The following is a 42,067-nucleotide window of genomic DNA, read 5'->3' on the forward strand; positions in this document are numbered from 1 at the left end:
CGGCGCGGCGGCGTCGGGCCGCGGCCGAGCGTGCCGTGGAAAAAGCCCGGCAGCATCTCGAGGAAGCGGAGGCCGGGGAGCAGGAAGCGCAGGACGCCCTGGACGCGGCCCAGCGGGACGTCGAGGAAACCGCCGCCCGGCGGGATGACCTTACCGATGAGATTGATGAGCTCCGCGAACGTATCCGGACCCTGGAGCGGGAGGTCGCTTCCGTGGACCGGCAATCCGGCAGGCTCGAACGCGTTCGGGACAACGCCCGGCGTACGGCCCGGGCGGCACGCCGGGCTGCGGAAAAGGCCCGGCAGAAGCTCACTGAGGCCAGCCAAACAGCAGAGACCGAGGCCTAGTCCGCGTCGGTGGGCTTCCGCTGCAGCATCCCGAACCTGCTTCTGATCCTGGCCAGGTCAGTGGGGTGCGCCGTTCCGGGAAAGACGCCGGAATAATCCGGCAGCCCGATAACGTCCAACCGGCAGCCGCCGTCGTAAAGCACGTCCACTACGTTCCCGAACCGCTGCCAGCCGTACGGGTTCGAGCCCGCGGTGGATGGCACGGAGGAAATCACCCAGTGCGGGTAGGTCCGCGAGAGCTGCAGATAGTCAGAGGTGGCCGACTGTGCGTGGCAGAGATCCTCGAAGTCGAACCACAGCTGCCCGGACGCAGCGCGCAGGGCCCGCAGCGCCCGGCTGCCGGGGGTGAGCGTCACCGACTCTCCGTGGGCGGGCGGCACCAGTCCTGCCCAGGCGAGGGACTCCGGGTTAGCTTGGCGCAGGTGGTGCCCGGCGGCGAACCCGGCCTTGGCCCCGTCCCGCGGCCTGTCGCGGTAATCCACGTTCCCGTCCAATGCCAGGACCTGCAGCTGATCGGTGATCATGGCGATGCCCGGTTCAAACAGATGGTGGAACATCGGATCCGGCAATAACTCCTGGGGAGCGTAGTTTGAGGTAGCTGCCAGGACTATCCCGCGGTCCAGGACGGTACGCAGCATCCGGGTGATGAATGCGGCATCCGCTGGGTCGTTGACGTGGAATTCATCAAAACACAGCAGCCGCACCGACCCCAGCATCTGCTCCAGGGCTGCGGCAAAGGCCGAGTCCTTCCGGTAGCCGGGAGCACCGTAACCCTGGAAAACCCGCTCATGGAGTTCACGAAAGAAATCATGGAAATGCAGGCGCCGCTTCTCCGGAACATCAACACCGTCATACAGGGCGTTCAGCAGCCAGGTTTTACCCCGTCCGGGAGGACCCCACAGGTACAGCGATGCAGAACCCGGTGCCGGGTCCGGGGAGAGAGCTGCGGCAGCGGCTGCGGATAGCGCCGGCAATACCGCCAGCTGGGCATCATCCAGGACCAGACCCTCCGCTTCGGCTCTGCTGCGGATGCTGTGGGCCACCTGTGCGGCCTGCGTTGCGGTCATACTCCCGTTCTACCCAACCCCGGCGCCGCACAACAAAACGACGCCGGTATGCACTCCCCGGCCGGCCAGGGCTCCGACGGGAAATAGGTGCAGCAAATTCGCCCTAATTATTCAGCTGCCACGGTGGTACGTTCGAAAGCCAGGCACGGAAAGATACCCCGCCACACCGGATACCCGCTGGAGGAATCATGACCGATCATGTTGCCCATGTGCAGGACTGCGCCGTTTCGAACTGCGACTTCAACCACGACGGGTGCACCGCCTACGCGATCACCGTGGGCGGGACACGTGACCATGCCAGTTGCTCCACCTTCATCGATACCTCGGCAACCGGCGGGCTGCCAAAGGTCCTGGCCCAGGTGGGCGCCTGCCAGCGCAATGAGTGCGCGTTCAACAATCACCTGATGTGTGATGCACATGACGTACGGGTGGGGCCGGGCGCGGAAATGGCCGACTGCCTGACCTACCAGCCGCGCTAACGGTGCGTTCGGTCCTGCTGGTCTGGGATACCGGCAGGCCGGATGCCTGGGCGGGCGGCTACGGGCCGGCTGTCGCCGCCGTGGCTGCCACCGGAGAATTCTCCTGGCGTTGCCCTCCGGCGCAGAACCTGCCGGCACCGGCAGCTCCGGGTGACGAGGTCTGGCTGTTTGCCGCCGGAAGCACTGCCGGCGGCGGGCTGCTGGGGCATGGGTTCGTCCCGGGTGAGGCAGACGCGACGGTAGGCCCGGCAGCGGGCAGTGCCGGGGCAGGGCAGATCCGCTTTGACCTCCTGCTGCCGCTGGGGGAACACCTGCCGGTTACTGACCTCCGGACCGCCGTACCCGAAGTCGGCTGGGGCGCGCTGAGGACCGGTGGAACCGTTCCGCCCGCGGGCCTTCCGCCGCTGCGGCGGGCGTGGTCGGTACATCTGGCATCACTGGACCTCGCCCACACGGATCCGCTCGCTCCCCTGCCCGGCACCACGGACCCGCGGGCCCGCTCGGCCCGGCCGGTGAACCGCTATGAGCATGACGCCGCCGCGCGCCGGGTCTGCCTGGCCTTTCACGGCGGCTCCTGCGCCGCCTGCGGAATCGTGCCGCGGGAGCGTTACGGCCCGGGCGCGGAACACGTGCTGCAGATCCACCATCTTCTCCCCGGAGCAGATCTGTCCGACGGGTATGAGCTGGACCCGGTGTCCGATCTGGTGCCGCTCTGCCCCACCTGCCATGCCGTGGCGCATACCCGGGTTCCCGCCCCCTACACACCCGCCGAAGTGCGCCGCATGCTGGCCGGCGGGCAGGACACGGGCGGTTTCGCCCCGCCCGCAGCGGGTCCGGTGCCGGGAAGCGTGGTGAGCGCGCATCAGCAGCAGTCCCTGGAGGACGCCGCCAAGCTGCGCGGACTTCGTTAGACTCGGAGGCTCCATGAGCATTCCAGCAAGCACTTCCAAGACCGTACGGCTCGACGCCTGGCTGTGGGCGATACGCGCCTACAAAACCCGTTCCGCTGCCACCGCAGCCTGCCGCGCCGGCCACGTCCGGCTGAACGGCAGCCCGGCCAAGGCGGCGCATTCCGTGCAGCCCGGGGACACCATCAGGGTGCGCCAGCCCGGCTTTGAACGGATCCTGGAAGTCCGCCAGCTGATCAGCAAGCGTGTGGGGGCCGAGGCGGCGTCGCACTGTTTTGTGGACCATACCCCGCCGCGCCCCGCCGTTCCGGCGCTCGGAATTCCGGTCCGGGACCGCGGTGCCGGCCGTCCCACCAAACGGGACCGCCGCGAACTGGACCGGCTGCGCGGCGGGAGCTGACCCGCCGCGACACCTGGCCTAGAGGCCTGCCGTTGCCGGCAGGCTCGTGCCGGTTTCCACAAAACGGTGATGGAAGGACAGGGATTCATCGAGCAGGTGCGGGGTGTGCTTGCCGAAGCTCTCCCGGCTGGCGCGGTCGAAGTAGTCCTGCAGCAGGGGCTGGAAGTCCGGGTGGGCGCACTTTTCAATGATCGTGCGGGCACGCTGCTTGGGCGAAAGTCCGCGCAGATCCGCGAGCCCGCGCTCGGTGATGATGAGCATCGTGTCGTGCTCGGTGTGGTCCACGTGTGCCGCCATGGGCACAATGCCGGAAATCTTTCCGCCCTTGGCGGTGCTCGGGGACATAAAGGCGGAGAGGAAGCCGTTGCGGGCAAAGTCCCCGGACCCGCCGATGCCGTTCATCATGGCAGTACCGGCCACGTGGGTGGAGTTCACGTTGCCGTAGATGTCCGCTTCGATCATCCCGTTCATGGCAATGCAGCCCAGCCGGCGGATCAGCTCGGGATGGTTGGAAATCTCCTGGGTGCGCAGGATGATCCGTTCGCGGTAGAAGTCGATGTTGGAGTTGAACTCCTCGATTCCGGCCGGGCTCAGCGAGAAGGACGTTGCTGACGCCACGCGGATGACGCCGTCGCGGATCAGGTGCAGCATACCGTCCTGGATCACCTCGGTGTACGCCGTCAGTCCGGTGTAACCCGCAGTGGAAAGCCCGGCGAGCACGGCGTTGGCAATGTTGCCTACCCCGGACTGCAGGGGCAGCAGCTTATCCGTCAGCCGTCCGGCCTTGATCTCGCTGTCGAAGAAGTCCAGCAGGTGCCCGGCAATCTGCTGGGAGGTTTCATCCGGGGCGGCAAAGGGCGTCATCCGGTCCGGGGCGTCGGTTTCCACCACGGCAATGACCTTCTCCGGGTCCAGGCGCAGGTACGGCTCACCGATCCGGTCATCCGGGTTCACCAGCATGATGGGCTTGCGGTGCGGCGGCAGTGCCGTGCCGTAGTAGACGTCATGCATGCCGTCCATGGCCTCGGGCTGCTGGAGATTGACCTCGAGGATGATCTTGTCCGCCTGCTCAATCCAGGTTTTGTTGTTTCCCACCGAGGAGGAGGGGATGAGGCTGCCGTCCTCATTGATGCCCACCACCTCGATGACGGCCAGGTCCACGTGCCCGTAGAACCCGAACCAGGTGTACTGGGCCACGTGGCCGAGGTGGATATCGATGTACTCGAGTTCGCCGTCGTTAATCCGCTTCCGCAGCGTGGGATCGGACTGGTAGGGCAGGCGCAGCTCCATGCCGCCGGCCTTGGCCAGGACACCGTCCAGTTCCGGCGCAGTGGAGGCCCCGGTCAGCACCTTGATCTGAAAGTCTTCGCCCCTGGCATGCGCCGCTTCCATCTGGGCTGCGAGCGCCCCCGGCACGGCCTTGGGATACCCCGCCCCGGTGAAACCGCTCATGGCCACCGTCATTCCCGGCCTGATCATGGCCGCGGCCTGCTCTGCTGACATAACGAGGTTTTGGAGTCCGGGATGGGCAATGCGACGGTGCATGGAGAGGGCCTTTCAGAGAACTTGATCAATTCACCCTATCTCCCTGTGAGCCGTGCCTCATACTCGGGTGTCCGCGCACACTTTTCCAAGCGGTCCTAAGATGGTCCCAAACGTTCCACGGCCCCGCCACGGCCGGGCGCCCCACCGTTGCCGGAAGGAAAACCCGCCCATGTCCGAAGCAACCCGTCCAGCCTCTGCGTCCGCCCCCGCTCCAGCCCCGCTGGCGAATCTGCGTGATCTGGGCGGTATCCCGGTCCGGGGCGGACGCATCCGCCCCGGCCTGGTCCTGCGCTCGGACGACGTCGCCACCACCACGCCCGCCCAGGTCGCCGAGCTGGTGGAGGCGGGCCTGTCCACCATCATCGACCTGCGTTCCGCGCAGGAGGCGCAGCGCACCGGACGCGGCCCGTCGGCGGATCATCCGCTCCGGTATCTGGCGCTGCCCCTGACCGATGCGGAGGCCGCGCCCCCGGAGCTGGCCGGACAGTTCCTTGCGTCCGTCCGCACCCCCGAGCATGTGGGCCAGTGGTACGCCAAAATCTTTACCGGCCGGAAGGAAGCCCTGGTCCGGGGACTGGAGGCGGTGGCCGATGCCCCCGGCACGGTGCTGTTCCACTGCGCTGCCGGCAAGGACCGGACCGGGATGTTTGCAGCCGCCCTGCTCGCCGTGCTGGGCGCCGATCCCGAGGACATTGCCGATGACTACTCCCGGACCCAGGACCGCCTGCCGGAGGTTTACCGGAGGATGGGCCTTTCCGAGCTCAGCGCCGGCGCAGACATTCCCCTGGACCACCCCGTGCTGGCCGCCCATCCGGCGGCAATGCGGACCATGCTCGCCGTTCTGGACTCACATTCCGGCGGGATCACCGGGGTGCTGCGTGCGGGCGGGCTGACCACGGACCTGGCCGGCCGGCTGCACGGCAAACTGGTGCAGCCGGTCCCCTCAGGGCTCTAGGATCCCGGTGCCCCGCCGTTCAGGCCGGTCCACCAGCCTCGCGGCACCGTCGGGCGGCGGGTCCGCGGACAAACGGCCCGCAGCCCTGCTGCTGCTGGCCACCGTGCTGGCAGTGGCCTGGGCGAACGCACCGTTCGCCGCCTCCTATGAGGAGTTCTGGCACTCCACCGCCGAACTGCGTGCCGGCGGCATGGTCCTGGAGCTGACCTTCCGGGACCTGGTCAATGATGCTCTGATGGCCGTGTTCTTTTTTGTGGTGGGCCTGGAGGTGCGGCGGGAGTTCGCCCTCGGGGAGCTGACCAACCGTGCCCGGGCAGCGGTTCCGGTGGCGGCCGCTGCCGCCGGGCTGCTGGTGCCGGCACTGATTTTCCTGCTGTTCACCGCCGGCACCGGCAACGCCGCCGCGTGGGGCGTTGTCATCTCCACCGACACGGCCTTCCTGCTCGGGGCACTGGCCATTGCCGGGCCCCGGTTCCCCGGCCGGCTGCGGATTTTCCTGCTGACCCTGGCGGTAGTGGATGATGTCGCCGCACTGAGCATCATTGCCCTGGTCTATACGGCGCGGCTGGAGTGGGTGCCGCTGCTGCTGGCCCTGCTCGGGCTGGCCGCGGTGTACTGCGCCCGGTACCTGCCCGCCGGGCGGGGTCCCGCCTACGCAGGGTTGGCGGTGCTCACCTGGCTGGCGTTCTACGCGTCCGGGGTGCATCCAACCCTGGCCGGTGTAGGCATTGCCCTGCTGGTTCCCGTTTTCCAGCCGGGCCGGCGGGAGGTTGAAGATGCGGTGCAGCTGGCACAGGCCTTCCGCCAGTCCCCCAATTCGGGGTACGCCCGGGCGGCGGCGTCCGGGCTTCGCGAGTCCATTTCCATCAACGAGCGGTTGCACGGCGCGTACACGCCCTACGTCAATTACGCCATCCTGCCGCTGTTCGCCCTCGCCAACGCCGGTGTGCGGCTTGACCGCTCCACGGTGGCATCCGCCGTGACCTCGCCCCTGGTCTGGGGCATCATCTGCGGCCTGGTGCTGGGAAAATTCCTTGGCATTTTCGGTGCTTCCGCGGTGCTGCGCAGATTGGGCGCCGGGGAATTCGGTCCCGGCCTGACACTGGGACGGATTGCCGGCGGGGCTGCCCTTTCCGGTATCGGCTTCACCATTTCCCTGTTCATCATCGGTCTCGCCATCCCGGACCCCGCCGTGCAGAACGAAGCACGCGTGGGTGTCCTGGCCGCATCGGTGCTGGCATTCGCCGCGGGTACCCTCATCTTCAGGATTGTGGAACGGAGCCCCGCTGTTCCTCCCGGACAGGTCCTGGCCAGACCCGTTGATGCCTCCCGGGACCATGTTGCCGGCAACCCGGACGCACCGCTGACCCTGGTGGAATACGGTGACTACGAGTGCCCGTTCTGCAGCCGGGCCACAGGCGCCATCTCCGAGGTGCGCCGCCACTTTGGCTCCGAGCTGCGCTACGTCTGGCGGCATTTGCCACTGACGCGGGTGCACCCGCACGCGGTTGCCGCCGCTGAGGCGGCCGAAGCGGCACATCGGCAGGGACAGTTCTTTCCCTACAGCGCCTACCTTTTCGAACATCAGGAGCAGCTGGACCCTGAAGATCTGCTCACGGCGGCAGAGACCCTGGGGCTGGATCCGGACCGGTTCGAAGCGGACCTGCGCTCAGCAGACATCCGTAACCGGGTGTTGGATGATGCCCTGGACGCCGAGTCCATGGACCTGCACGGCACGCCCACCTTTTTCATCGGCAACCGGCGGCACCACGGTCCCTATGACTCCGCCACCCTCATCCGGCTGCTGGAAGCTGACCGGCCACAGGAAGCCTGAACCTGCCCGCCGGCAGTATCCGCCACCGGTTACCCGGGCCACCGGGCCGGCGCGGCGCTACTCTGGGCCCGGCAACCGGAATAGGCAACCGGAACAAGGGTAGGGAAGGGCGGCACCAGTGAGCCAGTATCAGGAGAACGGCGGCGGGCAGGATCCCGAGGGGCGGGGCACACCTGCGCAGCAGCCCCCACCCCTTCCGCCCGGGGAATATCCCGGGCAGACCGCCGGCCGGGAACCGGGTTACCCCGGCCAGCAGCCCGGCTACCCGGGCTATCCCGCCCAGCCCTACGGACAGCCCCCGCAGAATCCGGGAATGGTGCTGGGCGTTGTGGGCCTGGTGCTGGCATTTTTCCCCGTGGCCAGCATTGCGGGCCTGATCGTGAGCATCCTGGGCCTGCGTAAATCCCGCCGGGCCAACATGGGAAACATCCCCGCGGTCATCGGTATTGTGCTCTCGATCCTGTCCATCCTCGGAACGATCATTTTCGGGATCTTCTTCTTTACCGTGATCGCGCACCTGGTTGAGGTCTGCAATGACCTGGGCCCGGGTGAGCATTTCGTGGACGGCGTCACATATACCTGTGGTTAGACCCGGCCCGGTACGCTCGCGTGCATGAGTACACACAGTCTGGTCACCGGCGCCGGCCGGGGCATCGGTTCAGCCATTGCAGCCGCACTTGCGGGAGCCGGTCACCGCGTGGCGGTCCACGCCGGTCATGACGCCGAGGCGGCGGGCAAGGTGGCAGCTTCCCTGCCCGGCAGCGGCCACACCGTCGTCATCGGGGATCTCTCCACTGCGGCCGAATGCGCACGGGTCTTCCGGGAGGCTGCTGACCGGTTGGGCGGGCTGGATGTGCTCGTGAACAACGCCGGAACCTACCGGCCCCATCCCGTGCCGGGCACCTCCTACGCCAACTGGCAGGATGTGTGGCAGCAGACCATGAACCTCAACCTGTTTGCTCCCGCGAACCTGAGCTGGCTGATGGCGGACCACCTGATCAACCGCCCGCAGGACGGCGGGGGCGGCCGCGGCCGGATTGTGAATGTTGGCTCCCGCGGCGCGTTCCGCGGCGAAGCCGAGACACCGGCCTACGCAGCCAGCAAAGCCGGCCTGCATGCCCTCACCCAGTCACTGGCCGTGGCGCTGGCGCCGCACGGAATAGTCTCCACCGCCGTTGCCCCCGGCTTCGTGGACACCCGGATGGGCCGCCCGGCACTGGAAGGAGAGAGCGGCGTCGCCATCCGTGCACAGAGTCCGTTCAACCGCGTGGCCGAACCCGAAGAGGTCGCTGCCGCGGTCCTGTGGCTGGCCGGCGACGCCCCGGAGTGGGTGAGCGGCACCATCATTGACGTGAACGGGGCTTCGTACCTCCGCTAGCCAGTTCGTCGTCAACGTACCCGGGAGCGGCCGCGATGATTCCCGCGCCAACCATCACCGCCGCCGAGGCGATCAGCAGCGCCAGCGGCAGCGTCCAGCTGCCGGAAATGTAGTGGAGGGCACCGATGGCGAAGGGACCCATGGCCGCCAGCAGATAGCCCACCGGCTGGATGAAGCCGGAAAGCCGTGCGGTAACCTGCGGCTCCCGGGACCGGGCGGTGATCAGCGCCAGCGCCGTCGGGAAGGCGAAACCGCCAACTCCCAGGCACACGGCCCAGAGCCAGGGCAGGGTGTCCGGCGCCAGCAGCAGCCCGGAGTAGCCGGCAACCATACAGATGCCGAGTCCAACAATGTAGGACCGCAGCCGCGGTGAGCGTGCCACCAGGACAGGCATAAGCAGCCCGCCGGGAATGCCCAAGCCGGCAATGATGGCTGCCATCAGCGCGGCCTGGCCCTGCCCGAGTCCGGCGTCCCGGTAGATCTGGGCTGCCCAGCCGAACTGGACGTAGGCATGCATTGACTGCACGCCGAAGAAAATGCTGAGGGCGACGGCGATGCGTGAGGAGCGCATTTTGGCCCCCGTCCGCGTCCTGCGGGCAGTGGCCACCGGATCCCGTCCGGCCCGCCACATCAGGAAAACCCACGGAATAAAGGCCAGCAGGGCCACGGCGCCCCAGATCCCGAGGCTCAGCCGCCAGCCCTGAGGGCCCGTACCCGCCAGCACGCCGCCGAACAGCAGTGGAAGGGTGGCACCCAGCGCCAGGCTGGTGCCATAGACGGAGTTCAGGAGGGGAAGCCGCCTGCCGCCGTGGCGTTTGATGAAGGCGGGAACCAGGATGTTGCCGATGGCCATGCCGGCAAAGGCCAGCACCGTCAGCAGCATAAACAGCACCGCTGTTCCGACGACGGCGCGCACCAGCAGCCCCGCCGCCACCACGCCGAGGGCGAGGACCACGGCACCGTTGATTCCGGTCCTGCGCGAGAGGGCAACGGCGAAGGCGCCCACGGCCGCGAACGTCAGCCCGGGCAGTGCGGTCAAAACACCGGCAGCCGTGGCGTCCAATCCCAGCGCGGCCTGCAGTTCGGCCAGCACCGGACCCACTGAGGACGCCCCGGGCCGCAGGTTCACTGCCACCAGGATCACCGCGAGGAGCACCATCCAGAACGGGAGCGGACGCCCACGTCCGGTGTTTTTTGCCGGTGTCCGCTGGGTCTCGCTCATCGGCTCTTTCTATCACGGACCCCGGCGGCAGTCCGTCAGGCGGTCGAGGCTGCCGCCGAACCTGCGTCCGCCCGGGCGACAAAGGCCGTGGCGGTGTCCGGTGCTATTTCGGTCATCCCCGCATCAACAATCAACGGCCCTGCCCCAGGCCCTGCCGCCAGCTCCGTGAACCGGGCGCCGGGGATGAATTGGACCGCAGCCGGCCAGCCGGCGTGTTCCCACGCGAGCTGCTCGGGGAGGGGCAGCGCCAGGTACCAGGACAGCAGGGCATGGGCTGCCTGTGCCGCCGCCTTGCCGGTGGACATCTCCAGATCCAGGTTCAGGATGACGCAGGGCACAGTATCCGGCTGAGGTGCCGGCGGCTCATCGGGCAGCTGGGTGCCGGAGACCTGCAGTTTGGCCAGCTTTTTCGGCATCTCCCCGTAGGTCACCGGCTCGAAGGCAATGGCCTGTGCCCGTCCCACGGACACTGGGCCCGAGGGCGCCTCGGCTGCCAGGCGCTCGAAGGTACTGGGATTAGCCCGGCGGACGGTCTTGGTGAACCGTCCGTACAGCCAGTTCTCCCACGCCTGGCTGTCCTGGGTTGCCGCATAGGACCGCACACTGGCCACGGCGGCTGCCGCTACGGCATCGCGGTGGGCGGCAGGCTCGGACTTATCCACGAGCAGAACAATGGGCTGAACTTTGTCGAACGGCTGCATCCTTCCAGTTTTCCATGCACGGGGCAGCTCCTGATCCCCGCCGGCCGGAGCCACCGGGTTTTGCCCGCCGGGAACAGTCCGCAGGAAACAGCCCGCCGCTCCAAAGATGACCGGCGCCAGGGTGATCGGTCATGCTGGGACAGAACGGCACCGGCAGGGCGGAGGAGGATTCGTGGACCAGACAGAAGCAGCAACGGCACGGCGGGATTGGGAGGTGTTCCGGCAGCGGCGCGAAGCAGACCTGAAGCAGGACCACGGCTGGCTGAGCCTCACCGGCTTCCATTGGCTGCCGGACTCCCCTGACCACCTGGGCACGCTGCCGGGATTGTGGTCCGCAACCGGTGACCAAGCGGCCCTGGCCGCCCGTCCCGGGGACGGGCTGGCGTTTGTGGAGACCGGGCGTCCGGTGGACGGACTGTTCACCGCATCCCTGGACGATGAGGAGTCGCTGCTGTGGGTCCGGTACGGCGGGACGGACGGCCACCGCGTGGTTGTGGAACTGGCGAGGCGCGGCGGACGTTACGCTGTGCGCCCGCGGGATGCGGAATCACCGGTGGCAGTTTCCTTCAGCTCAGTGCCTGTCTATGACTATGCCCCCGAGTGGGTTCTCCCCGGTCGCTTCGAGCCCTACCCCCGGCCCGTGGACGTGGCCATTCACACCGCCCATCCGCAGGTCCCGGGAACCCAGCGATCAGTGGGTGAAGTGGTGTTTTCCCTGCCGGGAGCTGCGGCGGAGCTTCGCCTGCAGGTCAGCGCGGCCGGACCGGGCAGGCTCAACCTGACCTTCCATGACGAGACCAACGGCGCTGCCACGGCCGGGTGGCGCAGCCTGACCTTCCCGGCACCCAACGGCGGGGCGGCAGCCGGTCCGCTGGTCCTCGATTTCAACCGGGCCGTGAACTATCCCAGCGCGTTTACCGAGTTCGGCACCTGTCCCATGCCGGTCGAGGGCAACCGGATCCCCGCCGGCGTGGAGGCAGGGGAAAAGCGCCCGGACGCTGCCTGAAAGCGGCCGGGTGCCGTCTGGGATCTGCCCGGCCGCTGCTGCCCGGGGCCCGCCTGTAGCCGGCCCGGGACATGCCTCTGGGCGGTTACCGGACCAATGTTGTCCCTTCCCCTGCCGCTGGCCGGACAGCGGCGGTAGCGTTGCCGCCATGAACGATCGTCAACCCCAGCGGCACAGCTCCGAGAAGGCGGTGCCGGGCACTGCACCGGCGGCGAAACGCGGTGCCGGCAAAAACCCGGCCGCCGATCGTGAAGCTGAGAAGCAGTGGCAGGTTATGGAGCGCGAAGGCGGACTTTTCACCGTGGCCGAGATAGCGCAGCGGCTGGGGTTCGGAGGCGGGCCCAATGCCATGGCAAGGCAGCTGACCGGGAAGGGACGTGTTCTCGCCGTAAAGCGTGGCGAACACTTCCTGTATCCAGGGTTTCAGTTCGATTCGGCGAGCGCCCGGGTCATCCCCGCCGTCAAGGACGTGATCCGGATGGGTCGCTACGCGGGTTGGCCGGATGAACAGATTGCGCTGTGGTTCTTCACGCCCAACCGGCAACTCTCCGGCAAACGCCCGGTGGACGTGCGCACCAACGAGGAGCAGCTGCTGAGCGTGGCGGAAGAGAACATCGCAAAGTAGCCGGCACCGGGCCCGCTGTGGTCTCAGCTCCCCCGACGGGCCGGCGCGGCACTCCGTCAGTGCCGGCGGAATCGCAGGGTGACCAGTTCAAAGGGCCGCAGCCGCAGCACCGCGTCGGAGTCCCGCGACGCTGCACCGGAGAGCACCTCCGACTCCACCGGACGCTCCAGCAGATCGGCAGCCCAGGCGGCCACGTACTCGAATCCCGTCCGCAACCGCGCTTCCGCCCGGCTGCCGTGCGCCTCGTAGAGACGGACCACCACATCTCCGCTGCGGTCCTCCGCCAGCTTCACTGTCTCCACCACCACTGCAGGATTATCCGTAGTAAGCAGCGGCGGCAGATCCGCCGCAGCTATGCCGGTGACGGTGCGCAGCGGAAGATTGAGCCGGTAGCCCTCCGCCACGGCGTCGGGAATCTCCGCTGCCGGCCGCAGCGAATACCGGAACCGGTGTACTCCCTGATCGGCGTCCGGATCCGGGAACAGCGGCGCGCGCAGCAGCGAAAGCCGCAGGACGGTGCAGCTCCTCCCGTTCGCCACCTCCCGGAAGGTGTCATGCCCGTACGTCGAATCATTGGCCACCGCAACACCGAAGCCGGGCTCCCCCACGTGAATCCACCGGTGCGCCACGGTTTCAAACCGTGCCGCGTCCCAGGACGTGTTTGCATGCGTTGGCCGGAAGATGTGCCCAAACTGGATTTCCGACGCCACCCGGTCAGCATGGACGTCCAGCGGGAAGGCGAGCTTGAGCAGTTTCTGCCGCTCATGCCAGTCCACCTCAAGGTCCAGGTCCACCGCCGATCCGTCAGGGCTCAGCGCCACCCGCTCCGTGATCCGTGAATGACCGAAGCTCCGCTCGATCCTCAGCACCCGTCCGCCGTCCTCGGACCCCATGGCATCCGGTTGCATCAGGTCGGTGCCGCTGAACCGGTAATGGGCATCCAGATCCCAGGCGTCCCACTGGTTGGGGGTGTCCCGGAAAAGCTGGAGCAGGTTGCCCGGGCGTCCCGGCGGGAAAACCTCCCGCCCGGAGCCGGACTCCACAAGGGAGGTAAACAGGCCCTCTGCACTGACCTGCAGCCCCAGCCTGCCGCTGCTGATGCTCCAGCCGTCCCCGGACGGTTCCCACCGCCACGGTCCCGGGTCCGGGACAGGTCCGGCACCGGATGCCGGCACACCCTGCACGGGATAGGGTCCGGCGTTCAGAACCGCAGTACGGCTGCCGGACCCCAGCAGGGCCCGGGCCGCGATGCCGATCAGTTCCGTCAGCTGCCGGCCTACCCGGGCATAGTTCCGCTCCGCTTCCCGGTGCACCCAGGCAATCGAAGTACCCGGCAGGATGTCGTGGAACTGCTGCAGCAGCACTGTCCGCCAGGCCTCTTCAAGTTCCCGGTAGGGGTACTCGGCACCGGCACCGACAGCGGCGGCGGTGCACCACACTTCGGCCTCGCGCAGCAGTGACTCGCTTTGCCGGTTGCCCTTCTTCGTGTTGGCCTGGCTGGTGTAAGTGCCGCGGTGGAATTCCAGGTAGAGCTCCCCGGACCAGACCGGCGGATCACCCAGTTCCTCTTCGGCCGCGGCAAAGAACCTTTCCGGGCTGGACAGCCGGACCGACGGCGATCCCTCCAAGGACTGCGTGCGGTACGCGGCGGCAAGCATTTCCCGGGTGGGACCGCCCCCGCCGTCGCCCCAGCCGAAGGGAATCAGGGAGGTGTTGGCGAAACCTCTTTCGGCAAACTGACGCTGCGCCAGGGCGAGTTCGCGCCCGGACAATTCGGAGTTGTAGGTGTCCACAGGCGGGAAATGGGTGAACAGCCGCGTGCCGTCGATGCCTTCCCAGAGGAAGGTGGAATGCGGCATCGTGTTTGTTTCATTCCAGGAGATCTTCTGTGTCAGGAACCAGCGCGATCCCGCTGCCCGGGCAATCTGCGGCAGGGCCGCCGAGTAGCCGAAGGAGTCCGGCAGCCATACCACCTCCGGGTCCACCCCGAACTCCTCGATGAAGAACCGCTTGCCCGCCACGAACTGGCGGGCCAGGGACTCCCCGCCTGGCATATTGGTGTCCGACTCAACCCACATACCGCCGGTGGGCACAAACCGTCCCTCCCGCACCCGCGCCGCCACGCGGGCGAACAGGTCCGGGTAGTACTCCTGCAGCCAGGCATACTGCTGCGCCGAGGATGCCGTGAAAACGAACTCCGGGTCTGTGTCCATCAGCTGCAGGACGTTGGCGAACGTGCGCGCCACTTTCCGGACCGTTTCACGTACCGGCCACAGCCAGGCGGAGTCTATGTGCGCGTGCCCGACGGCGTGTACCCGATGTGCGCTGGCGTAGGCAGGAAGAGACAGGACCCGTGCCAGCTGCTGCCGCCCGGCAGCAGCTGTTCCGGAAACATCGGCGGGGTCCACAGCGGTCACGGCCCGTTCCATCGCCCGCAGGATTTCGTGCCGCCGGGGCAGGTCCATCGGCAGTTCATGCATCAGCCCGTTCAGCGTCCAAAAGTCCCGGGCCAGGTTCCACACACCGGCGTCCAGCACGGCCACGTCAGCGGAACGGAAGATGTAGAGCGGCGCGGTCCCCGCCGTCGTCCGGTCCCCCAGCGGTGTCGGCGCGAAGCTGAATCCCGCTGCCACGTTGGGATTTGATGCCGCTTCGACATAAAACCCGAAGGGCATCCCGGGTTCCCGCGGCAGAGGAATGTGCAGGTTCCGCGGTTCCACGGCTTTTACGATGCTGCCATCCGGCCGGTAGACCAGTGCCTCGGCCCCGAATCCCGGGCCGCCGTCGCTGAAGCCCAGATCCAGGAGCAGCTCCGGGCGGTCCCCGTCCTTCAGCTCCCAGTCCGCCGGCACCGTGCCGGAAACATGGAACCAGGTGGTGCCCCACGGGGCGCCCCAGGGGGTGCCGGTGCTGAACGGCGTGAACTGCCCGGCCGCGGCCACCTCGAAGGGCTCGGGTTCACCGGGCAGGTCCAGGGCGGTGAGGTCCGCCGGACGCCGGTCCCGCCAGGCGCTCCCGGTGAGGCGGTCACGGAGGAACCTGCTGATCCGGGCTTCCACCAGTTCGCGGTTGTTATGCATCGCGGTACGCCCTTTCATTCCCGCTCGGCGCGAGAGGACCCCGAGGCTGCGGCAGGACGCAGCCCGAGCCGTGTGCCTGCCGGTCTGCCCGAGGCTAGTACACGGCCGCGGATAGCTCTACGGGTGTGCGACGACGGCCCGTCACTGCAGGCGGATTGCCGCCTCCATTTCGCGGACAAACTGTTCGGTTTCTGCCGCATTGCGGAATCCGTAGGACACCTCGCGGACAGCTTCCTGGCGGGAACGGGGAATGGCATGGTACTTATCGGCCGGGAATCCTCCCGGCTCGAACACCGGCTCCACCAGCGGGCGGCCGTTCAGATGGGCGAACTGGCGCAGCGTCGGATCGATCCGCCATTGGTCCGTTTCCACCCAGAAGTGATCCCCCATACCTGAACTTCCGCTGGCAACGCGGATCTCCTCCACTCCGGCTTCCTGCAGCAGCCAGGCCAGAGTGAAGGAGGCTGGGGCTCCCAGCCCGGAGCCGTAGGGGATGTGGCCTTCGGCTACCCCGGCGGTCTGTTCGGCAAGGCGGGTGGCTTCCTGAAGGCTGAGTTTTCGCATACCTCCATGATCCCAGCCCCGGAGCCCGTCCGTTGCCGGGCGTGCATCACATCAGTGTCCGCAGGGCACCGGGGTCACGCGGCGGCTGTGCCCGTGTCCGGACGGCGCATCCGGGTGGTGGCGCGGCGCACATGCGGGTCCCGCTCCGCGTTCTGCAGCAGACGGTCGAAATCCGTCAGGCCTACGTCGCCACACTTGTAGGACAGCCGGGCCTCGGGACGGCTGCCTGATGCGGTGGCGTGCCGCCGCCCGGTGAGGCCGATGCGCAGCTGCCCGCCGCCGTCGTCGTTCACCTGCAGCTGCCGTTTCCGCACCAGATCACGGACACTCCTGGCGTCCACTTCCGGGGCGTTGTAAAAGTATTCCCGGACCACCCCGGTGAGGGCCTGGGCATCCGTCCGGTCCTGGCGCGGCCAGCGGACCAGCCGGTCCACCGCGGCCTGCACCGGGTGGACGGCGAATCCCATCCCGATGAGGACGGTCACGAGGTCGCCGCCGCCCAGGAAAAGGAAGAGCACCGCTGCCATGCTCAGCCCAACCAGCGTTCGAACCGAGTGGGTCCGCCGGGGACTCAGGGGAAGGGCAATAAGTACCGGGTTGATCTGTGCCGACATCAGGACCAGCCGCCTTTCAGCCCGGCGAGCGCTTCGGCTTCGCGGGCGAGCCGGGACGCCGCCCTGAGCTCATGGTCGTAGACATCCCTGCTATGGATTATCTGGTCCTGCCCAGCGGCGGTTTCCAGGGTGCGCAGACGGTTTCGATGGCTCTGGGCTGTCTGGGCCAGTTTTAGCTGGGATTTGGAACTTGTCAGTTTGTGCATCAAATCCTCCACACGGGATTCCTTGGCACGGACAACGTCAAAGTGCTGGCGTGCCGTGGCTTCGATGCGGGCCGCAAGATCGTGCATCCGGCGCGCGGTTTGGGCAAGGCTGACGGTTTCCCCGGCGTCGAGCCGTTCTTCGGCGATGACCTCTTCCAGGCACCGCAGCCGTGTTTCATAGGAGCGGGTAACGGCACTGTAATGCCGCAGCACTTCCCAGGCCGCCCGGGTCTGGTTCCTGAGCATGCTCTGGCTGGCGGCGGTGGCGGAAATGGCTGCATCAAGCCGGGCACACGTCTGGGTGAAATTGTCTCCCGTGCCGGGATGACCGAACTGCGCCTGCGCAATTCGGCGGATTCGCTTGAGGTTCCTGCCCACAGCTACCTCCATGATGGTCCCGGTTTATGCCCGGCAGGGAAGCCCGGACCGTCCGGAACGGCACAAAAACGCTTTCCCGCCATTCTTCCCCTCATTCCCCTGCCAGCCAAGGTCCCGGCCCCTGCGGAAGCAGCCGGGCCAGCCGGTCCAGGTTCGCAGCGGTGTCACGGACCATGCGTTCTGCCGTGGCGATCAGCCGCTGCAGGTTCTCTTCATCTGCATTATCCGAATCGTGGCTCGCGTCCGGCAACAGCTCCGTCTGGATCCGCACGTACCTGTCTCCCAGGATGAGCTCAAGGCAATCGCGTGCCACCTGCCCGGGGCCGCTGAGCACCATGGAGAGGTCCTTCTCCAATACCTGCAGTTCCGGCGTCTGCTGGGTTTGTTCAGCTCCCAGCCGCAGCCCCGCGTTCCGGTTTCCGGCACTGGTTCCGGTCCCCAGCGAGACCATCAGTACCCCGTCCACCGCCTCAGGCAGTACCGTGCCGAGGGAGTATCCCAGCAACGCCGGATCATCGGCGGCCAGCCCGCCGTCCACCAGCTGCCTGGCGGTGCCCTCGGTGTCCGTAAACGGTACGGCCGGGAAATACCGGGGCAGCGACGCCGTCGCCTGTGCTGCCAGCGCCATCGGTGCATCCCCCAGGACGGAGGGTTCCAGGCCGCCACCGGCGAAGTGCAGCGCCTCGGTATGCGCCAGGTCGCAGGTGGTCACCGCCACCGGGCGGACCGCAGCGGAAAGCGGAAGATCGCCCAGTGCCTCGTCCAGGTAATGCTTCAGCGGCTCCGCGGAATACCTTGGTGCCCCGACAGGGGCAGCGGCATGCGCGGGGTGTCCGGGGGACCGGGGAAAAACCTGCGAGGCACTGTCCAGGTTCAACCGGCGCACCTCCTCGGCACTGTAGCCGTGCCCGTTGTGCTGCGGGGAAACCAGCGCCAGGGCCGCCATGCCGCCGGCTGAGGTTCCCACCACCAGATCGAACAGTTCCGCTGTGCGCTGGCCGGTCTGCTCTTCCAGCGCCATCAGCCAGGTCAGGGGGATGATGCCGCGAATGCCGCCGCCATCAATGGAGAGGATGCGAAGCATAAACGGCTCCTGACGGCGTACGGCGCGGGTCCGGTGGTCCATTAACCCTGCCCGGCTCCGGCTGGCCGGGTCAATGGAACGGGCCCGTTTGGCGGATGCCGGTGTGCAAGACTGCGGGCATGGACATCAGGGAGACCTCATTGCTCAACGGGGCATTCACGGTGCGCCCGGCGGTACGGGCTGACGTGCCGCAGATAGTGGAACTGCTGGCGGCAGACGGCCTTGGACCGGCCGGGACCGGCGAGCACCGTTTGGAACCCTATCTGCAGGCCTACGACGCTATAGCCGCTGATCCCGCCCATTTTTTGGCCGCGGTTGAGGATGCAGACGGCCGGTTCGCCGGCACCCTGCAGCTGACGCTGATCCCCTGCCTGGCCGCCGGCGGAACCACCCGGCTGCAGATCGAAGCTGTCCACATCCGTGCGGATCTTCGCTCGCGCGGCCTGGGCACGGCACTGATGGACTGGGCCGTCGGCGAAGGCCGGCGCAACGGTGCCGGCCTGGCCCAACTCACCTCCAACAAGCGCCGGGACTCCGCCCACCGTTTCTACACACGCCTGGGCTTCGAGGCATCGCACATCGGGTTCAAGCGTTTCCTGGCACAGGCGCCTTAGACCGGGTTTCCCGCGGGCCACCGCCCCGTCCTGAACAGTTCCTCCAGGACGGCGGTGGCCGGAGCGGGATCCAGGCCGCGGGCAGCCAGCCAGGCGCCGTCGCCGTATGAGGCGGCATACCGGTCACCGGAGTCGCACATCAGCGAGACGATGCTGCCAGCCCGGCCCTCGGCCTCCATGGCCGCGGCAAGCTGCCAGACACCCCAAAGATTGGTTCCCGTGGACGGGCCGGCATGCAGCCCGGCGGTCCGCCGCAGGTGTTGGGCCGCGGCCACGGACGCGGAATCCGGAACCTGGATCATATGGTCGATCACGGCGGGGATGAAGCTCGGCTCCGGCCGGGGCCGGCCGATGCCCTCGATCCGGGACGGCCCGCCGGCGGCGGGGGCCGCCGGGTTCCGCCAGGCGGGAAGGAACGCGGAGTTCTCCGGGTCCACAACTGCCAGCCGGGTGGGATGGCGGTGATAGCGGATATAGCGTCCCAGGGTCGCACTGGTTCCGCCGGTGCCGGCGCCCACGACTATCCATTCCGGCAGCGGGTGCTCTTCCAGGGACATCTGGTTGAAGATCGATTCGGCAATGTTGTTGTTCCCGCGCCAGTCCGTGGCCCGCTCCGCGTAGGTGAACTGGTCCATGTAGTGGCCGCCGGTCCGCCGGGCGATGTCCTCCGCTGCGGCGTACACCTCGGACGGGTCATCCACGAAGTGGCAGGTGCCGCCGTGCTGCTGGATCAGGGCTACTTTTTCGGCGCTGGTGGTCCGGGTCATCACGGCGATAAACGGCAGGCCCAGCAGCTGCGCGAAATACGCCTCCGAGACTGCAGTGGATCCGCTGGAGGCTTCCACCACGGTGGTGCCCTCGGTGATCCACCCGTTGACCAGCCCAAACAGGAACAGGGACCGGGCCAAGCGGTGCTTGAGGCTGCCGGTGCGGTGGGTGGACTCGTCCTTGAGATAGACCTTGACCGCCCAGCCTGCCGGCACCGGGATCTGGAACAGGTGGGTGTCCGCGGAACGGGCCGCTTCGGCTTCGATCCGGCGGATGGCGGCCTCGGACCAGCTGCGGTCCCGGGCAATAGGGGTAATCACCCGTCCAGCCTACGTGCCCGGCGTCCGTACCGGTGTGTGGCAGTTCCCGTACCGGACCACCCGATGCATACCATCTACAAATGACTCTGGAACTTTGGCGCAGGCGCACCCAATGGCCGATGGCAGCGGCTGCCGTGGCTTTTCTGGCTATTTATTCAATTCAAGTTATTGCCGACCCCTCGCCTGCCCTAAGGAACATACTTGATCGCGCCATATGGGCTCTTTGGGCAGTTTTTCTCGTGGATTATGTGGTAAGTCTGGTCTTCGCTGAAGACCGGTTCAAGTGGTTCATTCGCAACCTTCATGAACTGGCCATGTTGGTTTTGCCGTTCCTGCGTCCGCTGCGTCTACTGCGTTTGATTACCCTGGTGCGCGCCATTAACCGTGTCGCGGGGACCGCCCTGCGCGGCCGGATCGCTTTTTATGTTATTGGTTCGGCGGTATTGCTCGCTTATACGGGCGCTCTCGCAGTACTTGATGCAGAGAAGAATGCTGACGGCGCAAACATCAGTGATATCGGAGATGCAGTTTGGTGGGCCCTGACCACCATCACCACCGTCGGATACGGAGACCATTACCCCACTACGACAGTGGGGCGTCTCGTTGCGGCCGGGCTAATGATCGGAGGCATCGCCGTCTTGAGTGTTGTGACTGCATCGGTTGCCTCTTGGATGGTCGAGTCGGTTGCCGCTGAAACCAGCGAAGAGGTTTCTCTGTCCGATGCGAACGTTATAGACGAGCTGCAACAGCTGAGGATGCAGGTCCAGCAACTCCGGGCCGAGCTTTCGGCTTTCCCCGGGCAAGGCACCAAACCGCCCGTTCCCACGTTGCCGGCTTCCCACTCACAAGAACCCTGATCCGCTCCGCTACAACGTCGGTTTGCCGGAGTCCCGCAGCTTTCCCGCTTTCAGAAAAGGGCTATCCGCAGGAGCGCCCCGGTGCTAGGGTTCCGGGCATGGAGATCCTGATTTTCGAGTAGCGAGCGCACGCGCCCTCTCGAACCTTCGCAGACAACCATCCACCGCTTGTTGAGGCACGGCCTCCGAGTCCTTCCGTCTGCAATTTCCCGTTTATGGCCCGTGATAGCGGCCTGCCCGGAAGGGCCCGTGCCGGCGTCGGCAGCGCCAGTTACAGGAGTGAAGCCATGCGTGCACCCAAGAAGAAACTGTTAGGCAGCGAACCAACCGTCCAACCCGTCCGGCAGCCGGCACCGGGACTGGAAATCCATCTGGCCCCGTCGGCGGAGGCGCGCCTCCACGACGCGGGTCAGGCCCTGCCGGCAGCCGGAGGTGCCGCCGAGTCGGCATTGCCTGGCTGGCAGAGTCTGGGCAAGGGGCATAAACCCACCCAGTCAACCGGCAGGCAGGGTCCCCGCGAGCGCAAGGTGCGCTGGTAGGGCTTGCTTCCTCAGGACTGGCTGGCGGGCCGGAGCGCGTCCGCCAGCCAGTCGGCCAGCCGCGGGGTCCGGGTGCCCAGTGCCTCCGGATGAGTGCTGGCCAGCAGCCGCCGCCAGGATTCGCAGCCGTGTAGGCTTGCCGGCCGGTCAGCTCCCTCCAGCACACGCCGGAGGTCGCCTTCCACCGCGGGCCATTGGCTGAGGTAGGACCTGCGCATACGCTGGACGACGGCGTCGTCGGGCGGCGCCGGCTCCGGCCAGCTTCCGGCGGCCATCCGAAGCGGCAGCTGCAGTGCGGCAAAGGGGTGGGACCAGAAGGCGTCCCCGAAATCGAACAGCCGCAGGCCGGCACCGTTGCGGGCGCGGAAGGCGTTTCGCAAAGTGACGTCGTTGGGCTGCAGTGAGTGGGGATTCCCGGATTCGTCCAATGCCCTGAAGGCACCCGCGGCGGAGCTCAGGCCGGCCTCCAGCAGGCAGGCCTGCGCCGCAGAGAGATGCTGGGGGTGGGATGCCGGCAGCATGGCAAGGTCCTCGATCATCCCGGCGGCGTAGTGCTCCGCCTGGTCCGCGCGCAGCACCGGCAACCCGGCCAGTTGGAGTTCCTCCCCGTGTGGTGCCAGGTCTGCCTGCATCCGGGCGGTCTGCTCCAGCAGGCCCCGCCACTGAGCTGCGGTGGTTTCCCCCTGCCCTGCAAGGACGGTTCCGCCGTCGGGTAGCAGCAGCCAGCCGCGGACGGTGTCCACCGCCACCGGGGAGATGACGTGCCCGGGCACCAGTCTGGCCAGTTCCTGCAGCAGTGCCGCTTCGAATGCCTGTCCGGGGTTGGCCGCCTTGAACCACAGGCGCCCGCGTCCGGTCTCCACTGTGAAGACCGCGGACCAGAAGCGGACCCGGTGCAGGCTCAGCGGGCCGTGGACAGGGACGGGAGTGTGCCCGCCGGCGAGCTGGACCCCGATCCAGTGGAGTGCTTGCTCCCGGAAGTCCTCCGACCGCCAGATCCGCAGGTGATCCGTCTCCCCGTCGAAGCGCCTCCCGGAGGCACCGTCTTCGGGGCCGCCGGAAGGCCCGCCGGTACGGGCCTGTGCCAACGGGGTGTTCCCCGGGGCGGTGACCGTGCGTTCGGAAGGAGGCTGCATGGCTACAAGCTAGAACGCACGGTCGCCTCCGGCAAGGCCGGGGTATCAGTTGATCCGGGCTTCCAGGCCCTCCCATTCCTGCGAGCGCAGCTCGTTCTTGCGGATCTTCCCGGTCGAGGTTTTGGGCAGCTCCAGAATGAACTCCACCGACCGCGGTGCCTTATAACTGGCAATCTGGGATTTCACGTGGGCCAGCAGGTCCTCGCCGGTGACCTCGGTGCCGGGGGTGAGCACCACAAACGCCTTGGGCCGCTCACCCCAGCGCTCGTCCGGCACGCCGATCACGGCGACGTCGGCGACGGCGGGGTGGCTGGCCAGTGCCTGCTCCACCTCGATGGTGGAAATGTTCTCGCCGCCGGAGACCACCACGTCCTTGGAACGGTCCAGCAGCTGCACGTAGCCGTCCGGATGCATCACGCCCAGGTCGCCGGTGTGGAACCAGCCGCCGCGGAAAGCGTCGGCCGTTCCGGCCTCGTCCCGGTAGTAGCCGGCCATCACGCAGTTGCCGCGCATAACTATCTCGCCCATTTCGACGCCGTCGCCCGCCACGTCCGCCAGCTCGCCGTCGGCACCGGTTGCGTCCTTGACCACGCGCAGCCGCTCGGAGGTCAGCATTCCCACGCCCTGCCGTGCCATCTTCTTCGCCAGTGCGTCGGCGTCCAGGTCCGCCCACGCCGCCTGCGGCTCGCAGACAGCATATGGTCCGTAGGATTCGGTGAGCCCGTACACATGCACCACGGTTGCCTGCAGCTGGTGGATCTTGTTGATGACGGTGGGGCTGGGCGGGGCGCCGGCCGTGACGATGGTCAGGGGATGCTCCAGCACGTGTGCTTCCTCCGCGGTGGCGATGGCGGACAGCACGGTGGGGGCTCCGGCCAGGTGGTCGATGCCGTGGGTGTCGATCAGCCGCCAGATTTCCGGGCCCCGGACGGCGCGCAGGCAGACGTGTGTGCCGGAGGCGGCGGTCAGCGCCCACGTGGTGCACCAGCCGTTGCAGTGGAACATCGGCAGCGTCCACAGGTAGGTGGTGTCCGCGTCGAAGCCCTGGTGGTGCACCTCGCCGAGTGAGTTCAGGTAGGCGCCGCGGTGCGTGTACATCACGCCCTTGGGCCGGCCGGTGGTGCCGGAGGTGTAGTTCAGGCTGATCACCGTGTTTTCGTCCTCGACCTCCCACGGCAGCGGCGTGTCGGTGCCGCGTGCCGCAAACGCGGCGTACGACGTCGTGCCCTCCACACTGTCCTCGCTGCCGTCCTGCAGGGGCACCGCGATGACTTCGGTGACGGTTTCCAGTTCCGGAGCGGCCAGGGAACCCAGTCCGCGGAGCAGATCGGGATCGCCGAAGAGCAGGGTGGCCCCGGAGTGGTTGCAGATATACGCCACTTCCGGCGGGGACAGCCGGGTGTTCAGGGGCACCAGGACGCCGCCGGCCAGCGGCACCGCGTAGTGGGCAATAAGCAGCTCCGCCGAGTTGGTCCCGAGGAACGCGGCGCGGGCCCCCTCGGTCAGGCCGGAGGCACGCAGTGCATGGGCAGCCCGGGTGACCGCCGCAGCGAATTCCCGGTACGTCAGCCGCCGCTCGCCGTCGATCACGGCCGGCTTGTCCGGATGTACCGAGGCAGCACGTTCCAGGAAGCGAAGCGGGGTCAAAGCGGTATCCAGACCGGTCATGTCTCTCCTTTGAGGTGTAACGGGCCTTCCACGCTACAGGGGAAATGAGGTGCGGATCACATCCGGTCCGTAGTGCCGGGAAACATAGACGGCGGGATTTGCGCTGCCTGCCGGGCAAAGGATAGGGACCGGTTTCCGGCCAGGCAAATCCTCCGGCGGAGGCACACGGGGTTGGTGCAGGCGGCGGATGCCGAACCCCTCCAACGCCGATATCGTTAAAACGCAGTGCCCGCCCCCACCGGGGCTTACCGGCACCCGCCGCCCGGCATTCCGGTCGGCCGGCCAGCCCTAGACACTCCGCAAAAACCATCGGTCCGCAATGCTGCGCGCCCGGCGGTCCTGCCGGAGCGGGGCGCTGCACCGCCGGAATTTCGGTTCCGGCGCGGGAACCCTCAACGAAGCGGAGATGCAATGCCCCACAAAATCATCCTGGACTGCGATCCCGGCCATGATGATGCGGTCGCCCTGCTGCTGGCCCACGGCAGCCCGGAGATCGACCTCCTCGCGGTGACAACCGTCGTCGGAAACCAGACTCTGGAGAAGGTGACACGCAACGCGCTGGCGATTGCCCGTGTCGCAAATATCACAGGCGTCCCCTTCGCGGCAGGCTGCGACCGCCCCCTGGTCCGGACCATTGAAAACGCACCGGATATCCACGGCGAGTCCGGCATGGACGGCCCCGTCCTGCCCGAGCCCACGCTGGAACTGGACCCCCGCCACGCGGTGGACCTGATCATCGACACCGTGATGTCCCATGAGCCCGGAACCGTGACCCTCGTGCCCACGGCAGGACTCACCAACATTGCCCTCGCGGTGCGCAAGGAACCGCGCATCGCCGAGCGCGTGAAGGAAGTTGTCCTGATGGGCGGCGGCTACCACGTGGGCAACTGGTCCGCTGTCGCTGAATTCAACATCAAGATTGACCCGGAAGCAGCCCACATCGTCTTCAACGAGAAGTGGCCGCTGGTGATGGTCGGCCTGGACCTCACCCATCAGGCACTTGCCACCGACGAGGTAGCGGCCCGCATCGCCGCCGTGGGCACCAAGCCGGCAAAGTTCGTCGGTGAACTCCTGGAATTCTTCGGCCAGACCTACAAGGATGCCCAGGGCTTTGACTTCCCGCCCGTGCACGATCCCTGTGCAGTGGCCTACGTGATTGACCCCTCCGTGATGACCACCCGCCGCGTGCCGCTCGACGTCGAGCTCACCGGCACCCTGACCCTCGGTATGACCGTGGCGGATTTCCGCGCCCCGGCGCCTGCCGACTGCACCACCTCGGTGGCTGTGGACCTGGATCATGAAAAGTTCTGGGGCCTTGTTGTTGACGCACTCGAACGAATCGGTGAGGTAGACCTGTGAGTGAAACCACCCGGCGCCGGGTCAACGTCGGCGCACTGATGACGGCACTGCTGGCAGCCTGCGTGGCCTTCCAGCTCAATGCCTCCATGCTCTCCCCCGCCCTCGTCACCATCGAAGAGGAACTGAACACCACTTCGGCGGCCGTGGGCCTGAGCCAGACGGCGTTCTTCACCGCCGCAGCGCTCTTCTCCCTGTTCCTGCCGCGGCTGGGCGACATCATCGGCCGCAAGAAGGTCCTTGCCGGCATGCTGGTGGTCCTGACCATCGGCTCGGTGGTTGCCGCCCTGGCTCCGAGCATCGAAGTCCTCTTTATTGCCCGCCTGATCCAGGGCGTTTCCGGCCCGGTGGTCCCGCTGACCCTGATCATGCTCCGTGTGGAAATCCCCGACGCGAAGCTGTACGGCACGCTGATGGGTGTTATTACGGCCGTGAACGGCGGCATTGCCGGGGTGGACGCCATTGCCGGCGGCTACCTGGCACAGAACCACGGCTTTGCCTCGGTCTTCTGGGTCATGGCCGCCGTAGGCGCCGTCGCTGCTGCCCTGCTGTTCTTCCTGGCCCCTGAATCCACGGCCGAGAAGAAGGAGAAGATGGACTGGCTGGGTGTGGTGCCCCTGGTTATTTCCGTGGGCACCCTGCTGACCGCCTTCAACGAGGCCGGCAAGCTGGGGGCCGCAAACTGGCCGCTGGTGATCGGCCTGATCGTGATTGCCGTCATTGCCTTCGTGATCTTCTGGAAGGTGGAGAACCGGACCGAACAGCCCCTGGTGGCAACGCACTTGCTCAAGGAACGTTCCACCTGGGCGCTGCTGCTCACCACCCTGCTGACCATGACCGGTGTCTTTGCCGTGATGAACGGCATCATCCCGGCCCTGGCGCAGGACGGCGCCGTCGGCTTTGGCATGGGCGCCGAGGAATCCGCCTGGTGGACGCTGACTCCGTACGCCATCGCGGGTCTGGTGCTGGGTCCGATCGCCGGACGCCTGGCAGCCACCTGGGGCTACGGCAAGGTGCTGCGGATCGGCATGATCGGCTCCGTTATTGCCCTGACGCTGATGCTGCTGGTAGTTGGCAGCGACTCCAGGCTCGGAGTCCTGGGCGTCTCAGTGCTGATCGGTGTCACCTACGCCGGCATCGGCAACATCATGCTCAACGGCCTGGGCATTGTGCTCTCCCCGAAGGAAAACCCCGGCTTCCTGCCCGGCCTCAACGCCGGAGCGTTCAACCTGGGTGCGGGTCTGAGCTTTGCGGTCATCTACGCTGTGAAGACTGCAGCCACGCCGGCCGACGGCGGGGGCACCTCGGGTTACTACGCCGGTATTATTGCCGGTTTGGTGATCCTGGTGCTGGCCCTGGCCACGTCCTTCCTCATCCCCAAGCCCATCAACGCCGAGGTCACCGCCAAGGCCGTGCCGGCCGACCGCTGACATCACGTCAAGGAGAATCCCCGTATGCCTGCCGGAAAAGTTGTAGTTGTAGGGTCGCTGAACGCTGACCTCACCGTCCGTACCGAACGTTTCCCCTCCCCCGGGGAGACGCTCAACGGTTCGGAACTGGTGATTGTGCCCGGTGGCAAAAGCGCCAACCAGGCGGCGGCCGCCGCGATCCTCGGGGCCGATGTCCGGCTCTTCGGTGCCGTGGGTGCCGACGGGCACGGGGATCTCCTGCTGAAGGCGGCCGCCGGTGCCGGGGTGGACGCCTCCCGCGTCCTGCGCCGCAGCGGCACCGCCACGGGCACGGCCATGATCGTGGTGGACGCGTCCGGGGAGAACACGATCATTGTTTCCCCCGGCGCCAACGGCACGGTCACCGGGGCTGAGCTGCCGGCGGACCTGTTCGACGGCGCCGCCGTGCTGACACTGAGCCTGGAGGTCCCGCTCGAGGCGGTCACCGCCGCGGCACGGGCGGGGCACGACGCCGGTGCACAGGTGCTGCTGAATCTCTCCCCGTACCGGGAGGTTCCGGCGGAGCTGCTGGCCCTGACCGATGTGCTGCTGCTGAACACCCATGAGGCAGCGCTTGTGACCGGTCTGGCGGACCCCGCATCGGACTGGGAAGCGGTCATCGCCGCCCTGGACGCGCTGGGCGTGCGGCGCACCATCATCACCCTCGGCGGGGACGGCGCCGTTGTCCTCGACGGCACCGCCTCCGGTGCCGGCCGGGTAGTGGCCATTGCCCCCACCCGGGTCACCGCGGTGGACACCACCGGCTGCGGGGATGCCTTCACGGCGGCAACCGCCGCCCGGCTGGCTGCCGGGGATTCCCTGGCTGACGCCGCCGCGTTTGCTGCGCGGGCCGGTGCGCTGGCTGCCACCCGGGAGGGCGCGCAGTCCTCATACTCTGCGCTGCTGGAGCTGGCCACACCGGCCTAGTTTCACGGCACCAAGAAGGGCCCGGCATCCGCGCATAACGTGCGGATGCCGGGCCCTTTGCGGTTAACTCCCGAAGGAGCCGAGGAGGAAATGCCGGTTTGCCTCCGCCCGCTCCAGCAGCTCCCCGCCGGTGTAGTACTTCCGGTCGAATTCCTCCCACTCGCCGACGAACATGGTCCACTCGCCGTCCACACACACCGGCCAGCAGCGGCGGACCCAGTTGAGCTTTTCGCGGGTGTTGTTGCGGTCCTGCGGATCCGTGCTGGTGTACTGCAGGACGGTGCAGTTGTGGATCACCTGCTCCTTGTCGGCGTCCCGCAACAGGAACTCTTCGTCGCTCCAGCGCTCCAGCACCAGGCGGGTGGCCCACATGAACTCACCGTGGGTTACCAGGAGCACATTGTCCCGGGCGTTCTCGCGGTGCAGGGTGCTGAGGATATTCCGTACACGGTTCTCGGCAACGTTGGCAATGGACTCCCCCGCAGGCGGCGCCCAATACAGCGGGTCGCTGTCACGGTACGCGGCGTTCTGCGAATACTTCCGGGCGAAATCCTGCTTCGACATGGACCCGATCTCACCCCAGGAACGCTCGCGGATCACCCGGTTCTCTTCCCAGCGCACATCCAGCCCCAGATGGGCGGCGGTCTCGCGGGTCCGGGTATAAACCGAGACCATGGCACGGTCGAACTGGATATTCTGTGCCGCGATCCAGGCTCCGGCCACCTTGGCCTGCTGCACGCCGAGGTCCGTTAGCCGCCACGAACGGTCCGGAACGGTCATCGTCTCTTCGGTATACAGGCTCGGGTCCCCGGCCTTGGCTGCCCGCTGCATCACGTTCGCTTCGCTTTGTCCGTGGCGGACAAGAAACAGGTTGCGGGGCATAACCATCGGGGCCTCCTGGAATACACGAAATAGGTTCTGTTTTTATCCTATGCGCAGCATGGATTGGCCATTCCCGCCGTCGAATTCGGTCAGCCTCATCTGTTGGGTAAACTCGCACGAATGAAACTCACATCACAGCACCCTGTCCGCCGCCGAAGCGCGGGAGCTGCAATTGCCCTGTCAGCACTGCTTGCGGTCACCGCCTGCGGCGGCGATGAGGCCGAAGCACCCGCTGAGCCGGCCCCCGTCGCCGCGGAAACCGCCACTACGCCCGCGGCCGAATGGCCGGCCGGTGATGAGAAGGGAACGCTCGCGAACCCTTATGCCCTGGGTGAGGAAATGGTCGACGGCGATTTTACGCTCACGGTCAACAGCGTCAACCTTGACGGCAATGAGCAGTTCAAAGCCATGGATAGCTTCCTTGGAAAGGTGGAGCCGGATCCCGGCAACACCTGGGTGTTCATCAATGCGACCTGGGGATACACCGGTGATGAGCCTGCCGATAACGTCGGCACCGATTTCTCTATTGTTAACGAGAACTGGGACGGCGGTTTTATGACCGACGACGAGTATGGCACCACGTTTAATTCGGTGTCAGCCTTGAAGGAGGGCGAGACCAAGGCCCAACCGGTGGAAAAGGGATTCACGGTGACGGCTGATGCGGTGCTGCAGATGCCGATCGAACACGCGAACACCTCGAGCATGGTCAAGGTGAATTTCAACCACGGCGGAGCCAACGATTTCCTGGTGGCGCTGAAGTAGTCACCACACGCGTTATCGGGTGCCCCGGCTGCTTTGGCCGGGGCAATCTGCTGTCTGCCCAGTAGCGGGAACGCTCACCGCGGACGGCGTCCACGCGGCGGAGCCGCCCGTGCGTCCAGCCGGCGGACTGACTCCCGGACGGCGCCGTACAGCATAATCTCCAGATCGCCGACCACACGGTAGGGGTGCTCGACCATGCCGTCCGCTACCCACCGGAGTACGACGGCGAGCACGGCCGAGGTGTAGAAATCGACCACCAGCACGCGGTCTTCCGGGCGCACCGGCCCGCCGCCGTCCTGCTCCATGACTGCCTCGGTGATGGGGCGCATCTGGCGGAACAGGAAGCGCTCGAGCCCGGGCTGCCCCACGCCGTCGAGCACCCCGAGCGTCGACGCGCGGTTGTTGCGCAGGTACAGCATCAGCCGGACTAACCCGTCCGCCCATCCCGTCTCAATGGCGAAAGCCCTGACCTGGCGGGCAACCTCGGTCTCGAACACCCAGACCGCCAGCTGGCGTACGTCCGAGAAATGGTAGTAGAAGGCCTGTCGCGTCAGTCCGCAGTCCCGCGTGAGTTCCGTGACCGTCACTTTGTCGAGCGGCTCGGTGCGCAGCCGGGCCTTGAGCGCGGCCGCCAGAGCCGCTCGCGCCCTCGCTCCCCTCTGCGCGTCGATGCCCTCGTCGGTCATGCCTGACGGTAGCACCGGAAGTGGGCCGGCCTGGCCTTCTTCGTGGCGCTGCCCATTCTGCTGACCGTGTTCGTGTGGCCGGTGACTGCCGGTGACGGTTCGTCCACGGGCACCTGGTTCCACTGGGTGAAGGTGTACTCGGCACTCCTCGGGTGCCTGGGCTTTATGCTCATCCGGTATGTTCCCCGTTTGGCACAGAACCGCTGGATGTTGATGTTCCCGCCGCTGATCCTGGCGATCAACATCGGCGAGGCTGTCATCCGGGACTTCGAGGTGGCCGGGCTGCAGGGCATGCACGACGGCGTCTTTATGGTCGGCGGTCCGTGGAACTACATGAACGCCATCGCCGGCATCCTGAACCTGCTCACCATCTGTGGCTGGACCGGCATCATCATCTCCCGCGACAAGTCGAAGGACATGATCTGGCCCGACATGATGTGGTTCTGGATCATCGCATATGACCTGTGGAACTTCGCCTACGTCTACAACTGCGTCGGTGACCACGCGTTCTACGCCGGTGCGGCACTGCTCATCTCCTGCACCATCCCCGCGTTCTTCCTCAAGAAGGGTGCGTGGCTGCAGCACCGCGCCCACACCCTCGCACTGTGGATGATGTTCACGATGGCGGTCCCCACGTTCGTGAGCACGTCGCCGTTCGCCGTGGAGTCCTCGCACAACCCGACCGCACTGTTCGTCGTGTCGGCCATCTCGCTGGCGGCCAACATCGCCGTCGCGGTCTACCAGGTGTTCACCATCGTCAAGCGGCACCGCAACCCGCTGCGCGACGAGCTGTACACCCATCTGCGCCCGTACCGGGAGGTGCGTGACGCGAACCTGCCCGCCGAGGCCCCGGTTGTCCTGCCGGAGCCCAAAGACCGGCCGGTCACCGTCTGACCTTCAGGGCATGGAAAAACCCCTCCTGATCGGACTTTTGGTCTGATCAGGAGGGGTTTCCCGTTTGGAGCCCCCTGCCGGATTCGAACCGGCGACCCCCTGTTTACAAGACAGGTGCTCTGGCCAACTGAGCTAAGGGGGCGTGTTGTCGTGTCCGCCGGCAAAGAAGAAAAGCGGAACCGAACAAACAACGCTAGACAAGGTTAGCCCAGAGCGCCCGCCCCCGTGAAACCGGGAATGGTTTCACGGGGAACCGGGCTCCGGTCCGAAGAGCTTACTTGTTGGCGTCGATCGCTGCCTGGACGGTCTCGGTGAAGGTGTTCAGGTCCGCTTCTGCACCGTTGACGTAGGCGGTGGGGGTGCCGGCGATGCCGTCCACGCGTGCGAGCTGATCCGCGTACTTCACGAACGGACGGTACGTACCGTCGTCGATGCAGGATTCCAGGTTCTCCGTGTTCGCACCGGCAGCCTCGGCCATGTCCACCAGACCGGCGTTGTTCACTTCACCCGCAGCGTGCTGGGCGAAGATCGCCTTCATGAAGTCCCAATAGGATTCGGGGCTCTCGGCAGCAACGCAGGCGGCGGCGTTGGCGCCGCGCGAGGAGTAGTTGGTGGCGGAACTGCGGTCCAGGAACGCGACGGTGCGGTATTCGTAGGTGATTTCCCCGGCGTCCAGCCACTGGGCAATCTGCTCATCATAGGTAGCGGCAAAGTCAGCGCAGTGCACGCAGTTAATGTCCACGTATTCCACGATCTGAATCGGCTCACCCGGTTCGGAGGCTTCGATGCCCGGCGGCACGGGAGCATCTTCCGCGGCTTCCTCCGGTGCTGCTCCGAGGGTTTCCGTATCAAAGTCGAACGGCTCCTGCGGCTGCAGGGCGCTGGTGGAGGTCAGCGTGAAACCGCCGTACTGGTTGGCGTTGGCCGGAGAGGTGCCATTGTTCGCCACGCTGCGGCTCATGCTGTTGAACACAATGACGCCGACAATTGCGATTACCGCCACAATCGCCACCACTACGCCCCAGATCACGAGGAGGCGGTTGCGCCGGTCCTTCTTCTGCTGCGCTTCACGCATGGCACGGGCCTGGTCACGGGCGGCAGCAGTCCGCTCGGCCTTGGTCAGCTTGGGATTCCGGTCAGTCATTATTCCTCATGTCTCTCAACGCCGGCACCCGTTTCCGGGGCCTGTGGGCACATCACCAGTGTAGGGGGAACGTATTGCCCCGCCCTTCAGCCAACGCCCGCACGCGGTACAAAGTTTCCGGGCTTAGATAGAGTGGCTAAATACGTCTATTCAAACTAAGGGGTGCCATTCGTGAACGCTGAGGCCGATCCGAGCCAGAAGGACGCAACGGACGGGTATGGCGACTTCGATTTCATCGTAGTTTCCAACCGGCTTCCCGTGGACCGGGTGAGCACGCCCGACGGCGAGACCTGGCGCCGCTCCCCCGGCGGCCTGGTGACGGCGCTGGCGCCGGTCATGGCGAAGGCCGACGGCGCATGGGTGGGCTGGCCGGGATCCCCGGACGAAGAGGTGGAGCCCTTCGACCACGATGACATGCACCTGAAGCCGGTGCCCCTGAGCACCGATGAGGTGGAGCTCTACTATGAGGGCTTCTCCAACGCGACGCTGTGGCCGCTCTACCATGACGTTATTGCCACCCCGGAGTTCCACCGCACCTGGTGGGACGCCTACCGGACAGTTAACCGCCGCTTCGCCGACGCCGCGGCCTCCGTGGCGGCCGAGGGCGCCACGGTCTGGGTACAGGACTACCAGCTGCAGCTGGTCCCGCAGCTGCTCCGCAAGGCACGTCCGGACCTGAAAATCGGATTCTTCAACCACATCCCCTTCCCGCCGCTGGAAATCTTCGCCCAGCTGCCCTGGCGCCGGAACATCATTGAGGGCCTGCTGGGCGCGGACCTGATCGGTTTCCAGCGGCCCTCGGATGCGAGCAACTTCCTGCGCTGCGTGCGCCGCTTCGCCGGTTACACCATCCGCCAGCAGCAGGTGAACGTGACCACCGAGGACGGCCTGTCCTACGTCTCCCGCGCCGAGGCATTCCCCATCTCCATTGACGCGGCGAAGATCGCCGAACTCGCCCAGCGCGAGGACATCATCGAACGCTCCAAGCAGATCCGCCGCGAGCTGGGCAACCCGGATACCGTGATGCTCGGCGTGGACCGGCTGGATTACACCAAGGGCATCAGCCACCGGCTCAAGGCCTACGGCGAACTCCTGGAGGACGGTGAAATCACCGTCGACAATGCCTCCATGATTCAGGTAGCCAGCCCATCCCGTGAGCGCGTGGAACAGTACCGGCTGCTGCGCGAAGAGGTGGAAGGAACCGTGGGCCGGATCAGCGGCACCTACGACACCATTTCCAACACCGCGCTGCGCTACCTGCACCACAGCTATCCGGTAGAGGAAATGGTGGCGCTCTACCTCGCCGCCGACGTCATGCTGGTCACCGCCCTGCGCGACGGCATGAACCTTGTCGCCAAGGAGTACGTGGCGGCCCGCACCGGGAACACCGGTGCCCTGGTGCTCTCCGAATTCACCGGCGCCGCAGACCAGCTCCGTCAGGCAGTGCTGGTGAACCCGCACGATATCGACGGCCTGAAGGCCTCCATCCTCACGGCCATGAACATGCCTGCCCGCGAGGCCAGCCGCCGAATGCGGCTGATGCGGCGGCAGGTACTGCAGAACGACGTCGAGCGCTGGTCACGGAACTTCCTTGACGCCCTTGAGCAGGACCAGGACCGGGACCAGTAGTGGAGACGCCGGAGACCGGACTGCAACAGGCACTGGAAGGGCTCGCGGACGCGGACACCCTGCTGGTTGCTCTGGATTTTGACGGGACGCTGTCCCCGCTGGTGGAGCGGGCCGAGGACGCCCGCCCACTGAACGGCTCCGCTGCCGCTGTGCGCGCACTGGCAGCCCTGCCCGGCACCGTCACCGCCTTTATATCCGGACGCGCCCTGGACAGCCTGCGCAGCGTCGCCACCCCTGACCCGGAGACGCTGCTGATCGGCAGCCACGGAGCCGAAACCTGGACGGGACCCAATGCCGAGCCCCTGCAGCTGACGGCGGAGCAGGCCGAGCTGCTGGCCCGCGCCCGGTCAGCAGTGCAATCCGTGGCCGCGCGGCACCCGGGGTGCCGGCTGGAGGACAAGCCGGCCGGCGTCGTCCTCCACACCCGCAGCGCCGAAGATCCGGTGGCCGCCGCTGCCACCGACGAGGCGCGCCGCCACCTGCAAATGCTGGACGGCGTGCAGGTCACCGATGGCAAGTCCGTCCTGGAAGCCTCCGTTGTACACACGAATAAGGGTGAGGGTATCCGTGCCCTGCGCGCGCTGACCGGTGCGACGGCGGTGCTTTTCGCCGGTGACGACGTCACCGATGAGCACGGCTTCGCTGCCCTGGAGGCCGGCGACGTGGGCATCAAGGTCGGTCCCGGAGACACGGCCGCGGCGTTCCGGGTTGCCTCTCCCGAAGCCTTCACCGAGGTGCTTGCCGAGCTGGCACGGCTGCGCTCAGCCGCCGTCGGCCGGTAACACAGCCGATGCGGACGCGGCGCCGGAGCCAACGTATGCCATACTGACTCCGTGAACCGTGTCACAGCTCACTGTTGAGCCGCGGCGGGTTCCCACAACTACATAGCACCTCCATTCACAACGGATCGTCGGGCACGTACCTGCCCGTGAAGGGAAATACCATGGCAACGGTAACGTTTGACCAGGCAACACGCCTCTACCCGGGGACTGAACGCCCTGCTGTAGATAACCTCAGCCTCGAAATCGCCGACGGCGAGTTCCTGGTTCTCGTTGGCCCCTCCGGCTGCGGAAAATCCACCTCCCTGCGCATGCTCGCCGGGCTCGAAGACGTCAACTCCGGCCGGATCCTGATCGGTGACCGCGACGTCACCGACGTTCCGCCCAAGGACCGCGACATCGCCATGGTTTTCCAGAACTATGCGCTGTACCCGCACATGTCAGTGGCGGACAACATGGGCTTCGCCCTGAAGATCGCCGGCGTGGGCAAGGAAGAGCGGATGGAACGCGTCCGCGAGGCCGCCAAGCTGCTCGACCTCGAAGACTTCCTCGATCGCAAGCCCAAGGCCCTCTCCGGTGGCCAGCGCCAGCGCGTTGCCATGGGCCGCGCCATCGTCCGGAACCCGCAGGTGTTCCTGATGGATGAGCCGCTGTCCAACCTGGATGCCAAGCTCCGCGTGCAGACCCGCACGCAGATCGCCTCCCTCACCCGCCGTCTCGGCGTCACCACCGTTTACGTCACGCACGACCAGGTCGAGGCCATGACCATGGGCGACCGCGTGGCAGTGCTGAAGGACGGCATCCTGCAGCAGGTGGACACCCCGCGGAACCTCTACGACCACCCGAAGAACGTATTCGTGGCCGGCTTCATCGGTTCCCCCGCCATGAACCTGCTGGAACTGCCGGTAGTGGACGGCGGTGTCGCATTTGGCGGCTCGGTTTACCCCGTGGCGAGCGCAGTGCTTGGTGCCGCAGCCGGCAACACGGTCACCCTGGGGGTCCGCCCCGAAGACATGGAGCTCGTCTCCGAGGGCGACGGCCTGCAGGTGGACGTTGACGTGGTGGAGGAGCTCGGCGCCGACGCGTACGTGTATGGCCACACCACCCTCGACGGCAAGCACCATGACATGGTGGTCCGCGTGGACGGCCGCCGCCCGCCGATGAAGGGCGATGTCCTGTACGTCCGCCCGCAGAAGGGGCATGTGCACCTCTTCGACACCGCCACCGGCGACCGGCTGGCCGAACAGGCCTAACGCCCGTGACATGCGGTGGCTCCCCTGCTCAACTAGACTTTTGAGATGGGGAGCCACCGCTTTTTTAATGCACGTATGTTCTACACGTAAGGGCTTTCGCCTATGACACACGCCGCATCAGCCAACTGGCAGAACGAACCGACGGATTGGGACCAGGCCGGGAAACTGCCCCGCGCCCGTGAATCAGCCGGCAGGATCAACACCCTTGGCTCGCTGAACATTACGGCTGCGTCCATGGACCCCGCCCTGCTGGACCTGCCATGGCACATCCCGCTGGAGGACTGGCCCAAGGAAAACCTGGCCGCCCTTCCCCGCGGCATCTCCCGCCACGTGGTCCGCTTTGCCCGGCTGGGCGATTCGCTGATTGCCATCAAGGAAACCAGCGAGCATGTTGCCCGGCAGGAGTACCACATGCTGCGCAAACTGCGTCGGCTGAATGTGCCGGCGGTGTCTCCGGTGGCGGTTATTACCGGACGCATGAACCCTGAAGGTGAAGAGCTGCAGCCGGTCCTGGTGACTCGGCACCTGCGTTTCTCCCTCCCCTACCGTGCCGTGTTTTCCCAGACCCTGCGCCAGGTCACGCTGACCAGGCTGATCGATGCCCAGGCACTGTTGCTGGTACGCCTGCATCTGGCCGGTTTCTACTGGGGTGACGTGTCCCTGTCCAATACGCTGTTCCGCCGCGACGCTGGAGCCTTCGCGGCATACCTCGTGGATGCCGAAACCGGAGAGCTCTATCCGGAACTTTCCAACGGGCAGCGCGAATACGATCTGGAAATTGCCCGGGTCAACATTGCCGGGGAGCTGATGGACCTGGCCGAAGGCGGCCTGATCGAAGAGTCCGTGGATCCGCTGGCCACCAGCGAACGGATCATGGACAGCTACCGCCGGCTCTGGGCAGAACTCACCGAGCAGGAATCCTTCGGGCTCGCCGACCGGTGGCGGGTGGACGCACGGATCCGCCGGCTGAATGACCTGGGGTTCGACGTCGACGAACTGACCATCTCCACTACCCCGGACGGATCCCAGGTCCAGCTGCAACCCAAGGTTGTGGACGCCGGCCACCACCAGCGCCGGCTGCTGCGCCTCACCGGCATCGATGCCCAGGAAAACCAGGCCCGTCGGCTGCTCAATGACCTGGATTCCTACCGCGCAACCAACCACCCGGAGCTTGATGAGGAGCTCAGCGCCCACCTGTGGGTGACCCAGGTCTTCGAACCCATTGTGAAGGCCGTGCCCCGGGACCTGGGCAGCAAGCTCGAGGCGGCCGAAGTTGTCCATGAGGTGCTCGAACACCGGTGGTACATGTCCGAGAACTCCAACCGGAACGTGCCGATGGCCGAAGCCGTCCAGTCCTATATGGACAACATCCTGCGCCACCGGCGTGATGAAGCAGCGATCCTCCTCAGTGCCGATACCAGGACCATGCAGATCCTGGACGCGGGAGGAGCCCCGTCCTAAGACGGGGCTCCCCGGAAAAACGGCAGGACGCGGCCGAAGCTAGTAGCTTGAGGTCTCCGCAGCGATGCCAATGAAGATCAGAAGGAAGAACAGGGCGCCCAGCAGGGTCCCCAGCGCACCCACAATGATGCCCACCACGGCGGGAACGTTGCCCATGCCGACCTTGCGGGACTGGTTCAGGCCAATGATGCTCAGTACCAGGCCGACCACGGAAATGAAGAACGAGGTGATCAGGCCGGCAATACCCATGGCCTGGCCCGGATTCTCCCGGGGCACGGGATACGCGCTCTCCCCGTAGGAGGGGTAACCCGTCTGCGCGGGGTATCCGGCGGGCTGCTGGCCGTACTGGGACTGCCCGTACTGATCGGACTGTCCGTAGGAGGAGCCCTGCTGGGCGTAGGGGGATGATCCTTCCTGCCCGTAGGAGGGATACCCGGAGGAGGCGTTGCTGCCCTGTCCGTCCTGTCCGGGGTAGGACGGCGGCGCCGGCTGGGAGGACGTGCCGTACTGGCTCTCTTCCGGGCCCTGGCTGCCGTCCGCAGCAGGATTCTCGCCATGCTGCCATTCTGGTCGGTTGTCTGACACGCGGATTTTCCCCCTGAATGAGAAGTGGCTAGCGTGGGTGAATCGCCGTGGCGTCAACTTCGCTAGGTCGATATGACGTTTCTCCAATCCTATACACCCATGGGGAAGGGGAACCAGCGCATGCGTGAGCGAAATCTCCTGTGACGTGTGCCCCTCTCTGCCAACGGCTGCAGCCGTGAGTCGTTAAATGGAAATGTAAGCGTACGAACCGGAAGGAGCCCCTCAAAGATGGTTGACCAACTGGCTGAGGTCTTCAGCCGCCCGGACCTGCGTCTGGTCCCCGTCCATGAGTCCCCCGCCGGCCGTGAATGGTGGCGCTCATCAGTGATCTACCAGATCTACCCGCGATCCTTCCGGGACCGTCGCGGGGACGGCATCGGTGACCTGCAGGGCATCACCGCCGAACTGGCCACCCTGGCCGAACTGGACATCGACGCCGTCTGGCTCTCCCCCTTCTACCGCTCCCCGCAAAAGGACGCCGGCTACGACGTCGCCGACTACTGCTCCGTAGACCCCATCTTCGGCACCCTGGAGGACTTCGACGCCCTCATCGCCGAAGCCTCCCGCCACCACATCCGCGTCATCGTGGACCTGGTCCCCAACCACTGCTCCGACGCCCACCCCCTCTTCCAGGCAGCCCTGGCCGCAGGACCCGGCTCCCCCGAACGCGACATGTTCATCTTCCGCGACGGCACCGGCGAGAACGGGGACACCCCGCCCAACAACTGGCAGTCCCACTTCGGCGGCCCGGCCTGGACCCGCATCACCGAACCCGACGGCACCCCCGGACAGTGGTACCTGCACCTCTTTGACTCCTCCCAGCCCGACTTCAACTGGGACTCCCCCGCCGTGCACGCCGAATTCGAACGGATCCTGCGCTTCTGGCTGGACCGCGGCGTCGGCGGGTTCCGCGTGGACGTCGCCCACGCCCTGATCAAAAAGTCCGGCCTGCCGGACTGGGGCGGACGCGCCGACGGATCCTCCTCCGAGGGCTACCCCGGCTCCGAAGCACCCATGTTCGGCCAGCCCGGCATCCACGACATCTACCGGTCCTGGCGGAACATCCTGGACTCCTACGACGGGGACCGGGTGCTCTGCGCCGAAGCGACCATCGACCCGATCGAACGCCTCACCGACTGGGTACGCGCCGATGAGATGCACCAGACGTTCAACTTCGCCTACCTGCACCACCCCTGGCACGCCCCGGCACTGCGCCACGTCATCGAGTCCTCCCTGCGCGCCTTCGACCAGGTCGGTGCCCCCACCACCTGGGTGCTCTCCAACCACGACGTCGTCCGCCATACAAGCCGCTTCGGGCTGACCGGCGCGGGCCCGCGAACGGGCGATGGCCTCGGCCCCCGGGATGAGCAGCCCAACCTGGAACTCGGCCTGGCCCGGGCCAGGGCAGCCACGCTGCTGATGCTGGGCCTGCCCGGCGGCGTTTACCTCTACCAGGGTGAGGAACTGGGACTGCCGGATCACACCCTGCTTCCGGACGAGTTCCGCCAGGACCCCACTTTCCACCGCACCGCCGGGGAACGGGTGGGACGTGACGGGAACCGCGTGCCGCTGCCGTGGAAAGCCAACCAACCCAGCTATGGCTTTAGTGACGCCGGGAAGTCCTGGTTGCCGCAGCCTCCCATCTGGGGGAAGCACTCCCGTGATATCGAGCAGCGCAACCCGGACTCCACCTTGAACCTGTACCGCAACGCCCTGTCGCTGCGCCGTGCGCTGCGGCTGGGTGACGGCTCGCTCGCCTGGTGGCCGGAGCACGACGACGAAGGGCTGGTGTGCTTTGTCAACGGGTCCACCCTGGTCGCGATGAACATGGGTGAGGACCCGGTGAAGCTGCCGGCTCTCCCGCTGCTGTTGGGCAGCGCCGCTGATGCCCTTGAAGGCGACCGATTGCGTCCGAACCGCACCGTATGGATGCGCGTGGGTTCATAACCGGACTCTGCTGCTAAACCCCGGGAATGGCCTTCCCGGGGTTTAGTATGCCCGCGGGATCGAACAGGCTCTTGAGGCGCCGCTGCAGGACCAGCACTTCTTCCTGCTGTTCGGCCGGGAGCCAGCGGAGCTTGTACTGTCCCACTCCGTGTTCCCCGGTGATGGTCCCGCCCAGAGACAGTGCCACTGCAATGGATTCATCGAGGGCGGCGTCCAGCCGCGGCTGTCCGCCCTCTTCAGCGGTGCCGACCCAGAAGGTGGGATGCAGGTTACCGTCGCCGGCGTGGGCCACCACTCGCAAACCCACCCGATGAGCTGCAGCCATGCGTTCAAGTTCAGCGACGTATCCGACTAGTGCCGACCGCGGAACGGCCACGTCTTCCCCCACCCGCAACTGTTCCGCGAGGCCGCTTCCTCGGCTGTGCCTGCGCAGATCCACCAGCCGTTCTGCTTCCACGGATCCCTCAGTGCTGACCGTTCCGCCCAGCCCGGATAAGACCTCCCGCACAACATCAGCCTCGGCTACGGCTCCAAACCCGTCAGTCTGGATCAGCAGCAGCGCGTTGCCCCGGGCCGCCAGGGCGCTGCCGTGGGCTGCGTCCAACGCCGCCAGCGTCGCCCCGTCCAGCAGCTCCATAATTGCCGGTTGGACGCGTGCCGTGCCGACGGCGAGGACACCCGAGGCCGCCGTCGGGACATCCGGGAAGAAGGCGGCAATGGTGCAGGTCCGTACCGGCAAATAGCGCAGGCGCACGGTAATACCCACCACAATCCCCAAGGTCCCTTCGGAGCCGGTGAAGAGTCCGGTCAGGTCATACCCCGCTACGCCCTTGAAGGTACGCTGTCCGGTCCTAATGAGGGTGCCGTCCGCCAGCACAACGTCCAGCGCGAGCACCGAATCACGGGTCACCCCATACTTCGCACACCGCAGTCCCCCTGCGTTGGTGGCAACATTGCCACCGATAGTCGAGATACGGTAACTGGCGGGGTCCGGTGCATACATCAGCCCATGTTCAGCTGCAGCCGCGTTCAGATCGGCGTTAACCACCCCGGGTTCGACGACGGCCACTTCGTCCAGCGGATTCAACTCGAGGATCCGGTTCATTCTCTCCAGGCTGAGGACAATGCAGCCCGCCGTGGCATGCGCCCCGCCGGATACCCCGGTGCCCGCGCCCCTGGCAACAACGGCAGTGCCGGTCTCGGAAGCCCAGCGAAGCACAGCCTGCACACCCTCAATACCTTTGGCCCAGACCACGGCCAGCGGCTCGGCATAGTCCAGCACCGGACCCTGATCAGCGGCGTAGGCAGCCCGCACCGGGACGGAAGTATCCATCTCCAGATCAGGATGGCTCAGCGCCAGGGCATGCAGGGCATGCAGGGCATCAAGTGACACAGGCTACCGGGCCCCCATAAAGCGGGCGTAGCGGTCCAGGATCTCTTCCCATTCGGCACGGATCCGCTCGTATTCCTTTGCGGCCTCCGGCAGTCGTTCCAGTCCCCCGTGCCGGAGCGTCACCAAGGTACCGTCCTCCGCTACCGCGGAGAATTCCACCCGCACGTCGGTGGGAATCCGAGGACTGTGCCCCGCCACCCAGTCCAGCTCAAGCAGGGAATCGGGTTCCTTGGTCCGGACGGTAGCCCAGACAGCCGTCTCACCATCCGGAGCAGTTTCGGTCAGGACGCCGGATTCAAACTCCGGGTGTGTGCCCTCACCGAAGTCGGTGAGGTCCTGGGGCCACCATAAGTGAAGGTAGTCGGTAAACCCGTTGAAGGCTTCGTGCAGATCCCGGGGCACCCTGCGTTCCAGCACTACTTCGGACGGAGCGGCTGCCCCGTCTGTGTTCACCGGATCAGCGTCCGGATCCTCGGCATGGGAAAACAGGGAGAAACTCATGGTTTCCAGCCTACCGGTGCCGGCATCCCTGGTGGGGGTTAAACAGGTGAGGCCCGTACCAACACTGGTACGGGCCTCACCCTTCACAATTTGTCCGGCGGTGACCTACTCTCCCACATCCTCCC

40 protein-coding genes, 1 tRNA gene and 1 pseudogene are annotated in these 42,067 nt (G+C 66.4%); 23 read left to right on the forward strand and 19 right to left on the reverse strand.

Features of this window, described 5'->3' with window-relative positions:
- The coding region (locus AC5RVB_RS14045; protein WP_494142954.1) for a hypothetical protein at nucleotides 1-347 on the forward strand (347 nt) is incomplete at its 5' end.
- On the opposite strand, the gene zapE is transcribed toward AC5RVB_RS14045, so the two are convergent.
- The gene (gene zapE, locus AC5RVB_RS14050; protein WP_494142955.1) at nucleotides 344-1,414 is read right to left on the reverse strand and encodes a cell division protein ZapE; all 1,071 of its coding nucleotides are present in this window, start codon (nucleotides 1,412-1,414) and stop codon (nucleotides 344-346) included. The two genes, AC5RVB_RS14045 and zapE, sit on opposite strands and share 4 nt — an antisense overlap.
- A gap of 188 nt (nucleotides 1,415-1,602) precedes the next feature.
- Between zapE and AC5RVB_RS14055 the strand changes: the two genes are divergently transcribed.
- The 3 genes from AC5RVB_RS14055 to AC5RVB_RS14065 are packed head-to-tail and all read left to right on the forward strand — an operon-like array spanning nucleotide 1,603 to nucleotide 3,201.
- Complete coding sequence (locus tag AC5RVB_RS14055) at nucleotides 1,603-1,893, forward strand: DUF1540 domain-containing protein (protein ID WP_227905704.1); 291 nt, start codon at nucleotides 1,603-1,605, stop codon at nucleotides 1,891-1,893.
- Between the two features lie 2 nt (nucleotides 1,894-1,895).
- Nucleotides 1,896-2,804, forward strand: a complete 909-nt coding sequence (locus AC5RVB_RS14060) for an HNH endonuclease (protein ID WP_494142956.1) — start codon at nucleotides 1,896-1,898, stop codon at nucleotides 2,802-2,804.
- A 13-nt stretch (nucleotides 2,805-2,817) separates the two neighbouring features.
- Entirely contained in the window at nucleotides 2,818-3,201 is a 384-nt protein-coding gene (locus AC5RVB_RS14065) for an RNA-binding S4 domain-containing protein (RefSeq protein WP_227905698.1), read from the forward strand.
- An 18-nt stretch (nucleotides 3,202-3,219) separates the two neighbouring features.
- Here AC5RVB_RS14065 and scpC read toward each other — a convergent pair whose 3' ends face one another.
- Nucleotides 3,220-4,746 carry a succinyl-CoA:acetate CoA-transferase ScpC gene (gene scpC / locus AC5RVB_RS14070; RefSeq protein WP_227905696.1) on the reverse strand — a complete coding sequence of 509 codons (1,527 nt, stop codon included), beginning with the start codon at nucleotides 4,744-4,746 and terminating at the stop codon, nucleotides 3,220-3,222.
- Between the two features lie 169 nt (nucleotides 4,747-4,915).
- Here scpC and AC5RVB_RS14075 point away from each other — a divergent pair, with 169 nt between their 5' ends.
- The 4 genes from AC5RVB_RS14075 (at nucleotide 4,916) to AC5RVB_RS14090 (ending at nucleotide 8,913) form a co-directional block, all read left to right on the forward strand.
- A complete protein-coding gene (locus tag AC5RVB_RS14075; protein WP_290245707.1) occupies nucleotides 4,916-5,701 on the forward strand; it encodes a tyrosine-protein phosphatase in 786 nt (261 codons plus the stop codon).
- Between the two features lie 7 nt (nucleotides 5,702-5,708).
- Complete coding sequence (gene nhaA / locus AC5RVB_RS14080) at nucleotides 5,709-7,535, forward strand: Na+/H+ antiporter NhaA (RefSeq protein WP_494142957.1); 1,827 nt, start codon at nucleotides 5,709-5,711, stop codon at nucleotides 7,533-7,535.
- Between the two features lie 118 nt (nucleotides 7,536-7,653).
- Nucleotides 7,654-8,124 carry a hypothetical protein gene (locus AC5RVB_RS14085; protein WP_494142958.1) on the forward strand — a complete coding sequence of 157 codons (471 nt, stop codon included), beginning with the start codon at nucleotides 7,654-7,656 and terminating at the stop codon, nucleotides 8,122-8,124.
- A 24-nt stretch (nucleotides 8,125-8,148) separates the two neighbouring features.
- Nucleotides 8,149-8,913 carry an SDR family NAD(P)-dependent oxidoreductase gene (locus tag AC5RVB_RS14090; protein ID WP_227929214.1) on the forward strand — a complete coding sequence of 255 codons (765 nt, stop codon included), beginning with the start codon at nucleotides 8,149-8,151 and terminating at the stop codon, nucleotides 8,911-8,913.
- On the opposite strand, the gene AC5RVB_RS14095 is transcribed toward AC5RVB_RS14090, so the two are convergent.
- Nucleotides 8,879-10,135, reverse strand: coding sequence for an MFS transporter (locus AC5RVB_RS14095; protein WP_494142959.1), 1,257 nt, complete (start codon nucleotides 10,133-10,135; stop codon nucleotides 8,879-8,881). The genes AC5RVB_RS14090 and AC5RVB_RS14095 overlap by 35 nt on opposite strands.
- Nucleotides 10,136-10,170: 35 nt before the next feature.
- Nucleotides 10,171-10,836 carry a peptidyl-tRNA hydrolase gene (locus tag AC5RVB_RS14100; RefSeq protein WP_494142960.1) on the reverse strand — a complete coding sequence of 222 codons (666 nt, stop codon included), beginning with the start codon at nucleotides 10,834-10,836 and terminating at the stop codon, nucleotides 10,171-10,173.
- 172 nt (nucleotides 10,837-11,008) lie between these two features.
- Here AC5RVB_RS14100 and AC5RVB_RS14105 point away from each other — a divergent pair, with 172 nt between their 5' ends.
- Together AC5RVB_RS14105 and AC5RVB_RS14110 are read left to right on the forward strand one after the other, a co-directional pair.
- On the forward strand, nucleotides 11,009-11,842 hold the full coding sequence (locus AC5RVB_RS14105; RefSeq protein ID WP_494142961.1) for a DUF1684 domain-containing protein: 834 nt from the start codon (nucleotides 11,009-11,011) through the stop codon (nucleotides 11,840-11,842).
- Nucleotides 11,843-11,990: 148 nt separating this feature from the next.
- Nucleotides 11,991-12,467 (forward strand): hypothetical protein, encoded by a 477-nt coding sequence (locus tag AC5RVB_RS14110; RefSeq protein ID WP_227905679.1) that lies wholly within the window; start codon nucleotides 11,991-11,993, stop codon nucleotides 12,465-12,467.
- Nucleotides 12,468-12,523: 56 nt separating this feature from the next.
- Here the strand turns inward: AC5RVB_RS14110 and AC5RVB_RS14115 are convergent, their stop codons facing one another.
- The 5 genes from AC5RVB_RS14115 to AC5RVB_RS14135 form a co-directional block, all read right to left on the reverse strand.
- Nucleotides 12,524-15,547, reverse strand: coding sequence for an alpha-mannosidase (locus tag AC5RVB_RS14115; RefSeq protein ID WP_494142962.1), 3,024 nt, complete (start codon nucleotides 15,545-15,547; stop codon nucleotides 12,524-12,526).
- Nucleotides 15,548-15,688: 141 nt separating this feature from the next.
- Nucleotides 15,689-16,111: a hypothetical protein gene (locus tag AC5RVB_RS14120; protein WP_494142963.1), complete on the reverse strand. Its 423-nt coding sequence runs from the start codon at nucleotides 16,109-16,111 to the stop codon at nucleotides 15,689-15,691.
- A gap of 74 nt (nucleotides 16,112-16,185) precedes the next feature.
- A complete protein-coding gene (locus tag AC5RVB_RS14125; RefSeq protein WP_494142964.1) occupies nucleotides 16,186-16,725 on the reverse strand; it encodes a hypothetical protein in 540 nt (179 codons plus the stop codon).
- A complete protein-coding gene (locus AC5RVB_RS14130) occupies nucleotides 16,725-17,321 on the reverse strand; it encodes a magnesium transporter CorA family protein (protein ID WP_494142965.1) in 597 nt (198 codons plus the stop codon). The genes AC5RVB_RS14125 and AC5RVB_RS14130 overlap by 1 nt, the downstream gene beginning before the upstream one ends.
- Before the next feature lie 79 nt (nucleotides 17,322-17,400).
- Nucleotides 17,401-18,435 carry a patatin-like phospholipase family protein gene (locus AC5RVB_RS14135; RefSeq protein WP_494142966.1) on the reverse strand — a complete coding sequence of 345 codons (1,035 nt, stop codon included), beginning with the start codon at nucleotides 18,433-18,435 and terminating at the stop codon, nucleotides 17,401-17,403.
- A 77-nt stretch (nucleotides 18,436-18,512) separates the two neighbouring features.
- On the opposite strand from AC5RVB_RS14135, the gene AC5RVB_RS14140 reads away from it, so the two are divergent.
- The gene (locus AC5RVB_RS14140) at nucleotides 18,513-19,007 is read left to right on the forward strand and encodes a GNAT family N-acetyltransferase (RefSeq protein ID WP_494142967.1); all 495 of its coding nucleotides are present in this window, start codon (nucleotides 18,513-18,515) and stop codon (nucleotides 19,005-19,007) included.
- Here AC5RVB_RS14140 and AC5RVB_RS14145 read toward each other — a convergent pair.
- Entirely contained in the window at nucleotides 19,004-20,095 is a 1,092-nt protein-coding gene (locus AC5RVB_RS14145) for a PLP-dependent cysteine synthase family protein (protein ID WP_494142968.1), read from the reverse strand. The genes AC5RVB_RS14140 and AC5RVB_RS14145 overlap by 4 nt on opposite strands.
- An 80-nt stretch (nucleotides 20,096-20,175) precedes the next feature.
- Between AC5RVB_RS14145 and AC5RVB_RS14150 the strand changes: the two genes are divergently transcribed.
- Nucleotides 20,176-20,952, forward strand: coding sequence for a potassium channel family protein (locus tag AC5RVB_RS14150; protein ID WP_494142969.1), 777 nt, complete (start codon nucleotides 20,176-20,178; stop codon nucleotides 20,950-20,952).
- 287 nt (nucleotides 20,953-21,239) lie between these two features.
- Nucleotides 21,240-21,491 (forward strand): hypothetical protein, encoded by a 252-nt coding sequence (locus AC5RVB_RS14155; protein WP_494142970.1) that lies wholly within the window; start codon nucleotides 21,240-21,242, stop codon nucleotides 21,489-21,491.
- A gap of 11 nt (nucleotides 21,492-21,502) precedes the next feature.
- Here the strand turns inward: AC5RVB_RS14155 and AC5RVB_RS14160 are convergent, their stop codons facing one another.
- Entirely contained in the window at nucleotides 21,503-22,627 is a 1,125-nt protein-coding gene (locus AC5RVB_RS14160) for a hypothetical protein (RefSeq protein ID WP_494142971.1), read from the reverse strand.
- Between the two features lie 45 nt (nucleotides 22,628-22,672).
- Nucleotides 22,673-24,295, reverse strand: a complete 1,623-nt coding sequence (locus tag AC5RVB_RS14165; RefSeq protein ID WP_494142972.1) for an AMP-binding protein — start codon at nucleotides 24,293-24,295, stop codon at nucleotides 22,673-22,675.
- Nucleotides 24,296-24,706: 411 nt separating this feature from the next.
- Here AC5RVB_RS14165 and uriH point away from each other — a divergent pair, with 411 nt between their 5' ends.
- Genes uriH through AC5RVB_RS14180 form a run of 3 tightly spaced genes read left to right on the forward strand, consistent with a single transcriptional unit; the run spans nucleotide 24,707 to nucleotide 28,026 of the window.
- Entirely contained in the window at nucleotides 24,707-25,654 is a 948-nt protein-coding gene (gene uriH, locus AC5RVB_RS14170; RefSeq protein WP_227905644.1) for a uridine-preferring nucleoside hydrolase UriH, read from the forward strand.
- The gene (gene uriT / locus AC5RVB_RS14175) at nucleotides 25,651-27,081 is read left to right on the forward strand and encodes a uridine transporter UriT (RefSeq protein WP_494142973.1); all 1,431 of its coding nucleotides are present in this window, start codon (nucleotides 25,651-25,653) and stop codon (nucleotides 27,079-27,081) included. Before uriH ends, uriT begins: the two co-directional genes overlap by 4 nt.
- 24 nt (nucleotides 27,082-27,105) lie before the next feature.
- Nucleotides 27,106-28,026, forward strand: a complete 921-nt coding sequence (locus AC5RVB_RS14180) for a ribokinase (protein ID WP_494142974.1) — start codon at nucleotides 27,106-27,108, stop codon at nucleotides 28,024-28,026.
- A gap of 63 nt (nucleotides 28,027-28,089) precedes the next feature.
- Here the strand turns inward: AC5RVB_RS14180 and AC5RVB_RS14185 are convergent, their stop codons facing one another.
- Nucleotides 28,090-28,914, reverse strand: a complete 825-nt coding sequence (locus AC5RVB_RS14185) for a histidine phosphatase family protein (protein ID WP_227929228.1) — start codon at nucleotides 28,912-28,914, stop codon at nucleotides 28,090-28,092.
- A 114-nt stretch (nucleotides 28,915-29,028) separates the two neighbouring features.
- Between AC5RVB_RS14185 and AC5RVB_RS14190 the strand changes: the two genes are divergently transcribed.
- Entirely contained in the window at nucleotides 29,029-29,670 is a 642-nt protein-coding gene (locus AC5RVB_RS14190; protein WP_227906035.1) for a hypothetical protein, read from the forward strand.
- Nucleotides 29,671-29,744: 74 nt separating this feature from the next.
- Here the strand turns inward: AC5RVB_RS14190 and AC5RVB_RS14195 are convergent, their stop codons facing one another.
- Nucleotides 29,745-30,356 (reverse strand): TetR-like C-terminal domain-containing protein, encoded by a 612-nt coding sequence (locus AC5RVB_RS14195; protein WP_494142975.1) that lies wholly within the window; start codon nucleotides 30,354-30,356, stop codon nucleotides 29,745-29,747.
- Nucleotides 30,357-30,383: 27 nt separating this feature from the next.
- Here AC5RVB_RS14195 and AC5RVB_RS14200 point away from each other — a divergent pair.
- Nucleotides 30,384-31,250, forward strand: a pseudogene (locus AC5RVB_RS14200) (DUF5692 family protein); the annotation flags it as partial.
- Nucleotides 31,251-31,315: 65 nt separating this feature from the next.
- Here the strand turns inward: AC5RVB_RS14200 and AC5RVB_RS14205 are convergent.
- Both AC5RVB_RS14205 and AC5RVB_RS14210 read right to left on the reverse strand, forming a co-directional pair.
- Nucleotides 31,316-31,392, reverse strand: a tRNA-Thr gene (locus tag AC5RVB_RS14205).
- A gap of 132 nt (nucleotides 31,393-31,524) precedes the next feature.
- Nucleotides 31,525-32,394 carry a DsbA family protein gene (locus tag AC5RVB_RS14210; protein ID WP_227906041.1) on the reverse strand — a complete coding sequence of 290 codons (870 nt, stop codon included), beginning with the start codon at nucleotides 32,392-32,394 and terminating at the stop codon, nucleotides 31,525-31,527.
- 171 nt (nucleotides 32,395-32,565) lie between these two features.
- Between AC5RVB_RS14210 and AC5RVB_RS14215 the strand changes: the two genes are divergently transcribed.
- The 4 genes from AC5RVB_RS14215 to AC5RVB_RS14230 all read left to right on the forward strand — a co-directional run bounded on the left by AC5RVB_RS14215 (nucleotide 32,566) and on the right by AC5RVB_RS14230 (nucleotide 37,516).
- A complete protein-coding gene (locus AC5RVB_RS14215; RefSeq protein WP_227906045.1) occupies nucleotides 32,566-34,023 on the forward strand; it encodes an alpha,alpha-trehalose-phosphate synthase (UDP-forming) in 1,458 nt (485 codons plus the stop codon).
- Complete coding sequence (gene otsB, locus AC5RVB_RS14220) at nucleotides 34,023-34,805, forward strand: trehalose-phosphatase (protein WP_494142976.1); 783 nt, start codon at nucleotides 34,023-34,025, stop codon at nucleotides 34,803-34,805. The genes AC5RVB_RS14215 and otsB overlap by 1 nt, the downstream gene beginning before the upstream one ends.
- Before the next feature lie 161 nt (nucleotides 34,806-34,966).
- Nucleotides 34,967-36,055, forward strand: a complete 1,089-nt coding sequence (locus tag AC5RVB_RS14225) for an ABC transporter ATP-binding protein (RefSeq protein ID WP_227906048.1) — start codon at nucleotides 34,967-34,969, stop codon at nucleotides 36,053-36,055.
- Between the two features lie 102 nt (nucleotides 36,056-36,157).
- A complete protein-coding gene (locus AC5RVB_RS14230) occupies nucleotides 36,158-37,516 on the forward strand; it encodes a DUF4032 domain-containing protein (RefSeq protein ID WP_227906050.1) in 1,359 nt (452 codons plus the stop codon).
- Between the two features lie 39 nt (nucleotides 37,517-37,555).
- On the opposite strand, the gene AC5RVB_RS14235 is transcribed toward AC5RVB_RS14230, so the two are convergent.
- Nucleotides 37,556-38,101, reverse strand: coding sequence for a DUF4190 domain-containing protein (locus tag AC5RVB_RS14235; RefSeq protein ID WP_494142977.1), 546 nt, complete (start codon nucleotides 38,099-38,101; stop codon nucleotides 37,556-37,558).
- Between the two features lie 228 nt (nucleotides 38,102-38,329).
- On the opposite strand from AC5RVB_RS14235, the gene AC5RVB_RS14240 reads away from it, so the two are divergent.
- On the forward strand, nucleotides 38,330-40,048 hold the full coding sequence (locus tag AC5RVB_RS14240; protein WP_494142978.1) for a glycoside hydrolase family 13 protein: 1,719 nt from the start codon (nucleotides 38,330-38,332) through the stop codon (nucleotides 40,046-40,048).
- 13 nt (nucleotides 40,049-40,061) lie between these two features.
- Here the strand turns inward: AC5RVB_RS14240 and AC5RVB_RS14245 are convergent, their stop codons facing one another.
- Nucleotides 40,062-41,381 carry an FAD-binding oxidoreductase gene (locus AC5RVB_RS14245; RefSeq protein ID WP_494142979.1) on the reverse strand — a complete coding sequence of 440 codons (1,320 nt, stop codon included), beginning with the start codon at nucleotides 41,379-41,381 and terminating at the stop codon, nucleotides 40,062-40,064.
- Nucleotides 41,382-41,444: 63 nt separating this feature from the next.
- Complete coding sequence (locus AC5RVB_RS14250; protein WP_227929736.1) at nucleotides 41,445-41,942, reverse strand: SRPBCC family protein; 498 nt, start codon at nucleotides 41,940-41,942, stop codon at nucleotides 41,445-41,447.
- Between the last annotated feature and the right edge of the window lie 125 nt (nucleotides 41,943-42,067).

The sequence above is a fragment of the Arthrobacter sp. Y3225209 genome, assembly GCF_059090685.1.

What these genes read in the sequence shown, in the direction of transcription:
- AC5RVB_RS14195 (WP_494142975.1), bottom strand. Translation starts at nt 30,356, where the DNA reads ATGACCGACGAGGGCATCGACGCGCAGAGGGGAGCGAGGGCGCGAGCG.
- AC5RVB_RS14125 (WP_494142964.1), bottom strand. Translation starts at nt 16,725, where the DNA reads ATGTCGGCACAGATCAACCCGGTACTTATTGCCCTTCCCCTGAGTCCC.
- AC5RVB_RS14135 (WP_494142966.1), bottom strand. Translation starts at nt 18,435, where the DNA reads ATGGACCACCGGACCCGCGCCGTACGCCGTCAGGAGCCGTTTATGCTT.
- zapE (WP_494142955.1), bottom strand. Translation starts at nt 1,414, where the DNA reads ATGACCGCAACGCAGGCCGCACAGGTGGCCCACAGCATCCGCAGCAGA.
- AC5RVB_RS14100 (WP_494142960.1), bottom strand. Translation starts at nt 10,836, where the DNA reads ATGCAGCCGTTCGACAAAGTTCAGCCCATTGTTCTGCTCGTGGATAAG.
- AC5RVB_RS14140 (WP_494142967.1), top strand. Translation starts at nt 18,513, where the DNA reads ATGGACATCAGGGAGACCTCATTGCTCAACGGGGCATTCACGGTGCGC.
- AC5RVB_RS14150 (WP_494142969.1), top strand. Translation starts at nt 20,176, where the DNA reads ATGACTCTGGAACTTTGGCGCAGGCGCACCCAATGGCCGATGGCAGCG.
- AC5RVB_RS14180 (WP_494142974.1), top strand. Translation starts at nt 27,106, where the DNA reads ATGCCTGCCGGAAAAGTTGTAGTTGTAGGGTCGCTGAACGCTGACCTC.
- AC5RVB_RS14160 (WP_494142971.1), bottom strand. Translation starts at nt 22,627, where the DNA reads ATGCAGCCTCCTTCCGAACGCACGGTCACCGCCCCGGGGAACACCCCG.
- scpC (WP_227905696.1), bottom strand. Translation starts at nt 4,746, where the DNA reads ATGCACCGTCGCATTGCCCATCCCGGACTCCAAAACCTCGTTATGTCA.
- AC5RVB_RS14055 (WP_227905704.1), top strand. Translation starts at nt 1,603, where the DNA reads ATGACCGATCATGTTGCCCATGTGCAGGACTGCGCCGTTTCGAACTGC.
- uriH (WP_227905644.1), top strand. Translation starts at nt 24,707, where the DNA reads ATGCCCCACAAAATCATCCTGGACTGCGATCCCGGCCATGATGATGCG.
- AC5RVB_RS14120 (WP_494142963.1), bottom strand. Translation starts at nt 16,111, where the DNA reads ATGCGAAAACTCAGCCTTCAGGAAGCCACCCGCCTTGCCGAACAGACC.
- AC5RVB_RS14115 (WP_494142962.1), bottom strand. Translation starts at nt 15,547, where the DNA reads ATGCATAACAACCGCGAACTGGTGGAAGCCCGGATCAGCAGGTTCCTC.
- AC5RVB_RS14095 (WP_494142959.1), bottom strand. Translation starts at nt 10,135, where the DNA reads ATGAGCGAGACCCAGCGGACACCGGCAAAAAACACCGGACGTGGGCGT.
- AC5RVB_RS14075 (WP_290245707.1), top strand. Translation starts at nt 4,916, where the DNA reads ATGTCCGAAGCAACCCGTCCAGCCTCTGCGTCCGCCCCCGCTCCAGCC.
- AC5RVB_RS14240 (WP_494142978.1), top strand. Translation starts at nt 38,330, where the DNA reads ATGGTTGACCAACTGGCTGAGGTCTTCAGCCGCCCGGACCTGCGTCTG.
- AC5RVB_RS14110 (WP_227905679.1), top strand. Translation starts at nt 11,991, where the DNA reads ATGAACGATCGTCAACCCCAGCGGCACAGCTCCGAGAAGGCGGTGCCG.
- AC5RVB_RS14165 (WP_494142972.1), bottom strand. Translation starts at nt 24,295, where the DNA reads ATGACCGGTCTGGATACCGCTTTGACCCCGCTTCGCTTCCTGGAACGT.
- AC5RVB_RS14225 (WP_227906048.1), top strand. Translation starts at nt 34,967, where the DNA reads ATGGCAACGGTAACGTTTGACCAGGCAACACGCCTCTACCCGGGGACT.
- AC5RVB_RS14090 (WP_227929214.1), top strand. Translation starts at nt 8,149, where the DNA reads ATGAGTACACACAGTCTGGTCACCGGCGCCGGCCGGGGCATCGGTTCA.
- AC5RVB_RS14065 (WP_227905698.1), top strand. Translation starts at nt 2,818, where the DNA reads ATGAGCATTCCAGCAAGCACTTCCAAGACCGTACGGCTCGACGCCTGG.
- AC5RVB_RS14245 (WP_494142979.1), bottom strand. Translation starts at nt 41,381, where the DNA reads ATGGATACTTCCGTCCCGGTGCGGGCTGCCTACGCCGCTGATCAGGGT.
- AC5RVB_RS14250 (WP_227929736.1), bottom strand. Translation starts at nt 41,942, where the DNA reads ATGAGTTTCTCCCTGTTTTCCCATGCCGAGGATCCGGACGCTGATCCG.
- AC5RVB_RS14230 (WP_227906050.1), top strand. Translation starts at nt 36,158, where the DNA reads ATGACACACGCCGCATCAGCCAACTGGCAGAACGAACCGACGGATTGG.
- AC5RVB_RS14190 (WP_227906035.1), top strand. Translation starts at nt 29,029, where the DNA reads ATGAAACTCACATCACAGCACCCTGTCCGCCGCCGAAGCGCGGGAGCT.
- AC5RVB_RS14155 (WP_494142970.1), top strand. Translation starts at nt 21,240, where the DNA reads ATGCGTGCACCCAAGAAGAAACTGTTAGGCAGCGAACCAACCGTCCAA.
- AC5RVB_RS14210 (WP_227906041.1), bottom strand. Translation starts at nt 32,394, where the DNA reads ATGACTGACCGGAATCCCAAGCTGACCAAGGCCGAGCGGACTGCTGCC.
- AC5RVB_RS14130 (WP_494142965.1), bottom strand. Translation starts at nt 17,321, where the DNA reads ATGGAGGTAGCTGTGGGCAGGAACCTCAAGCGAATCCGCCGAATTGCG.
- AC5RVB_RS14185 (WP_227929228.1), bottom strand. Translation starts at nt 28,914, where the DNA reads ATGGTTATGCCCCGCAACCTGTTTCTTGTCCGCCACGGACAAAGCGAA.